The organism is Rhodothermales bacterium (assembly GCA_039944855.1).
In the GTDB taxonomy this organism is placed as follows: domain Bacteria; phylum Bacteroidota; class Rhodothermia; order Rhodothermales; family JANQRZ01; genus JBBSMX01.
The window spans coordinates 115,343-173,013 of the sequence record JBDUXZ010000031.1 but is presented as its reverse complement, the minus strand read 5'-3'; the positions used below and the strand labels follow the sequence as shown (position 1 = coordinate 173,013).

Here is a 57,671-nt window from a genome sequence, read left to right as displayed (position 1 = left end):
TGACGACGGTCCCGCCCGGGTCGGAGTGGCCGATGAGTTGCTGCGCCTCGTCGTAGTAGTAGTTGAGGCTTTCGTTTCCGGTATCGAGCCGTTCGAGCACGACCTGCCCGTTCGTGCCGGGCGCGTGGCGGTAGAGCGTCTGCCGTCCGTCGAGGCCCACAGCACGTGTCGTCTGCCGGAGGAGGTCGTAGGCGAGGTGCGTCGCGGCGGTGCCGTCGGAGCGCCACACGGCGAGGCAGCGGCGGTCGCTGCCGTACTGCGCGAGCCACGGGCCAGCACGGACGAGCAGACCGTCCTGATAGGCGTACTCCGTCGTCCGTCCCGCCGCGTCGGTCTCGGCGACGAGGGTGTTGCCCGCGCCGTAGCGGAACGTCCGCACCGCGCTCGCCCGTCCGTCCGCACCGACGACCACGATCTGCCCCACGACGCCGCCCGCGTACGTAAAGCGGATCCGCTGCCCGCCCGAGCCGCTGATCTCGGCGAGCCGCCCGCCCGCATAGCCCAGCTTGATCCGGTTGCCGTTCGGGTCCACGATGCGCTCCAGCGGCAACGCATCCCCGCCTGTCCTCTTACGAAACACCTCCTGCGCGAGCGGCGAGGCGAACACCACCCACACGTCGGCGTGGTGCTGGAGCGTGAGCCCTTCTGGGTGCCGCACTTCCATCCCCACGGCCACCGGTGCGAACACGACCTCCCGCCCCGATCCCTCGCGATAGACGATGCGGTCGGCCATGACGCGGAGCGTCCGGTCCAGCCCGTGCCGCCAGCCGACGCCGAAGATGCCGGCCGGCGCGCTGCTACGGTACTGCCGCGCCAGCACGAGCGGGAGCGCCCCGCCCAGCCGGAGGTCCGTCCGGTCGAGCGAGGTTTCCCCCGTGGCGATGTCGGCGCGCAGCGTCATAGCATTCTCAGCCCACAAGCACGGTCGGTGCGCCCATCACGATCGGGTTCGGAGGCGGCAGCGGCACGATCGCCCCCGGCTCCATCACTTGGTCGCCGAGCCCGGCGGCAGGCTTGTTGTTGATGAGGACGGTGATGGCGCCCGGCGGCGCGGTGACGCCCGGCCCGTGCGGCGTCCCCGGCCCGACGGGCGGCGGCGCGTTCGGGATCGGGCACGTGTGCTGGTCGCCGACGCACCACGCGGGGCGGTTCGAGATGAGGACCGTCGGCTGGCCGGCGCCGAGGAGGGGCGGGCCGTGCGTGGCGTTGTCGGCGAGTTGGGCGGCGGGTTTCGGCATGGTGAGAGCGGGTTCCCGGGGAGGGTTGTAGAGGTGGTATGGGGGCTAGGAGCCGATCTTGATGAGACTCCCCTTCACGATCGTCATCTGCCCTTTCACGTCGGTCATCTTTCCGTCGATGGTCAGCATATTGCCCTTCAGTTCCTGCTTCATCTTCGCCTCGGATTCGAAGTTCACGCAGTCCATCTTGATGCCCATCTTCCCCGTGACCTTGACGTCGGTCGCCGAGACCTCGACGGAGGACGAGGGCTGCTTCTGCATGAACACCTGCGTCTCATACTTATCGAACTCGGCGTTGTATTTCCGCAGAGCGGCCTCCACGCCTGTTTGCTTGCCGGCTGCGTCTGCATAATCCATAGACGCCTGTTTGATGCCGCTGTCGTCCGGGGGCGGCCCCGAAGGCGAGTCCACCGAGAGGTTGACTTTACCCTGCATCGACCGCAGAGTGATGTCTTTTGTCGAGACAAGACTGGTCTCTTTGCTGGCGATCTGCACCTTCTTCCCCTGGAGCGTGATGGTGCCGTCGGCCTCGAGCTTGATCGCCGAGCTTCCACATTTGAGGATGAGTTCGCCCTTGCGAAGTTCGAAGAACGGGTGATCATGCTCGTACTTATACTCCCCCTTCTTCTCATCCCACGTCGCGATCTGCACGCGCACGGTGGAGCCGGCGATCTGCTCGATGTCCCCGTGCCGGGAGAGGAGGGAGATCTTCTTCTTCCGTGCGCCGTCGTCCTTGCCGCCGGCGATGATCTGGACGTCCTCGTTCTCGTTCTCGATCTCGATCTTGCAATCCGTCGGCTCCGGCATGATGGAGCCGCCCGGATTGACCTTGACCCCTGGCGGAGCTGGGACCCCGAGTTCCGAAAACATTTTGGGGATCGCGTTGAGGATACCGGGCCGCCCCACAGGCTCTCCTTTCGCCTTTAGACTGATCCCCTGCGCGGCCTCTACCGTGTAGTCGAGCCCGGCCATCTGCGTGACGTCGGCGTTGGAAACCACCTCGATGCCGCCGTGGCCGCCGCCGATCTTCGTCGTGTCGAACGCCATCACCTGAACATCGCCGGCCGACTTGAGGTCGAGGCTGGGAGCGCCAAGCGCAGACTTGACGATGTTACCCACCAGTTGTAACCGTTTTTTCTGTTTGTACTCCTCGTGCTTTATCCACTCGGCCGCCCTCGCGCTGCGCGCCGCCGTCCCCACCTTCCCCTCGGCTGCCTTCCTCCCATCCTTGACCTTATCTACGGTTGCCTTAATCGCGTCTTCGTAGAGCGCACTGATCAGGAAGTCCGTAATGGCCCAGCCGAGCCGGTGCGAACCCTGCGTGTCCATACCGGGCACGGTCCCGCCCCCCCAGAAGCCAAACACGTTCGGCATCACGATCTCGACGCCGTTCTGGCCCATCAGCTTGATGGACTCGTCCGTGTTCATCTCGATGCCGACGCGGGTCGTGTTGCCGAACGTCTCGCCGGCCCAGTCCTCCGGGCTCGGCCCGAAGCTGAGCATGGTAGCCATTTCCGTGAGGGCAATCCCCATGAACTCGGGGACGGAGGGCTCGCGGAAAAACTTGGCCCAGTTCCACACGTGCGAGATATTGCCGAGGTGTTGCTCGAAGAAGTCGCGCTGGCGGTAGCCGCCCATGTCGATCCGGCTGTTCCAGTACAGGTTCAGCGGCCGGATCCCCGAACTCGACACCTTGTTTCCGGTCTCCAAGGTGATGCCTACGTTCTCCCCGGCGTTCCCGTCGTCCATGATGAACTGGTGGCCCACGCGCGAGCGGATCACGTTCTTCGTGTCGCCGAACATGATCGGCGAGGGGGCGACGAGCGGCGTCTCCTCCGCCGCGTTCTGCGTCCTCGTCGAGAGGGCCTCGTTCGGGACCGGCGAGTGGTTCCACGGGTCCGGCAACGCGGAGAGCCCAACGAGCTTGTCCACGTCCCCGTCGAGGAACCCGAGCAGCATCTCGGCGGCCGGCGGATTCGGGAAGTGGAGACCGTGATCGGGTCCCGCGTACGGCTGCGCCATGCGCACTCGGCGCGATCCCGTCCCCTCCTGGCTGGTCGTGTCGGGCCGGCGGTCGAACGGGAGGCGGACGACGTAGCGGCCCTCGGCGTCGATGTCGGCCGCGAAGGGACTGCTGGCGTCCTCCGCAGCGGTCCGGGCCACCTCGGACGCCTCGATGCGGGCGGTCATGACGCCGGGCGCCTTCGGGACCGGCGTGGTCCGCTTCGGGCGGAACTGGATGGTGGAAGGGATTGCCTCGAACTCGTTCTCGTAGGGGGGAGCCGTACGCGCCTCGTTATAGAGGGTCGTGGCCCAGCCACGGTGCCGCACCCGGGTGAGCCGGTACAACTGGCCGTTCCAACTCCCCCGGTAGTGGGCGCTGAGTTCGTAGTGGTGGCCGTTTCGGAAGGCGGGGTGATTCCCCCGGCCGACGAGGACGAACCGCTCGCACTGGAACTCCTCGTACCGCCGCCGGGCCAGCCGCTTGAGCAGAGCCTGCCGTCGAGTGGCGGCGTCGCTCGTCTCCCCCGTCGTGGTCTTAGGCTCGACCCCGCTGCGCTCGCCAGTGAAGAAGTGCCCGTGCTCGTAGTGGACGTGGTCCTCGGCCGGGAGGGTCGCCTTGTCGAACACGGTGATGAGCCCCTTCTCTTCCATGCAGCCGGCCTCGTCGACGTCCGCATAGTCCTCGAAGTTGATGTCGCGCACGATCACAAGCTTGGGGATGACGGACTGCCGGGCGACGAGTTCGGCGATACGTGGGGCATCCGCGGAGAGCCCGCCGGTCTGATCGTAAGGGACCGGCGCGGGAAGCGACGCAGCGGAGGCCGTACTGGCCGTCTCGACCCGGGTCCCGTCAAGGAGCAATTCCTCCCGGCGGTCGTCCGTAATAACGAGGAGGTCCGAAGTCCCGGTGTGGTCGAAGAAGTAGTAGAGCCCCGTCTCCTCCATCGTCCGCTGGATAAACTGGAGATCGGTTTCTCGGTATTGCACACAGAACTGCTTGGGCTCGTAGGTATCGCGGAGGTTGAGTTGATAGCTGACTTTCTCTCGCAACCCCGCCCCCTGCAAGACCTCCTTCAAGAGATCATCGATCGTAAGATTCTGGAAGACGCGGCTACGGAAGCGGAGGCCGAGCTTCCACAGCTGCGGTACCAGGACCACCCGGTAGTAGGCGCCCCCCACCACAGACTTCCCCTCCACGTCCTGATACCACCCGCGCTCCTGCCTGATGTCCGCGACGACGCCATGGACGTAGCTATGCTTCGTCTTGTCGATGGTGTGCTTGAACGTCGCTGCCAGCCCGACGAGCTCCTCGAGCGGGAAGTCGGTCTCCTTGGAGAACACCTCGATCTCGAAGCGGAACAGGCTCGACATCCGCTCCTCTCCTTCGAACGAGAGCACGGTGAACGTCGAGGACGTGAGCTTGTCGGCCGCCGCTTGGGCCGCTTTCGAGAGGCTTTCGCCTGGGGGCGCCGCCGGGGGCGTCACCGTGAACGAGTACGAGATGTCCAGTGGCATACGGGTGTGGGGTTCTAAGGACGCGAGAGATGGAGCAGGAGGACGTACGTATGACGACGGACTGGTTCACCCGGCCTCGCCCTCCTCGGACGGAGGAGGGGCGGGCCGGGCCTAGCGTTTCGAGCGAGTTGGGCGGCGCGATTCAGCATAGCAGTGGGGACTTGTAAGAGTGACGTGTTTGGTTACGAGCCGACCTTGACCATCTTCCCCTTCACCTGCGCTATCGCCCCGTCGACTGCGACGGCGACCTTGCCTTTCAACGTCGCCTGCGTTTTCGCATCCACGCTCACTTTCATCCCCGAAATAGCCATCGTTTTCTTCGCCTTCGACAACACATCCGTCCCGTCAATCGTCACCTTCTTCTTACCCTTGAGCGTGATGTTATTCCCTTCCAGGGTGATGTCTCCATTCTTCTTCAGCACAATGCTGGACTGCCCGCACTTGATCTCGATCTGATCTCCCTTATCTATTTCCACGTATGACTTACCCCGGACGAAATCATCTGTACTAATACGCACCTTCTCTTTAGCAAATACCTCGGCGACCTTGTCGGTTTGGCTAATCCGCGAGCCAAATACATCCGTGGCCAGACGCTTATTCTCATCCGACTTTTTCCTTGGCCCGACTTCCATCACGATGCCTCCCTCCGATCCATCTTTGCCGGACCACAGGTGAACCTGCCCATCGTTCGCGAAGGCCTTGAGATCGCCTTTCCCTTCCACATGGGCCATGATGTCCCCTTCTCCCTTCTGCTTTGGCCCGCCGGTGTGGAGTAGGATGTCCCCGTTGTCATTGTTGAGCTCGATGCTGAACATCTCACTCTCGTCGAACCCGAGGTTGGAGAGCTTTGTCTGCCCCTTGTTCAGCATGGCTTGGGCTTTCTTCAGCCCTGCCGCGATGGCCGGATTCGCCACCGCCCCTCCTAGTTTGCCGAGCACCTTGAACACGCCCTTGCCTTTGTAGGGGCGGCCTTTTGTCGTGAGCTTGATCCCCTGGTGCGAGCTTAGCTCTATCCCGAGGTCCGCTTTCTGCTCGATATCGCCGAAGGACTTCAGCGCGAGCCCCCCTTGCCCTGCAGCGACGGACGTGCTCTGGAGCGAGGCCATCTTCAGCTCCCCCGCTGAGAAAATGTTGACCCCGGTGCGCTGGAGGAGGGTGAAGAGCAGCGCGCTGACTCGTTGCTCTTTGAAGTTCTCCCTCCACTTGAACGCAGCTTTCACCTTGGGATTGACGCGGGGATTGTTCTTGTATGCCTTCTCGTCCTCCCTCGTCTCCATCAGCTCGTCAGCGGTGCCGTTGATCACTTCCTGCCAGATGAGGTTGACCAAAAACTTCGAGATCGCCTCGGCCCGATACTGCCCTTCTTTCTCGCTGGAGTCGTCGCCGACGAGGCTGCTGCTGAACATGCCGAAGAGGTTGGGCGAGGTGATGTTCACCCCGCCACCGCCTTTGACGTTCACGTCCTTGTCGGTGGAGATGCTGATCCCCACGGGCGTCGTATTCCCGAACGTGTCGTCGACGTAGTCGTCCGTCGTTACCTGCGAAGCGATGATCCCCAACGCTTCGGAGGCCATCCCCGGGAAATCGCGGGTGAAGGCGGACCGGAAATAGCCGACGGCCGTGCTGATGATGCCGAGCGTCTTTTCCAGCCCGCTCAGGTGTCGGTAGCCGCCCATGTCGATCCGGCTGTTCCAGTACACGTTGCGCCCGGTGGCGTTGTCCTTCTTCCCCACCTGCAACGTGACGCCGACGTTCGCTCCGCCGTCGGCGTCGTCCATGACGAGTTGGTGGCCGAGCTGCGTCCGGATCACGCTCTTCGTCCCGAAGAAGGGGAAGGCAGCCTCCGTCTGTCCCGCCGCTGCCGTCGCTGTCGCGTCGGACGCCGCCGCCGATTCCAGTTGTTGCCTAGTGGTCGTCCTCGCTGCTTCGGCCGCTGCCTCAGCTTGGACCTCCGTCTGCCCTGCCGTGATGGCCGCCTCCTTCGCCGCCTCCCCCGCTTTGGAAATGGCCGCCTCCCGGTCTATCCCCGCCGCCGACCCCGCCGCCGACCCCGTCCAGGGGTTCTGCGTACGGAGTCCGTGCTTGGAGTTCGGGACGGGCGCGTGCTTCCACGGGGTCGGGATGACGGAGAGCCCGAGGGGGCGGTCGGGGTCCCCGTCGAGGCACGCGACGACCATCTCGACCTCACCGCGGTTGGGGAAGTGCATCCCGTAATCCTTGCCGGCGTAGGGCTGCGCGAGACGGACGGGGCGGGACGGCTCGGCCGCCGACGCGGCGTTGGGATCGAACGGAAACCGAACCCGGTAGCGCCCCTCGTCGTCGATGTGCGGCTCGGCGTCGTCGTTGTTGGGGTCGGACCCCTTCACCTTCGCCGTCATGATGCCGGGCACGCGGGGGATCGGGGTGCTCCGGGAGGGCCGGAACTGCACCGCCGAGGCGAGGCACGTGAACCCGTTCTTGTACGCCCCGGCTTCGTAGCTGTGGCAGACGCTGGTGATGAGATACGAATCGTCGAAGAGGAAGTGGTCGGTGAGTCCGATGACGTGCCCCGGCTGGATGCGCGAGATCGTCGACTTCGCCGTGGCCGTCTTCCGTTGCGCTTCCAGCTCCTCAGCACGGATCCGAGCGAGGCGCGTTAGCTCGGTATCGCGGGTCGTGATCGTGCTCCCGGACTCCGTGCTGAGCTTGCCGTTGGGGTCTCCGCTCTGCTTGGCTACCCAATTCCGCTTGCTAACGACGAAGCGGCCGTGCTCCCGGTGGGTGCCCACCCGAGCATGCGTCTCCCCGCTCGCGTTGACATCCGTACCCGATTGGCTGTCGTCCTCGCTCAGAAACGACTCGAAGTCGTGATCCTGCACCGTGACGGTATGGGGGACGACTTGCTCGCTGTAGATGAAGCTGTACACCTGGTCGTCCGTCGGGGTCATCGCCCCACTCGGTTCGAAGAACCACACACCTCCCCGATCTGCCACCGGCGGCAGCGTCTTACCGTCGGCGAAGACCAGCTTCCCGCCTTCGAAGAAATAGAAGATCCCCTCGTATTCGAGCAGGCGCTGGACGAAGTCCAGGTCGGACTCCTGGTATTGCATGCAAAACTCCCTCGTCGGATAGGCGGAAGCGCTCAACCTGAACTCGTAGTTCGTGAGTCCGGCCTGATTGAGAATCTGCGTGACGATCGCCTGCGTGGTGAGGTTCTGAAACACCCGGCTGCCGCGCGACATCCCGAGCCGCCACAGCGTCGGGACGAGCACGGCCTCGCAGGCGAGGACGCCATCGCTGACCTTCTTGGTCACGCAGAAGCTCGACAGCACGCCCTCGATGTTCACCGTCGTCGGGACGTACTCCGCTGGCGTATTCCCTACGGCCTTGACGTTGAGAGCCTGCTGAACCATCGTGAGCGTAGCGCTCTGGTTGACCAGTTTGCTGAAGTCGATGGGCGGCGGCTCCCCCGCTACCACGGCATAGGTGTACTGGAGTTTGAGCCGGTACTCAAACAGCTTCGAAATATGATCTTCTCCTACAAACGACTCGATGCGCCCATTGTCCCCCGTTATGTCCGAGAAAACAGTCGCGGTGCCGGCGGTTGGAGTGACGGTTAGCGAAAAGGTCGGGACAGCCATGGGCTTCTGGACTAGCTAGTATTGCAGAAAAACGAAGAGCGATCGACGCCCTGAGCCGGTGCTACTCGGCCGGGGTCTCGGGCCGCTCGGGCTCGCCGGCTTCTCCGACCTCGCCGTCGCCTGACGAGGGCGGCACGGCAGCGTCAGCCTTGCCGTCGGGCACGAGCTCTTCCGCGATCGCGACCTCCGGCTCGTCCCCCGCGCCGTCGACTGCGCCGCTGTCCGCGTCGTCGTCCGCGCCGCCGTAGCGGACGCCGTCGAAGGTGTAGGTGAAGTCGCCGCGCTCGGTGATGCCGAGTTCGAGGCGGGCGGGCACCTTCTCATCGGCCATCTGCGCGAGGAGCGCACGCGAGGCCTCGGGGAGCAGCGTCCGGTCGATGATGAAGTCGATGTTGCGGGCGCCGGAGTCCACCTGCGTGCAGCGCTCGGCGATGCGGTCGACGACCTCGTCGCCGTACTCGAACGCCATGCCGTGGGTGTTGCGCAGCCGCTTCCCGATCTTGTTGAGCTTGAGCCGGGTGATCTTCGAGATCGCCTCTTTGTCGAGCGGGAAGAACGGCACCACCTTCATCCGGGCGAGGAGCGCGGCCTGGAAGTGCCCGACGAGTTGCGGGTGGATCGCCGCGCGGAGCGTGTCGGCGTCGGGCCGTTCCGCCCCGCGCGCGAGCTCGACGACGGTCTCGCTCCCGATATTCGAGGTCATCAGGATGATCGTGTTCTTGAAGTTGATCTCGCGGCCCTCGCCGTCGCGCATGAAGCCGCTGTCGAGCACCTGATAGAACAGCTCCATCACGTCGAGGTGGGCCTTCTCCGTCTCGTCGAGGAGGACGACGGAGTACGGGCGCTGGCGGACGGCCTCGGTGAGCACGCCGCCCTCGCCGTAGCCGACGTAGCCGGGAGGCGAGCCCTTGAGCGAGGAGACGGTGTGAGCCTCCTGGTACTCGCTCATGTTGATGGTGATGAGGAACCGCTCGCCGCCGAACATCAGCTCGGCGAGTTGCTTCGCCGTCTCGGTCTTGCCCGTCCCGCTCGGCCCGACGAGAAGGAACACGGCGATCGGCGCGTCGGGATTGCCCATGCCCGCCTTCGCCGTGCGGATGGAGTCGGCGACTTGATCGAGCGCTTCGTCCTGCCCCTTGATGGCTGTGCGGAGCCGGTCTTCGAGCTGGAGCAGCATCTGCGCCTCGTCCTGCTCCATGTTGCCGACGGGGATGCCGGTCCAGTCCGCGATGATCTGTGCGACGACGTGCTCGTTGACGACGGCGTGGACGAGGGCCTCCTCCTTCTGCATCACGGCGAGTTCGCCTTTGAGCCGGTTCAGTTCGTCGCGGAGGTCGCCGAGATCGGCCGAGGCGCCGTCGCCGCCGACGCCTTCCATGATCTGTCGGCGAATGCCCTCGATCTGCTTGACGAGGTCGCGCTCTTGCTCCCACCGGGAGATGAGCGCATCGCGCTGCGCGATGAGGTCGCCGCGTTCGATCTCGAGCGCGTCGAGCCCCTCTTGGTCGTCGTTGAGGCCCGTGTCGAGGTCACGCTGAAGCGCCTTCATGGTGATGGCGAGGTTGAGCAGGCGGCGCTCGACGTTGTCCACGGCGCCGGGCTTCGAGGACTGGCTCATCTTGACGCGGGCCGACGCCGTGTCCATCAGGTCGACCGCCTTGTCTGGGAGGTGGCGGCCGGTGATGTAGCGCTCCGAGAGCGACGCGGCGGCGTGCGCGGCGGCGTCGGTGATCTGCACGTCGTGGTGGTCCTCGTACTTCGCCTTGATGCCGCGCATCATGATCGCTGCGTCGTCGACCGAGGGCTCGTCGACCTTGATCATCTGGAAGCGACGTTCGAGCGCCGGGTCTTTCTCGATGTACTTCTTGTATTCGCTCCACGTCGTCGCGGCGACGGTGCGGAGCTCGCCGCGCGCGAGCGCGGGCTTGAGGAGGTTGGCCGCGTCGGCCGTGCCCGCCGCGCCGCCCGCGCCGATGAGCGTGTGGGCCTCGTCGATGAAGAGGATCGTCGGCTTCGCGGCCTCTTTGACTTCTTGGATCACCGACTTCAGCCGGTTCTCGAACTCGCCTTTGACGCCGGCCCCGGCTTGCAGCAGCCCGAGGTCGAGCGCGACGATCTCCACCTCCTTCAGGCTGTCCGGCACGTCGCCCTCGGCGAGCCGGAGCGCGAACCCCTCCAGCACGGCGGACTTGCCGACGCCCGCCTCGCCGACGAGGATCGGGTTGTTCTTGCGCCGCCGGCTGAGCACGTCGATCATCTGCCGGATCTCGTTGTCGCGCGCGAACACGGGGTCGATCTTGCCGTCGCGCGCCTTCTGCGTGATGTTCTCGGTGTAGAGGTCGAGCGCGGTCTCGCCCTCGGGCTTGCCGGGGCCCGACGCCCGCGGCCCGCCCGCGCGGTGGGACGCCTGGTTCTCGGCGGAGCCGGCGACGATCTCGTAGAAGTCCTCGCGCAGCGCCTCCGTCTTGACCGGCTGGAGCGCGTCGAGCACCTCGCTCATCCGGAGCCCTTCGGCTTCGAGGAGCGCTTCGAGCAAGAAGCCCGAGCGGAGCTCCGTCGCCCCGTGGTGGACCGAGCCCGCCACCCACGCCTTCTCGATGAGGTCGAGCATGAGGGGCGAGAATGCCGGGCGACCGGTGTTGCCCGTTTTGAACCCTTCGAGCCGATTCATAAGCGCCTCCCACACCTTCCCGTTGTCCACGTCGAAGCGGTCGAGGATGCGCGGGAGGTCGCCGTCGCCGGCTTCGAGCAGCTTGGCGAGGACGTGCTCCGTCGTGACCTCGTAGTGGCCGCGTGCAATGCTGAACCCGGCCGCCGCTTCGAGCGCGCGCGTCATGGTGCCGTTGAGCTTCTGGAGGAGCTTCTTGAGGTCTTTTGAGATCATGGCCGTAGAGGTTAGGAGTAGGTGACGATGCGTTCGGTGAGGACGGCTTCCCCGCGGCCCACCCACGTGTTCTCGCCGAGCCGGGCGTTCCGGTCGCCGAGACGGAGGGCAGACACTTGCTGCGTTTCGAGCTTGAGGAGCACGTCGAAGTCGAGGAAGTCGGGGGCGTAGAGGCGGACGAGCCAGTCGAGCGCCTCAGCCTTCGGTCCGCCGGGGAGGTAGGCTTCGAAGTCTTGGATGCCCATCGGGCCGAGGGCGACGCGGAACTTCCCGCCCACGTCGTAGACGGTCGCGCCGACGAGGGCCGAGCCGCCGAGCGTCGCGGCGGTGGCACCGCGACCGAGCGCGGGCCGGTCGGCCACGCGGACGCGGCGCGGGACGTTCTGGACGACCTCAACCGGCAGCCCTTCGGTGAAGGCCGAGAGCAGGGTGTGCAGCCCCTCGGCGTTGCGGACGCGGCGGTTGAGGAGCCCGGCGAACCCGGCGAGGCGGGCGACCGAGACCGGCGCGCCGGCGAGCGCGCCCGGCGTCCCGAGCCCGGCGATCGCGAGGAAGCGGTCCGTCCCGCCGCTGCGGGTGCCGGCCGCGCTCCCGCCGGGGCGGTACTTCTTCCACGCGCGGTAGAAGTAGCTGTAGAGCCGGTGGTTGAAGATGTCGAGGAAGTCCCGGAGCGGGAACGTGTCCTCGGCCTCCGTCGCGAGGTCTTCGTAGAGGTAGACCGGGAGGGGCGAGGCGACGCCGTAGAGCCCCATGAACGTGACCATCACGTCGGCCCCGTCTTCGCCGAGCGTCACAGAGCGCACGTCGGAGGAGGGGAACACCGTAGCGGCGTAGGGGCGGAAGTGTACGCGCTCGGAGGCCGGGTTCGCGCTCGTGCCGGGCTCTGGCGCGTTGGGGAAGTAGGCTTCGAGGAGGCGGACGGCCTGGAAGAAGTCGAACCGATAGCCCGTCTTGAACAGGTCGGCGTAGATGCCGCGTTGGGGCACGGCGGGGCCGGCCGCCTGCGGAGGCGGCGTCGGCACAGGCTCAGCGATGGGGGCGTCGTCGGTCATAGCACGGGCTGCTCGCCGGTCTCGGGCGCCCACGTCATCCGCTCGCCCGACGGCAGCATGACGATCGTGAGGTGGACGAAGGAGTTGATCGTGGCGTAGGCGGCGAAGAACCGGCTGAGCACGAGGCCGAGAAGCGCCGCCCCGCCGATGTCCGCGAACCGCGTCTCGTCGAGCTCGACGGTGACCTCGCTCCCGCGCAACACCGCGCCGCGGTGGACGCGCTCTTTCGGGGCCCACCGCACGGCGCGGATGCCCTCGATCTGCCGCTTGTTCACCTCGGAGTCGGTCCAGTCGTAGAGGCTGAGCACGCCCGCGAGCGCCTGCGGCGTCGCTGCCGACTGGTAGTTCAACGACCAGTGCGAGAGCATCATCCAGTAGAAGTCCGTCTGCCGGTCCGTCGGCGGGTAGCGGATGAGCGTCGGCTGCGTGAAGTTCTCCACCTCGATGCCGCGCACCGTCTGCGCGGCGAGCTTGGCGAGCGAGCGCTCACGGAGGTGCTCGCGCGGGACCGTCCCGTTCGTGCAGCGCAGCTCGAGCGAGAGCGTCTCGACGGGCAGCTGCCCGTCCGGAGTCGGGGCGATGCCCTGAAGCGTGATCGTCGACTCGTACCGGTCGGTGAAGCCGCGGCCGGTGTCGGCGGTGTACGTCCGCCCTCCCACCGTGCGCTCGGGCGAGAGGAGGGAGCGGTACTCGTGCCGCCGCCCCGTCATGTCCTCGATCCCCGTCACCGACCGGACCTCGTACACCTCGACGCCGGTGCGGTGGCGGGCATCGGGGACGACGCGGTACTCGGCGCTCCGGTGGTCCACGCGGATGGGCTCGCCGTCGGACTCGAACAGGTTGATGACGGGGCTCGTGAATAGGCGGATTTGCTCGTTCCCGAAGCGCTGCGGCTGCGGGAACGCCTTGTCGAAGCGGACCGTGATGCGGAGCGCGCCGGGGGTGGATTTGGGTTGGAAGCGGTCGATGCCGAGCACGTCGACGCACCAGAACTTCGGGCGGAAGCAGAGCATCTCCTGTACGAGCCGGAGCCCGGAGAACGACCGTTCGGACTGGGGCAGCAGGGCTTCGCTCGGGTCGAGGCCGCCGGGCCGGATCCACTCTTGCCCCCGCAGCGTCAGCGCCTCCGTCTCCGTCTCGGCTCCGCGAGCGAACTCGCCGGTCATCCAACTGGGAAGCCCGGACTCCACGGTCACCTCACGCACGCGGCGCGTAAAGAAGTAGTGCATGGCCGCGGCCGTCGCCGGCTCGGCGTGGAAGTAGAGCCGGAGCGAGCGGAGGTCGAGGTCCGTGAGCGCCACGCCCGCGCTGAGCCCAAGCGTGAGCGTCACGCTCGACGTGCCGTCGGGCGCCCACGCGAGCGCGACGTCGTCGAGTTGGAACGGCTGGACGACCACGTCGCGCGTCGTCACGAAGCGGCAGGTGACGCCCTCGCCCACGGGGGTCGACTGGACCTCCGTCCCGCGCGGCAGCCGGACCGACTCGCGGAGCCGCCCGGCCTGGCCGCGGAAGGACACCATCGCGAGCGAGGGGATCGGGCGGAGGAAGTGCGGGAAGAGCATCTCGCACAGCGCCTCGGTGTACTGCGGCAGCTCGTCGTCGAGCTGCTCGCGGATGCGGCCGGTGAGGAGGGCGAACCCCTCGAAGAGCCGCTCGACGTACGGATCGCGGTCCGTTACGCTATCGATGTTGAGGTAGCGAGCCTGCTCGGGGTGGACGCGCGCGAATGCCTTCCCGGCCTCGTGCAGGTAGCGCATCTCCTCGTCGAAGTAGCGTCGCTGGCTCATACGTACTGGGCGAATTCGGGCGTCAAGGGAGGCGTAGGCCGTGTATAAACAGCGAGGTCAAAATAGGGCGAGCCGCCCTAGCGAATGCCAGAATACTAGCGCCCGCATGCTCAGCTAGCCGGTGAGGAGGCGGCCGGCGAGATACCACCGTCCAGGCTGAAACGGGGGGTCGTGCTGCGCCACCTGCCGTTTAGCCTCCCCGAGCCCTCGACCCTGCGCAGCGACCGCCGCATCAGCTTCGAAATAAGCCCCTGCGCTGTAACGGATTATAAGCTCTTCCGATAACAGTTGCCGCATCTTCCGCGGCATCCTTTTCGACTCCAATGCGCGCACGACGCTCGTCGGCGTACACGGCTCGCCGAGCCGGTACCGGAGGCCGGATTGGAACCGTCCTTTCTGCCCCTCCCACCACGCTCCCCACGCCTCCCGATCCTGCGATAGCCGGGTGCGCGTCGTCCCGAATGGTTCGCCGTCGGGACGGGTCGGCACCTCGCCTCGGCGGAACGCTTCGAGTTCGTCGTCGAACAGCTCGTCCTCGTCGATCTCTTCGGGCACGAACACGTCTTCGTCGAGGTCGGCCCCGGTGAGGAGGTGGAGGGCGAGGGCGGCGGCCTCGGCGAGCGCCGGGTCTTGAAGGGAGTCGAGGAACAGAGCCACGCTCTGCGGATCGCCGAGGAGGCCGAGCGCGAGGAGGCCGTCGGGCGTCGCGCCCTCGGCGGCGGCGTGCGCGTGGATCGCGGCGCGGTGCTCGGCCCCGCCGCTGACGCCAAGCAGGAGCATCGCCCAGGGAGCCGGGATGTGTACCGCCGCGTGCTTCACCGCCGCCTGTCCGCCGAGGCGGAGCAGCGCGAGCGTCGCCGCCTCGCGCACGGCGGCGTGCTCGTGCCGCACGTAGCTCCAGATCGCGCTCCGCTCGGCGTCGGTGCCGACCCGGCCGAGCGCCCGGAGGAGGTCGGGCACGGCGTCCGGCGCCGCCTCCGGCAGCGCGGCGACGAGGCGCGGCGCGACGGCGATCCGGCGGGAGCCGATCACGTAGGCCACGACCCGCTGCCGCCACACGTCGCCGTGGCTCAGCCAATCGGTCAACGTGTCTGCCCATGCGTCGGGCAGGTCGCTGGCGAGCGCATCCCGCACGGCCAGCACCCGCTCCTCGTCGTCCGCCTCCACGCTGTCGAGCGCCGCGACGAGCAGGTCTTTCCGTTGCTGACGGCAGCACACGCACAGCGCGGCGTACAGCTCCCCGGCATCGCCCTCCTCCACTCGCTCCCGGCAGAGCGCGAGCGCCAAGTCGCCGCCGAGCACGAGGGCGTCGAGGTGCGCTTCGAGCCGGTCTTCGGTGTCGGCGAGGTCCATCCACGCGAGATCGGGGTCATCGAGCAGCCCGTGGCGGCGCTGCTCGTAGAGGAACGCCGCCTCTTCGAGATGCTCGACGTAGAGGTCGAGCGCGACCGATTGGGCCGGGGTCAACGGAGGGCCGCTCTGCGTCATGGGGTGGGGGGCGTGAGAGTCCGCTAACGGCTACCGGAGTCGTTCGATCTCCGCGAAGAGGTCGCGGTACCGGTGCTCCGTCGGGGCGAGGCGGGCGATGGCGGGGCACAGCGGGTACGCCTCCGCTGTCTCGATACCGCGCAGGGCGGCGAGTTGGAGGAGCGCGAGCGCTTCGACCGAGACGAAGCTGCGCGGCCAGAAGAGAAACTCGTAGGATTCGAGCGCGTCCCGCCGCGCGTCGTTCGCCTCCTGCTCGGCCTCGACGAAGCCCCGGAGCGCTTCGTCGAAGCCCGGCCCCTCTCGCTCCACGAGCGCTTCGCAGAGCGCGAGCCGCCACGACGCGGCCCCTTCGAGCGCGCGCTCGAACCGGACGAGGAGCGCGCCGAGTGACGGCTCGCGCGCCGCATCCGGTTCGAGGACGAGGGTCTGCAGGATGCGGTAGTAGCAGAAATCGTCCTCGTATTCCCAGCCCGGATTCCACGTCGAGACGGACAGCGTCGCGATCTCGCGCGCGAGCGGGAGGTCGGCGGCGGCGGCGGCGTCGAGGAAAGCTTCCGTCCGGCTCAGCGCGAGGCGCCGGTCTTCGTCGTTCCCCTCCGATCGGCTGCGGCGGAGGAAGTAGCGGCGCGCGTGGCCGCTGCGCACGAGGTTCTCGCGGAACAGCGCGACGTCGGCGTTCTCCAGCAGATGGCAGAGGGCGAGGCCCTGGAAGTGCGACGACACCTCCTCCAGCGCCCCGCCCCGCTCCGCGACCGGGCGCTCGGCCGTCACCGCCGCGAAGCTGAACTGCGCTTCGAGGATCAACTCAGTGTGTACGTCCCGGATATCCATGAGTGGCTACCGCGTGAACCCCTCGGTCGCCACGAACGAGACGCCGGTGAACCCTTGATTCCGGATCTCATCGGCCAGATCCTCGCGGACCAGCAGGCGATTGGTGAAGTGCTGGAGGCGGAGCATCCGGCAGTCCGCCGGGATCCGCTCTTCGTCCAGCACGAGCTCGTCGAACCAACTGATCTTGTCGGGATCGATGTTGTTCCACTTCACCTCGGAGCGGTCGAGGTCGATGGCGTCGTGCACGTCGAGGACGTTGACGATGACGTACTCGTCGGAGGCGACGCGGCCTTTGTGGTTGAGGATCTGCGTGGGCAGGAACTCCGCACGCGCCCCTCCCTCGGCCTCGAGAAAGGCCCGGAGTGCGGGCGAGACGAGGAGGTAGTTGTCGCGGTTGGCGATGGCGTCAGCGAGTTGGATGTCGTTGGGCCGCTCGTCGCTCATCTTGTACGAGGTGTCGCTGGGGAAGCGGTCCGCGACGGGCTGCGCGTAGGCGATGCGGTGCTCCTCGTCGAAGCCCTGCAGCGCGGTGCACGTGCAGGTGCCGGGTGCCGTCCTCGTTTTCCAGAACGCGAATGCCATGGGAATCCTCTTGGGTTGGAAGTCTTGGGGGTGGATCGATGTTACGTGATGGCCTGGAACAGCTCATCGTATTGCTTCAATGTGTCGGGGATCGGGCACCGCGGGATCGGGTCGCCGCCGATCGCCATCGAGAAGGGCTCGTACCACGTATCCTCCATCCCCTCCGCGTTTCTGTTCTTCCAGCAGTGGCGCGTCCCATCGTGCAGCTTGCCCCGCTTCTCCAGCGCTTTCTTGAAGAACTTGCTCGCGTCCTCCAGTTCCTTCTGCAGCGATTCCCCTTTCGGGTGATCCTCCCGCTTCTGCTTGAGCGTCTTCCACACCTCCTCGTTCATGTAGCTGTAGACCTCGTCGTTGTACCGTGTGTGGTCTACGCGGTGAGAGGGCAGCTTGTCCGGCAGGAGCGATTCCGGGTACACCGTGGGGTTCATCGTGTGCTTGAGGTAGATCCACTTCGTGTCGAGCCCCATCACGTTCGGCCCGGCGTTGATATTCCAGTTCGTCTTGCCGAGGCACTTCTTGAGGTAGGTCTTGTCCGGCTTGCTGACCTCGATGTGGGCGTCGGCGACGCACGAGATGATGACGAGGTGGTGCGAGTCCCAGAACTTGGCGTTGGGCGCGCTCTTTCGTTTGGGGAACGTCGTGGACTCCGTGTAGCCCTCGCCGCAGTTGTTGATGTGCTCCTCGCCGTTCCGGGTGCCTTTGAAGCCGCCGGTCGGGGCGCCGTCGTCGTGGTCGGATGTAGCCATGGCTCGCGGTGTCTGGACTTCGTTAGTGAGACGCGGTGACGCAGAAGGCGGCGCGGCGGTCGTCGTCGCCGGCGAGGGCGACGAGGGCGCGGGCGCCGGGGGCGTACCCGCGCTGCAACGCTCGCACGGCCACGCAGAGCGCGACGGCCCCGGTCGCCGCACCGACTTCGCCGAACGCGATAGCCGGCAGCCACAGCGGACGGTCGCCGAGGCGCCACCGCTCGGTGAGGCGCACGAGCGCGTAGCCCCACTCTTGGGCCCGGAAGGGGTCGCCGTTGAGGTCGGCGACGACGAAGCCCGCCGCCCCGCCGGCCTCGGACGCGCCGAGCGCCGCCGCAACTGCGCGGGCCAGCGCCCGCCCGATCGGCGGCTCCCCGGCGAGACGGTGGTACGCCTCGCGCTCCAGCGCCGGAGACGCCACGAGCACATCGGCCGAAGCGCCGCGTGCCCGAGCCGTTCGGGCGCGCTCCAGAACGACGAAGCCCGCCGCCTCGCCCGGCATGAAGCCGACGGGGTTCGCGGCTGTCTTCAGCACGCCGCACGCCGCCGCCGCGACAAGAGCGCGGGGGTCGACGCACGCATCGACGCCACCAACGAGGGCTCGGTCGAGCGCGCCGGTTTCGATGGCGTGGAGGGCGTCGCGCAGCGCGCTCGCAAAACCGGCGTGCCCCCCGTGGATCGCGCCGCCGTGGGACGCCGACCACCCGTTCCGCTCTGTAAGCCGCTGGACGAGCGCACGCTGATCGGCGCGGCTCGCTTCGAGCGCCGCGTCGTCAGAGGAAGGACTGCCATCGCCCCCGCTGTCGGGTCTTCTCTCCGACACCGCGCGTTCGAAATACTGATCGGAGAAGTTCACGAAGAGCCCGGTCTCGCCGCTCGTCTCGGGGCGCAGACCGGCCCGGCCCACGGCGTCGCGCAGGGCCGTCTCCGCGAGGAGCACCAGCTTGCCGATCCCCACGAAGCCCTCGGCGAGCCGCGCGACCGTGTGGCCGACGACCGGCTCGTTGCCCCACCGCTCGTCGCCGGCGAAGTTCAGCACGTCGAGTTCCTCCGCGCGCGACAGCCCGGCCCGCGCCGCCGCGCAGTTCGTAACGGCGTCGTGGCCGAGCGCCCCGACCATGCCCACGCCGGTGATCGCCACCCTATCGTCTTCCGTCGCGGCCATCGGCTAGAGCGGTTTGCCACAGTGGAAGCACGTCGCCTTCTCATCGCTCGGGATGCTGATGATCGGCGGCTGGATGAGCGGGAAGGGCGGCGTGTTTTTGTCGTTGTGCAGCATGAGGTCGAGCGCGCGCGCCACGTTCTTCCCCTCCACCTGCACGTCGAAGCTGAAGTTGACGAACTCGGCCTTGCCCTTCGTCTTCTGCGAGACGAGGCCCTTGAGCGTCCCCGGCTCGTCGCCGACGCTCGTGCTGAAATTGGAATCCTTGAGGCAGATCGGGTTGCCGTCGCACGTCACCTTTTTGCTCCCCTTCGCCGTGTCGCCGGACTTCGCGATGTTGGGGTACGGGATCGGGATCGGCGGCGCGGGCGGGGCGGGCGTCTTGCACACGTCCGGGAACGCGATCGCGATGCCGTTGCTCGACTTGTGGACGACGGAGAGTTGGTTGACGCCTACGGTGACTCCCATGACATTGGGCTCGGCTAGCTGACGGGGATGAGGACGGGGGCAGGCACGGCATGGGCCGACTGCTCGTGCGGCCGGACGCGGATCTCGGCGACGCCGTGCGGCCCGGCCGGGACGAGGGTGTGCGCCCGCCACAGCAGCAGCACCCGCATCGCCTCGATGTCGAGGATCACGGTGTCGAGCCGCGCTTCGAGCCCCAAGTCGCTTCCCGTTTGCTGGACTACGGTGATGCGCGGCGGCGGCTCGCCGGGCAGGCGGAACTTCAGCCACGGCGTCGGCGCCGCATTCGCGATCACGACGGACTCGTCGCCGACGAGGTAGCCGGAGGCGATCTGGTCCGGCGGGGCGGCGTTGAAAAAGCGGCGGTCGAAGTCCGTCGGCAGGAGGGGCATCCGGGTTTGCCGCCACGCCTCGTCGTACGTCCCGGCGTAGCGAGCGCGCGGCTCCCAGTGCGGCCCGACGAAACCGAACCCGGCCGGCGCCGGCGTGTCTTTCGGATCGCCGATGAGCGCGCGCGGGTCCTCCAGGTTCGGTAGCGGCGCGCCTTCAACGTGCGCGCCTTTCACCGTCTTCCGGTAGCCGATGCCGACCGGGTTGCGCCGCTCCACGCCGTGGTCGGCCGGATCGACGGCCATCCAGTCCCACCCGCCGAACGCGCGTTCCCACACCAGCGGCATCCGCTCGAAGGGCGTCGGATCGCCGGGCCGCACGACGCCGAGCCGCGAGACCCACCGCCGATCTCCGAAGACGCGGATCGTTTTGCGAACGGCCCCGACTTGGAATCCCACGTCCACCTGTCGTGCCCCTGCCCGGTCCGGGTAGGCGTAGCCGACGAGCACGACGTCCGTCGCCGGCTTGACGAACGCGACCTCGGGCTCGAAGCGTGCGCTCGACTCGGCCGGCTCGCCGTAGTACGTGCCGGCGAGGTCGATGGGCACTTGCTCTTCGGCGAGTTCGAGCGGCGCGTCGGGCCGGATGGCGTACGTCGCCTTCACGACGACGGCGAGGAGGTCGCGGCCGTCCTCGTCGGCGAGGAAGAGTTCCTGCGCCTCGAACGGGCTGTCATTCGTGAGTCCTCGCTCTGCCACCGCTCGCCTCAGTTGATGAGCACGTTGCCGCCTTTGATCTTGTTCGTCGCCCGCGCCCGGCTGACGATCTTCATGCCCTTGACGACGATCTCGCCGCCGGCGCGAAGCGTGATGCTGCTTTTCCCGCACCGGAGCACGAGCTCGCGCTCCGCTTCGATCTCCACCGTCTGCCCGTCGACGCGGACCTGCCGCGCACGCTCGGGGAGCGTCCCGGCTGCCTGCGCTTCCGCGTCGTCGGCGCGCACGGGGTTCGGCTGGAGCACGCCGAGGACGACCGGCCGCCGGGGGTCGCCGGGAAAGGCGAGTACGACCTGCCGCCCGACATCGCTCGGCGTCACGGTGACGGTCGCGTGGGCCTCGACGGGGTCCCAGCCGTGGGGGCCGGGGTAGACCACCCGCAGCCCTGCGCCGGGCACGGCGCTAACCAGCGTGCCGAGGCAGAGGCCGCTCGCCGTGGCAAGCGGAGCATCGAGGAGTTCCGGGCCACCGGCCTCGGGCTGTCGTTTCGCTTCCATCGGCTCGCTCAGTTCTGTTTGATCTTGCTGCCCTTGAGGACCACATCGCCGCTCCCCTTCACCTCAATCTTCTTGCCCTTGATGGTGATGTCGCCGTTCTTCTTCATGATGATCTCGGCCTTGCCCGTCTTCAATACGATCTCGTCCTGCGCCGTGAACTGGATCTTCTTCGCGCTCACCACCCACTCTTTGGCGATCTCCTCGGTGTGCTTGCCGCCCACCTCGACGCTGAGGTCTTTGGCGATCTGCACCGTCTGGCTGTCGCCGACGTCGACCGAGAGGCTCTTCCCCACCGACACCGATTTCGAGCCACCGATAGACTCGCTCTTATTCCCTCCGACAGACTCGCTTTTCAGCGCGCCCACTTCCTCCATCTTCGCTCCGCCGACGGTCTCGTTCATCGCCGCGCCCACCGTCACCTGATACGCCGCCCCGACCGCGAGCGACTTCGCAACGGCGACGTTCTCCGACTTCGACGCTCCGACGGTCTGCGTCATGTTGCCGCCGATCGTTTCGTTGTGGTTGCCACCGACGTTGATCGTCTTGTTCGCGCCGACCGTCTCGCTCTGATTCGATCCGACCGTCTTGTCCCGGTTGACCCCGACGCTGATCTCCTGATTGTTGCCGACCGAGAGCGCCTGGTCGTGGCCGACGGTGATCGTCTCGTCGTTCGTCACCTCGACCGTGTGGTCCTTGGTGGCGAGCATGTAGATGTTCTCCGCCCCCTGCTTGTCGTCGAACGTCAGTTCGTTCAGGCCCCAGGTTCGGATGACGTTCTGCTCCGGGTTGTCGACCGTCGAAGGCGATGTGTGGGACGGATTGGGGAGGGTGCCGAGGGCGAACGGGCGGTCCACGTCGCCGTTGAGACAGGCCCAGATCATCTCGGTGCCGGCGTGGTTCGGGAAGTGGATGCCGAAGCCCGGGCCGGAGTACGGTTGGTTCATCGGGATCGGCAGCGAGGCCGTCCCGTCCCCGGCGTCGCCCAGATCGAAGTCCATCTTGGCGTGGTAGCGGCCCTGGTCGTCGAGGTGGGCGTAGGCACCGCCGCCGGTCTCCACCTTCGCCGTCATCACGCCGGGGAGCGTGGGCTCCGGCGTCACCCGGGAGGGTCGGAACGGCACACTCGCCGGGATCGCGGTGAATGCGTTGCGGTACGGCAACTCGGTGCCCTCCCCCGCCTGCATGCTCACGAGGTTGCGCTGCGAGCCGTAGTGCCGGACCTCGGTGATGAGGTAGTCGTGGTTGAGGTCGAGGCGGTAGTGCTGGTCGAGCTTGAAGGTGTGACCGCTCGCGAGCCGCGCGCACGTCCCCTCGCCCTGAGCGATCCGGCGACGGCACTCGATCTCCTGGTTGCGGATGCGGGCGAGCCGCTTCCCCTCCGTCACGTCCTGGTAGTGCGGACCGTACTCGTAGTAGACGCCGGGCAGTTCGTCGCTGATCTGGGACTCGACGCGGAGGTCTTCCTCAGGTGTACGGTAGTTGTGGTCCTTGAGGATGACCTTGCCGGTGACGAGGTGCTCGCGGAAGAGGAACTCCTGAATCGTCTCCTCGTGGGGCTGCGCCATCCCGGACATCGTCCGGTACGCCACCGTGTTATCGCCGTCGATGGGCGGATGGTGGCTCCGGTCGTCGGTGATGACGAGGAGCTCGCGGCTGTCGTCCTGCTCGAAGAAGTAGCACAGCCCCTCGTGTTCGAGGAGGCGGGAGACGAAGGCGAGGTCGGTCTCCTGATACTGCGTGCAGTACTCGCGCGGCGGGTACGAGCCGGAGAGGCGGAACTCGACGTCGCTCGGGGAGAACCCGTCCTCCTTCAGCACGCGCTCGACGATGTCCGGCACCGACATCTCCTGAAAGATGCGGCTCTGGTGGGTCAGCGAGAGCCGCCACAGCCGAGGGACGAGCACAGCCTGATAGCGATAGTAGTCCCCCACCTTCCCACCCTGCTCGAAATGCGCTACGACACCGTGGACTGACCGCACCCCTTCGTTCCCCTCCATCACGAGCGTCGCCGGCTGGTCAACGACGTCGGAGAACGGAACGGACGGGTTATCGGCGAGCAGATCCAATGTGAAGTGGAACGGCTGCGAGATGGCCTCGTGCCCGACGAACGAGACGACGTCGAGCTTGCCCTCTGCGAGTTGGGCCGTAGAGAATGAGAAGCGAGCGGTATTAGCTGCGAGCGGTGCCATCGTGTGCACGAAATGAGTAAATGGGCGAGCGCTATCATATCCCAGGGCAGAACCTCGCGATGCGGATCCTCCGCTACTGGGAGGAGCGCTCCAAATCTAGAAAGCGAGCGCGCCGGTGCGACTTGCTCGCGCCCCTTTCTAGCTGGGCGACCTCCCGCTGCTACCGTACTGAAGCCTTGTCTGTCGGCAGGGGCTCACGACTGAAACGACGCCATGCCTCTCTCAAAGGCAATACGGGCAGCCACGGCGAAGGCGGGGCTGCGCACCTCATAAACGAAGAGCGGTCCCACCGGGGGCCGCTCTTTGAAAGGACGCCACGGCATCCCCATCGTGCCAACTCCGCGCTCCGACTACTGCGCTGCTACCACAGGAGACACGTGGGCTTCCTCTTCCGAGGAAAACGTGGTCTTAAAGCGTACCCGCTCTCCCTCCAACGTCTCGGCCGTCAGCAGGAACACGAGCTGCATGGCGTAGCGGTCCGTCGCTTGGTGCTCCACACGGACGCGGCGCAAGCGGGGTTCGAAGACCTCGACGGCCGCCTCGACCGATCGCTGGAGCTCCCCGATCGATCCTGGCATGTCCCGGTACACGTCGGAGAGGTCCGGCAGCCCGAAGTCAGGGAGGTGAGACAACGCCCCCCGCCGCGTGTTCATCAGACGGTCGAGGTTGGAGAGGATGCTCTTCTCCCGCCACGCGTCCGGACTCACGCTCGCGATCCGGCGGCCGTCGCCGAAGGTGCCGCGCAAAACGTCATAGAGACTGGCTTTCATGGGGCATCGGGGACGATATGCGGGGGGGGTGAGGCTCCGTGAGGCGCCCCCTGTTCGAGTAAGAAAACTACGGGGAGGCAGAAATAGAGCGAAAGCCGCCCGACCCTCGCGGCCCAAGTGGGCCATGGATCGGAGCGGCTTTCGGAGGCGAAGCGACCGTGCTCGTTACTGCTCGTCGGTCCACGCGTCTTCGTACTCGTAGCCCCCTTCGTGCTTCCAGTTGATCCGCTCGTAGAGCAGCTTCAGGCGCTCGAGGTGGCGGAACTTCTCCTTGTTCGGGTCCTTCGTGTTCGGGAGGATCTGCTCGACGCCCGCCACCTTCACATTTGTCAGCGTGTGCGTGAAGTAGACCTGCTCCTGCCCGGTCGGGCTGATCTCGTACCACTCGATCTTCAGCTCGTCGAGGGTCTCGCCATTGCAGCACGCCTTGTACAGGTTCGCCGAAGCGGTGTCGATTTCTTTCGTCAGGATAACGTTCCCGTGGACGCGGGCGCCGCTGACGATGCCCCGCTGGTCGTCCGTGGGAGAGTAGACCTCGTGTTCGAACTCGATCACCGGGGAGGAGTCGGCGCGCCCCCCCTTGGTGTTGGAGCCTACGATGTCGTTCGAGTAGTAGAGTGCGGCTTCGAGGGCCATGGTGAAACCTCCTAGCAGTGGATGAGTGAGTGACGCGGATGAAGCGGACCGGCGAGGCCGGAAAGTGTGGCTTCGAATGTCATGAGAGGAAACGGAGCCCCCCCTCTCAAAGGGACACGAGCGTTACAAAAAACAACAGATTACTTCGCCTTCGGCATCTTGCTCACCATCGAGAGGTTGATGTCCATGCCCTCGATCTGGAAGTGCGGCATGATCGCCATCTCCACGCGGTAGAACCCGGGGTTGTCCTCGATGTCTTGGACCTTCACCTGCCCGCTGCGCAGGGGGTACTTCGCGATCATTGCCTCGCTCGGGTTCGGCATCTTCGTGACGAGCCCGCTGAGCCACTTGTTCAACTCCGCCTCGATCTTGCCGGAGTCCTTCGTCGCGCCGATGTTCTCACGCTGAAGCACCTTGAGGTAGTGCGCGATGCGCGAGCCGAGCATGACGTACGGGAGCCGGGCGTTGATGCGGCTGTTGGCCGTCGCCTCGGGGTCATCGTAGAGCTGCGGCGACTGCGTGGTGTTGGCCGAGAAGAAGCAGGCGAAGTCCTTGCCCTCGTAGATCGAGAGCGGGATGAAGCCGAGGTTGGCGCACTCGAACTCGAGCGTCTCCGAGATCGGGACCTCGGTCGGGATCTTCATCTGCTTGCCTTTGCCCACGTCGTAGAGGTGGACCGGGAGGTCGGCGACTTTGCCGCCGCTCTGCGGGCCGCGGATCTGCACGCTCCAGCCATCGCGGACGTACGCCTGCACCATGTTCGAGGCGAAGGCGAAGGAGGCGTTGCCCCAGAGGTACTTGTCGTGATCGTCGCCGGTGACTTCCTCGTTGTAGTTGAAGTTCTTAACGGGAACCGTGTCCTGCCCGTAGGGGAGGCGGAGCATGAAGCGGGGGAACGTGAGCGCGAGGTAGCGCGCGTCCGGCGTCTCGCGGAATGCGTTCCACTTCACGAAGTCGACGGTCTCCATGTGGGCCGAGATGTCGGGGATCTTCTTGAACTCCGCCATCGACTCCTTCCCGAAGAACTCGTGCCCAATGGACGCCACGAACGGGCAGAGCGCCGCCGCCGCGACCTTCGAGGCCTGCTGCATGATGGCGATGTCCTGCGCCGTGTTTTTGAACTCGTAGTTCGTCACGATCGCGCTGTACGGGTCCGCGCCGGGCTGGTCGTAGGCGTTCGTGTAGACGTGCCGGTAGAGCGCGGACTGCGTGAGCTCGGGGGCGTCCTCGAACGACTCGAGGAGGTCCTCCTTCGAGCAGTTGATCATCTCGATCTTGACGTTCTTCCGGAAGTCCGTCCGGTCCACGAGGAACTTCAGCCCGCGCCACGCCGACTCCATCTCCTGGAACTTGTCGTGGTGCATGATGGCGTCGAGCTGCTGGGACAGCTTGTGGTCGAGCTGCGCCACCATCGAGTCGATGAGCTCTTTGTCGACCTTCTCGACGGGCCCCTCGAGGTCGTGCACGGCGTCGACGAAGACGCGGAGGGCGGCGGCGACGACGGCCCCGCGCGGCTTGTCCGCGTTCCTGTTGACGTCGTCGAACTCGCCGACGTCGACCTGCCCCTCGGGCGCGCTGACGGCGACTTGCTGGAAGATGGAATCGAGGATACTCCCCTTGTCTTCGGTCTCGGTCGTGCCTGCCTGGGCGACGCCTTCCTGTTGAGCTTCAGCCATGATGGGTTCTGCGGGTCTGGTCGTGGGCGGAGTGAGTGCGCGGGAGGAGGAGGCTCTTAAGCTTCTTCCTCGGATTCGCTGTCGGTCTTCTGCACGAACTGGTCGAGTTCGGCGGCGAGCTTCTCGAGCGCTTTCTCGTCCTTGACGATGCCCTCGAGCTGCTTGCGGAAGTCGTTGGCGGAGACGACGCGGTTGCGGAGGTCTTGGAGGAGGTTCCGCATCGCGAGCATGCGGTTGAGCTGGGGCACCTGCTTCGCCACCTCCTCGGGGTCGAACGACTTCATCGAGGTGATGTCGAGTTCGACCTTCATCTCCTCGTCGCCGCCCTTGAACGTGTCCTCGACGGCGTACTCGAGCTTGGCGTCCATCGACTTCAGCACGTCCTCGAAGTTGTCCTTGTTGAGGTTGATCAACTCGCGCTCGGCGAGGGGCGTGCTGTCGGACCGGCCCTTGTAATCGCCGAGCACCATGAGCCGCATCGGGAGCTCGATTTTCTGCTGGGCGTCGCCCTTGGACACCTCGAGAAAGAGGTTGACGCGGGCGGGGGGTTTCTCACGCTGGAAGCTCTGAGCCATAGGGATACCTCTGGATAGGATCGGTCGTTGGGGCGTGACACCGAGGGCGGGACGTGCCCTTCAGGACGTGCCTACACGGGACTTGGAAGGTATTAAAAAAACAACAAAGTGCAAGGTTATCTCCTCACTATTTCCGGTCTCCACCCTAGGAGCCTAGCAAGGCGAGGCCCCGCCCCGGCTCCGTCGCGCACACCCGCTCGAACACGCGGGCGGCGGCCTGGATGAAGGTGGGTTTCTGGTCGGGGCTCGCGCTCCGTTCGAGCGCGACGTAGCACCCGTGGAGCGCTGTCCACACCTCGACTGCGAGGGCCGGCTCCCACGCGTCGAGCCGATGCGCCGCGATCTCGGCTTCGAGCCCTTCGAGGAGCGGCCGAGCGACGGCCGGCCGGCCCCCGCGAGCACAAAGCGCGGCGAGGTAGAGGCGGCGGCGGAAGCGGTCGCGGCCCGACGCGTCGGACGCGTCGCCGAGTGCGGCGATCGCCGCGGCGAGGTCGCCTTTGCCGAGGTGGGACCGGGCTTCGGCGTAGGCCTCTTCGAGCGCCTCGCTCCCGCCCGCGCCGGAGGACGCGCCGCCGCTGTCGCCGCCGCCGAGCGCGGGCCGGACGCGGGTCTCGATCCACTCCTGCGTCGCCCCGTCGGCGAACGGCGTGCCGTCGGCGAAGGTGAGGGTGCTCACGTTCGGGAACCGGCGGATGAGGCCGGCGACGTCGTCGATCACGCCGTCCCGCGCCGCCGCGAACGGGGCGCCGAGCGCGTCGAAAGCGGTGACGAGGTAGCGCTGGAGGTCGAGCCAGAAGGGCTGCTCGTAGAACGACGTCTCGGCCTCCTCGGCGAGTTCGAGGTACTCCGCGCGGCTGAGCAAGCCGGCGAGGTACGTCTTCCGCTGCTCGACGAAGGGCGGGATGAGCGTCTTCCCGTTTTCAGCCGGCGGCGCGGCGACGAGCGCGCCCCACCGGAGCGCCCGCGCGAGCCGCAGCGGCGTCGCGTCGGTCTTGTTATGCTGGCGCAGGAACGTCACCGCGTTCAGCACGACCGTAGCCGCTTGCTGCGGCGAGCGGAGTTCGGCGGGGCCGGCGTCGCCGCCCCCCGCGGAGGAGGTCGAGGACGATGCGGAACCGCCCGCCTTCTCCCCTCCGCTCGCCGAGGGCGGCGGCGGCGGGGGCGCGTCTTTGGGGACGGCCCGCAGCTTCGTCTCGATCATCTTGGTGACGCGGCTGAGAACGGGGGCGTCCTCCCCCATCTGCTCCGCCGCAATCGCCTGGATCGACTTGTAGGCCGCGAGCGCGCGGTCGAGCGCCGGGCCGTCGCCCTTCTTCGGCTTGTACGGTTCGAGCCACTCGTACGACTTATCGATGAGGAGTTGGAGCGCGTTTTTCCGAGCGACCATCCGCCGCGTCGGCGGGTAGAGGTCGTCCCAGTACGTCTCGCACAGGATGCGGACGACGCTCGCGCTCTCGTCCAGCCCCCCCAGCCCCTGCGTGCGGAGGAGGCCGAAGCCGAGGTACGACGCCGCGGTGAGGTCCTTCGACAGCGTCGTCACCACCTTCCGACCGAGCTCGACGATGCGGTCGAAGTCGGCCTCGGCGCCCGCGCTCTGGACCTTGTCCACTTCCGCTTTGAGTTGCTGGAAGCTGTCCTCGTACTTCACGTCGTCGCCGACGGGGTTCGAGGGCGAGATCGGGTCGAGAACGGCTTGGAGGAAGGGCGAGAGCGCGGGCTCTTCCGGCTCCGGCTCCGCCGCCTCGGGTTCGGGTTCTGCCGCTTCCGCCTCCGGCTCTTCGGCGGCGGAAGCGTCGGTCTCGGGAGCTTCAGTCTCAGGCGCTTCGATGTCGTCGGCCATAGGGGGAATTACGGGCTGAGCCGGTGGAGGAAGGTGTAGAGGGTGAGGGCCTCGTCTTCGAGTAGCGTGCCGAAGCGGGCGGGGAGCGCGAGCGCGGCGAGCGCGGCCGGCTGCCCGGCGGCGTCGTCGAGCGCGAGCACGCCGGGGCCGGACCCGGCCGTGAGGAGGTGCGGGAAGACGGCGGCCGGCGGCGGCGCCGAGGTGACGAGCATCCGCGCCTCGGCGGCGGCGCCCACGGACGTCCAGAACACGGCTGTGTAGTCCGGCGGCGACCCGAGCAGGTGCCAGCACGCCTCTAGCCAGAAGCTCACGTCGAGCCCGCGCGGGGGCACCGGCAGGGGGAGGTCGAGCACGCCGGGGAGCTTCGCCGAGCGCCCGTTCGAGGCGGCGCCGAAGGCCTCGGTGAGGTTCTTCAGCAGGACGTACTTCCGGCCGTCCTCGGCGTCGCCCCACGTCCGCGCCCACAACTCCTGGGCGGAGGCCTGCCGGAGCCGGAACTCGTAGTCGACCGAGAACGGGGTGGCGTCGTGGATCGCTCGGAGGAAGGCGAGTCGCTCGGGCAACTCGCCCTCTTCGAGCCGCCCGTCCACGGCCTCGTCGACGAGCAGGGCCGCCGCGCGGAAAAATCGCTCGTACCGATCGGGCCACCCCGGTATCCGCCGCCCTTCGACCGTCCGCTTCTCGACCTCGACGGCCACGAGGAACGGGTAGCGCCGGCCCGACCGGTCGCGACTCGGGCGGAACGCTCCCGTGAGGACGTGCGGCACGTTCGGCGCGTCGAAGAAGAAGCACGTCGTCCCGGCCTGCTCGAACGCCGGGATGAGCTCTTGCCCGAGCTGACGCTGCGCCTCGACGATCCCCTGCTGGACCCAGGCGTCGAACGCCTGCATGGCCCGACCGCTCGCGTTATACCGAAGGAAATCGCCGTGGGTCGGGAGCTTGCCAAAGCACGACGCGCCGGGGGAAGCTACCTGCATGGGGACGGTGGGTAAGGGCCGAGCCGCTGCCGCGGCTAGTTCAGCGTCTGCGGAGGCTCGAAGGTGAAGAACCCGCTGGGGTTGCCGAACGGGGCCGATGTGCTCTTGGCGCGGAGGGTGTACTGCGCCGTGAGGGAGTAGCTGCCGGGCTGCCGGAACGGCCAGCGGAGCTCGTACTGCGTGGACGAGGCGCGGCGGACCTGCGCCTGCTGGAGGAGCCGGAACAACGCCCAGTCGCCCGTGAACTCTTTGGCCGGGAGGTCGCCCTGCTGCGTCGAGATCGAGAGGAGCGCGCCGGGGCGACCGGGCCACGAGAACGGCACCCACGGCCGGTAGGAGCCCATCCGATAGGCGTCCTCTTGCCCGTGGAGCGAGATGTAGACCTGGCTCGCGGGCGGGGCGCCACCGTCGCGCTCGGGCACCTCTGCCTGCATCTCGAAGTCGAGTTGGAGCGCGCCGCCGCTGAAGAGGGCCTCGCCGATCTCGCGGGCCTGGCTGATCGCGGCCTCGGCCCGGCCCGAGATCCCGATCGAGCGGCCTTCCCACGCGCGGGGCCGGCCGTCGCGCGTGAGGTAGGGCGCGAGCGCCTCGTCGTAGAAGAGCGCGAGCGTGCCGTCGCGCGGGCGGAAGAACCGCTCGAAGTCGCCGAGCGGGGCCTCCTGCGGGCTGCTCGCATCGAAGGGGTAGCGCCCGGCGAGCGTGGCGTTGAACGGCCCGACGACCTCGTCGCGCCAGCGGTCGTTGAGGTGGCGTTGCGCGGCGCCGAGAATGGAGCCCCACGCCACGGCAATCGGCTGCTCGAAGAGCGTCCGCCGCACATCCGCGTCAAGGCGGCGGAGGCCGTTGCGGACGGAGCGGAGCGCGCCGTCGAGCTCGCCCCCGTTCTGCTCGATGATGGCGGCGGCGAACTCGGCCGCCTGCGCCGGGTCGGCCGCGGCCCCGCCGAGCACGCCGGAGACTTGGCCGAGGCTTTCGAGCGCCTGGTAAAGCTCAGGCGCCCCGCCGCCGCTGGCCGCCTGTTGCGCCAGCAACGCGTGGAGCCCGCCGAACTGCCGGGCGACGGGGTGCGCGCTCTCCTCCCCGTTGTCGAGCCCCGCGCTCGTCCGGCCGCCGATGACGCGGCGGGCGGCGCGGTTGACGCGACGGCGCGCGGCGTCGGCCACGTCGTCGGCGAGGTCGCCGCCCGGCAGGTCGAGGCTCGCGAACGAGGTCTGCTCGGTCACGGCGGCGAGGAGGTAGAGGAGGGGCGAGTCCGTCGTGTTCGAGAGCTCGTCGAGCGTGCGGACGGCGTCGCGGGCGTCGCCGAACGAGTCGTAGCGGACGTTGCGCATGAACTGCTGCCACGCGGCGGCATACTCGGCGTAGTACGTCGACTGCAAGCGGTCGAGCATCAGCGCGGGGTCCATCATCTCGGGCGGAAGCGTGCCCGAGGTCCGGCCCATCACCCAGTCGTCGCGCGAGGGGTCCTCGCTCTCCTCCTCGAACGCCGCCTTCGCAAACTCCTGCCAGCCGCGCTGGGTGAAGAAGCCGGGGACGCGCGGGCCGCCGAGCCCCTCGGCCTCATCGCCGCCGGTCTGGAAGATGCTGAGGAAGCGGCCGGGGATCGCGTCGGCGAGGCGGAACTCGGGGAGCGTGGCGTTCCCCTCGCTGCGGATGCGGGCATAGACGCCGGCGATCGTCGGCTGCTCGTAGATGAGCGAGCGAACGCGGCCGACCGTCGGCTCGTCGGGCGAGAAGGGCTGCGCTTCGCCCTCGCGCAGTGCGCTCACGAACGCCGCCACCTGCTCGTCGATCTGCATCGCGGCGGCGGGGAGCACGGCCGTGGAGTCGGGCCCGTAGAGTGAGGTCCGCGTGACGTCGGCGAGGTAGCGCTGGAGGAAGTTCGCCTCGGGGTCCTCCGTGAGCCGGGCGGCCTCGCTCGTCATGAGGAGGTACGCCTTGAGGTCGTCGTACGTGTTCTGCCGGGCGAGGGGATCGTCCTGAGCCGTCGACGCGATCGCGAGGTTGCGGCGGAGCGCGGCGAGGGGGTACGCCTCGACGAAGGCACGCGCCCTCGCGCGGTAGAGCCGGCGGGCCGGTTCGAGCACGGTCCCCCGCCGGTTGAGGCCGAGTTGGAGGAGCGGCGGGCCCCCGTCGAGCCGGTCGAGTTCGGCGCGTAGCCCTTGAATCTTTTCGAGGTCCTCGGTGCTCGGCCGACTCTCGTCCCACCGGACGGTCGCGGCGGCAGCCGAGGCCTCGCTCACGCTGTTGAGGTCGATCTTGCTGCGGACGAGGGCCTGCGACGTGGCGAGGAGGAAGAGGATGAGGAGGACGACGGCGGCAATCGACGTGCCCGCCTTCGCGAGGCGCTGCTGCGAGGCCGCGCGCGAGGTCCGCCGCGCGAGCGGCCGGTCCGGCACCACGACGTCGGTGAAGACGTCTTTGATGAAGTAGCTCTTCGCCTCAGTCGCCACGTCGAGCGGGGCGATGTCGGGCGGGAGGCCGAACTCGGCCTCGATCGCGCGGATCACGAGGTCGATCGGCACGCCTTCCTGCGTCCCGCTGGAGAAGTAGAACCCGCGGAAGATCGGCGTCTCCTGGTACGGGTTCGGCTGGAACAGCCCCTCGACGAAGCGGGCGAGGTTCTCTTTGAGCCCGGCGAACTGGAGGGGGAAGTTGTAGACGAGCTTCCGGTCCTCGCGCTTCATCGCGCGGCGGAGCCGCTTCGAGCGGAAGCTGGAGAGCGCCCCCGCGAGCGCGTCGAACTCCTGCTCGAACACGGCGCGGGGGGCCGTCTTCGGGTCGTCGTCGAGCGTCGCGCCCCAGATCGCCTCGCGCTCCTTCCGCCCGAACTCGCCGAAGAACTCGACGAAGCCCTGGAGGAGGTCGGCCTTCGTGAAGAGGAGGTAGACGGGGAAGCGGAGGCCGAGGTGCTTCACGAGCTCGTCGATGCGGGCGCGGATCGTCTCGCTGTGGCGCTCGATCTCGGCGGGCGAGGCGTCGGCGAGCTCGTCGAGGGCGATGCCGACGAGGACGCCGTTGATGGGCCGCTCCTTCCGGTGCTTCTTCAGCGTGTCGAGGAAAGCGAGCCACTCCTCGGTGTCCTCGGACTCGGTGACGTAGCGGCCAGCCGTGTCGAGGAGGATCGCCTGGTCGGTGAAGAACCAGTCGCAGTTCCGCGTTCCGCCGACGCCACGCACGCGGTTGGTCCCGACGGGGAAGTTGAGCCCGGACTGCGTGATCGCCGTCGTTTTCCCCGAGCCCGGCGGGCCTATGAAGAGGTACCACGGGAGGGCGTAGAGCGCGGCCTTCCCGCCGCCCGGCATCCACCCCTTCTTCCCGAGCTTCGACTGCTTGAGCGTCTCGATGGCCCGCTCCAGGTCCTGCTGGAGCCGCTCGATCTCGGCCTGCTGGTCGGGCCGGACGCTGAGCTGCTGGGCGTGGGCCTGCGCCATGATCTGCTGCTCGAGCCCGCTCGCGGCCTTCGTCGCCCGCATCCGCACGAGGAGCACCACGAGCCCGACCACGAGGACGACGACGAGGAGCACGAGGCCGGTCACGACCGGGGACCACGCCAGCATGAGCCCGCCGAGCGCGACGACCGCGACCAGCACCACGAGCCCCAGTGCGATCAGGAAGCCCCGACTCGTGAACATCTTAAACAGCCACTTCATGGATTCAACGGTTGCGGTTCGCCTCGATCGGGAGGCGGGCGGTGCGTCGGGAAAGCGGAGAGGCGGGCGCGATGCGGAACAACGGGCTCGCCGGCAGCGCCGGAGCGCTTAGGGGTCTTGAATCACGAACTCGATGTCTTGGGCCACCTCGTCGGCCGTGCTGGAGATGTAGAAGCTCATGCCGAGGTAGACGACGAAACTGAGCACGACGGCGACGGCGACGAACACCCACGCTGGCACCCGGCTCTTCACCTCGTCGGCGACGGTGTCGCGGGGCTGGCCGTGCGGGGCGAGCGTCGTCGCGTTCATGCCCGGCTGACGCGCCACCTCGGCCTGCGTCTCCTCGATCAGCCCGCGGAGCTGCTCCTGCCCGTGGAGCTGGAACTTGCCCTTGAAGCCGAGCGCCATGCAGAGGTAGTACACCTCCAGCACCTCGGCGTGGAGGCTGGGGTTGGCGCGGAGCCCGTCGAGCCGGTGGAAGAACTCCTCGCCCGCGTCGTAGCGGTTGAAGAGCTCGAGCTGGAGCGGCTTGGCGAGCCAGCGGTCTTTCTGGCTCCAGTCCGACGAAAGCAGCGTCTCGTCGAGGAAGGCGACGAGGGCGAATTCGGCCTCGCGCACGTCCTCCGGCGCGTGGCCGGTGCGGACGGCCTCGCGGCGCGTCTTGTCGAGGAGGCCTTTGATCTTGCTCCGCAGCACCTCGGAGTCGCCGAACTCGTGCCCGGCGCGGAGCTGGAGGGTGAGGGTGAAGCACGGGGCGTAGACGTCGGCGAGCCGGCCGCCAGCCTCGTCGAAGCTGACGCGGAGCGAGGACGTATCCGCAGCGAAAGAGGGCATAGATCGTCAGGATCAGGCGGCGATGAGTTCCATCTGCAAGCTGCTGAACTCGGCGGGGATGAAGAGGGCGATGCCGCCGCTCTGCTGGATGGCCTCCCAGAACGGCCCCCGCTTCTGGAGTTGGAAATACGTCGCCTTGTCGTCCATCGGGACACCGGACGGGAGGCGGTTCGTGTGGTCCACGCTGAGCGCCCGCGTGTAGCTGCGGAGCACGGCGTCGATCGTGTCCGGCGAGGCGACGCGGATCATCTGCGGCAGCGTCTGGGTGAGCTGCGCCTCGGGGATCACGTCGGTGCGGGCGATGAGGAAGAACTGCGCTTTCTCGAGGAGGGCCCCGTCCGGGCGGGCGACGTAAAGGTTCTCGCGCTGCTCTTCGAGCGGGATCCGGTGGTAGTTCGCCTTCGGCGCGGCGCCGCCGAGCACCTCCATCAGGATCGCGTCGAGCGCGCCGAAGCAGGCCGTGAGGTCGGCGTGGTTGTAGACGGGGTAGTCGCGGGGGGCCGTCGAGACACCGGGGGTGAAGGCGGTGAGATGGCCGGCGAGGGCGAGGAGCGTCGTGTAAAGCGCTTCGGGGTGGCTGCCCGCCCCGGCGTGGTGGTGGTTCAGGAGGGGGACGTAGGTGCTCGCGGCGAGGTGGAGCCCGAGGACCGTGAGGTCGGCCGGCGAGAGCTCGCGCTGCTGCGTGACGCCGCGCCACCGCTCGGCGAGCGTCGTGCTCCGAGCGACGAGGAGTTCGAGCGCCCGCCGCGCGAGCTGCATCAGCCGCGCCGAGGCCCCGATGCTGAGGCACGTCGGCACGAACGACTCGCGCAGCTCGAACAGCCCCGAGTCGTTGCGGGTGACCTCGGCGATCTGGATCGAGGTGAACTCCTGGAGCCCCTCGCTCGCGAACCCGATGCGGAACTTCGGCTGGGCGACCTCGACCTCGCGCTCGTCGGCCCCCGTGTTCTCGTCGGGGAGCTTGACAGAGGTGGAGGCGTAGCGGGTCGCGCGGGCAGCGGCGGCGCCGTTGCGAGCGACGTTGCCTCCGCTCGGCCGCTCGGCCGGGAGCGAGAGCAGGATCGACATGCCGGAGCCCGTCGCGGCGAAGCTCTCGGCGATGCTCCGCGGCTCGGGCAGCGGCCCATCGCTGGGGAGGTCGAAGGGGAAGCCGTCGGGCATCACGCCGGCGCACCGCAGGAGGGCGACCTCCCCGTTCGCCAGCCGCTCCTCGTCGATCGAGAGCGCCGTCACGCCCCACCCGTGCCGCATCATCGCGCCGACGCGCGCGTTGAGCACGTCGCGGTGGTAGCGGTCCCACTGTTGGAGGTGGTGGGGGTCGAGGGTCATCCCCTCGTACCAGACAACTTTGCTGCGCTCCTGCGCCATAGTGGGTCCGATCTAATCCTGAGCGCGCGGCCCATCCGCGCGCGTCCGCCTTTCGGCATAAAGTACGAGAAACCGAGCGCTTCTCAAGCCTATTCCTGCCGGCCCTCGCTCACTCCACGCGCACGAAGAGCCGGTTCTCACCGACGACCACAGCCATAGCCTTACCCCGCACGTCGGAGACCGGGTAGATCTCGCGCCAGTGGTCGGGGTCGGGGTCCCGGAGGTCGGCCGCGATCGCGAGGAACTGCGTTTTTTCGTCGAGGACGATCCGGACGATCTCGGTGCTCTCGGGGAACAGGAGCACCTCGCGCTTGGCGCCGAGGAGCTCGCTGCCGAGTACCTGCTCGTCGCTCTGCCAGAATGCCTGGACGGGCGCGCGCTGGAAGTTGGCGTCGCCGGCGAGCTGGTAGATCCGCAGCACGGCGGCGTTGCCGCCCCCGTTGAGGTCGCTCCCCCCCACGACCGTCACCGTCAGCGGCGGCTCCGGCGGCGGCGGCGGCGGCGGAGCCGAGCTCCGGCACCCAGAGAAAACGGCGAACACGCCCGCGAAGAGGAGCACGTGGAGGACGCGGTGCGAGAGGGAACGCAAGGGCATAGGTCGGGGAGAGTTCAACAGGGGAGAGCGGAGAGTTACAGCTTGCGGCGGGTCATGCGGGCGAGGTAGGCTTTGATGAACGCGGGCCGGAACGCCCGCCGCTCGGCCACCGACCAGTCCTCGCCGCCGAGCTCGCGGTGGATCTCTTTGAGCCGGTCGAGCACGACCGGGCTGCGGAACTGGGCCACTTTGTACATCGCGCCGCTGCCTTCCACCTCGGCCTCGATCGGCGCGGGGTCGACCTCGTCGAGCAGCCGCTTGGCGCCCTGCTGCACGCTCGCTTTGTACCCGTCGAGCATGGCGAGCTGGTGCACGGCGACGGCGTCGGTGGCCTCGGTCAGCGCCGCGAGCCGGCGCTCCTGCTCGCTCGGGTCGGGGTGGGGCTCGGTCAGATAGGCCTTCAGTTCGGTGGCGTTCATCTCGTACACGAACGTCGACTCGCTGGACTGCACGATCGTCTGCCCGATGAACTCGTGCCGGAAGCGCCACGGGATGGGCGCGAGCTTGGCGACGGCCTCGACGAGCGTGTCGAACACGCGGCCGCCCGCCGGGGCCGGCCCGCCCTGCGGGGCGTACGCGGGAGCGGGCGGAGGGGTGGGCGGCGTGTACGCCGGGGCTTGCGGGCTGGGCGGCGGTGCCGCTTGAGGCGGCGGCGCTTGAGGCGGGGCCTGAGGCGGGAGCTGAGGCGGGAGGTCGGCCGGGAGGACCGACGGCGGCATGAACGGCTGGAACGCCGACGCCGAGGTCTGAGCGAAGGGGTCTCCTCCTTTCGCCGGGGCCGCCGGCGGGGCGGCCTGAGCGGGTGGCGGAGCGTACGGAAGCGCAGCCGGCGGCGCGGGGAACGGTTCGGACGCCGTCCCCCCGGCCATCGCATCGCCCCCGAGCAGCTTCGCCACGATCACGCCCGGCTCGTCGCCGCCGCCGATCATCGCGGATTCGAGCGCGTCGCGGAGCGCGTGCGTGCGCTGCCCGGCGTCGGCCCCGGCGTAGACCCGGCGGAGGTTGCCGAGCACCTCGGCCAGCTTATCGGCCGACGCTTCGAACGGGTTTTCGAAGCTCGCGATGAAGACCGTCCGCTGCTCCTCGGGCGCGCTCGGGGCTTCGGGAAAGAACTGGACCTCGAACTCGCCGATCTTGAAGCGGTCGCCGGGGTTGAGGAGCGTGGGCTGGCCCGAGGTCAGCCGCTTCCCGTTGAGGTAGGTGAAGTTCTTGCTGCCGAGGTCGACGAGCTCGAAGCCGGCGTCGGACTCGCGAATCTCCGCGTGGTGCTTGCTCACGACGCGGGCCGGGTCCGGAAGCGTGAGGAGGTTCGCGTTGTCCCGCCCGATCATCACCGTCTCCTGGTCGAAGACGTACTCGTCCGGCGCGGCATTGTTATCCCCGGAGTGGGTCACCAGCAGCTTGATCGGCATAGCTCGATTCGGGACGTTAGTAATTCCTTCAGACACACGCGCTCCCGGCGTGAGTCTGAAGGTAGGCGGCGTGCCCTCAACAAGCAAGATGCCTCGCCCCTCCCACCGAACCGAATCGCGCCGAGAGCCCCGACGCGCCCGCCGCCGACGCCGAGGCACTTCCCGATGCCTCCCTTGAGGCTCTCTGACGTGCTTGCTATCCTAACCGAAAGAACCGACTATTCCTTCCGTGCCCCCTATGCGCCTCTCCGCTACGGCCATCGCCCTTCTCCTCCTCGCCGCCGCATCTCCCCTCGCGCAGACGCCCGGCAATTGCGACCCCGGGACGGCCTCCGCCGACCTCGACATCAGCGACGTCCGGGCCACGCTCCTCAACAACGGCAACTTGTTCTACGGACCCGCCGACGGCGGCTTCGTGCAGAGCGCGTACGTCGTTCCGAAAGAGTCCGGTAACACCGCCATCTTCGCAGCGAACCTGTGGGTCGGCGGCACGGTCGGTGGCGAACTCCGCGTGGCGGCAGCGACGTTCCTCGACTTCGACCTGTGGCCCGGCCCGTTGGAAGACGGAGCCACGCTCCCCGATCCCGACGACTGCTCGGACTGGGACCGGATCTGGGTGGTGAGCACGCTCGACGTGCAGGCGTACGACGCCACCGGCATCGCCACGGCCGACCTCGCCGAGTGGCCCGCCGAACTCGGCGCCGAAGTGGTCGATGGCGACGGAGTGAGCGGCAACTACAACCTGGCAGGCGGCGACCGGCCGCGCATCTACGGGAGTCAGACGGCGTTCTGGGTGATGAACGATGTCGGCAACGAGCACGTGCGGTCCGAGTCCGAACCGATCGGGCTGGAGGTGCAGGCGACGGCCTTCGCCATCTCCAGCCCCGACGCCGCCTTCGACCAGGCGACGTTCTACCGCTACCGCCTCGTCAACCGGAACACGCTCCCGCTCGAAGACGCCCGCCTCTCCGTCTGGGCCGATACCGACATGGGAGATGTGTCGGATGAATACGAAGGCGTCGACACGACGCGCGGCCTCGGCTACTACTACAACGCGAGCGAGACGGACAGCCGCTACGGCGTCCCTCCGGCCGCCGGGTTCGATTTCCTCGGCGCCGGGTTGGGAAGCTTCCGCTATGCCACTAACTCATCAGGCCCATTGAGCGACCCCCGCCTCAAAATTGAAATAGATCGCACGCAGCGGGGGCTCTGGAACGATGGTACACCCCAGACGGCCTCAGGGATTGGATATGGGACGGATGGCCCCGTCACGGTCTGGGCGTTTCCCGGCGACCCGGTCGCGAACGAGTGCTGGAGCAACACCAACAACTGCGAGGGCGGAGCCAACTCGGGAGGTAACCACCGCATCATCCCCACCGCGCCGCCGTTCTCGCTCCAACCCGGCGAGGCGCGCATGTTCGACATCGCGTTCCTCTTCGCGCAGGGGACCAGCAACCTCGACTCCATCACCGAACTCCGCGCTGCGAGCGACCGCGTGCAAGCCGCCTACGACGACGGCTCCCTCTTCGACGCGCGGCTGCCCGTCGCCAGCGAGGGCCACGCTGCCAACCCGAGCACGCTCCGGCTCCACGCCGTCTACCCCAACCCCGCGCGCGACCGCGCGACGGTCGCGTTCTCCCTCGCCGAGCCCGGACCCGTCCGCCTCGCGGTGTACGACGTGCTCGGCCGCCGGGTGCGCACGCTGGCCGAGGGCCCGCTCGCGGCGGGCGACCACACAACGGCCTTCGACGCGGCGGGCCTACCGATCGGGATCTACCTCGTCGTGCTCGAAGCGGGCGGCGGGCGGCAGGCGCAGAAGGTGATGCTCGTGCGCTAGCTTGGGAGCCGGTCCTTCAGCACGCTCAGCACGGCGGCCTCGGCCGGCTCTAACCCCGACGGCGTGTTGCCCGCGTTCCGCCGCTTCATCGCGTCGAGCAGGCCGCCCTCGCAGTACGCCGCGACGATGTCGGGGTGGACGTAATACTTCCGGCACACGGCGACGGTGTTGCCGAGCCCGGCCGCCACCTCCTTCACCACGTCGAGGCAGTGGCGGTCGGCGGCGGTCTCGTCCTCGGCCTCGCCGCGCGCGCGGAGGGCTTTGGCGGCGAGCACGGTGCCGCCCCACGTCCGGAAATCTTTGGCGCTGAACGCCGCCCCCGTCGTCTCGCGGAGGTACGCGTTCACGTCGCCGGAGCCGATGGCGTCCTTGTCGGAGCCGTCGTAGTACTGAAAGAGGGTGTAGCCGGGGATGTCGCGGCACCGCTTCACGAGGCGGGCGAGCTTCCGGTCCTTGAGCGCGACCTCCTGCTCCTTCCCGCTCTTGCCGACGAACGAGAACCGCACCTCGGCCCCGTCGAAGGCGACGTGGCGGTCGCGGAGCGTGGTGAGCCCGTAGGAGTCGTTGGCCTCGGCGTACTCGGGGTTGCCGATGCGGATGAGGGTCTGGTCGAGGAGGCGGACGGCGAGGGCGAGGACCTTATCGCGGTCGAGCGTTTTGCGGCCGAGGTCGCTCTCGACGCGGCTGCGGAGCGCCGGCAGCGCCTCGCCGAACGGGACCATCCGGTCGAACTTGACCCGGCCGCGCACCTCGCCCCACCGCTCGTGGTAGCGGTACTGCTTGCGCCCTTTCTCGTCGCGGCCCGTCGCCTGGAGGTGGCCGTTGGGGAGCGGGCAGATCCAGACCTCGTCCCACGCGGGCGGGATCGCGAGCGCTTCGACGCGGTCGCGCTCGGCGTCGGGGACGAGGTCGCCGTCGGGGTCGTGGTACGAGAAGCCGCGCCCGCGGCGGCGGCGCGCGAGGCCGGGCTCGGCGTCGGTGACGTAGACGAGCCCGGCGGCTTCGGCGGTGCCCTGCGGGTCGGCAGCGGGGAGATCGGGAGACGGAGACATGCGTAACGGCGAGAGGGGAACGCTGTCAACCGCGCGGCCCGGCCCGAGGTTCGCGGCACTGACAGGGGATTCCGCCCCATCTTCACCCGCGTGGCACGGACCTCAGCGGCACGGTCCCGTGTTAGTCGATAGAATTGAACGCCGCCAACCCTGCCCTGCTATGCCTGACTCCACGACGACTCTCCCCCCGAAGCTCCAGACCTACGTGGACGAGTTGGGCTCGCTCGACGACAAGACGGCGCGCTACCTCCTCCTTCTCGACTACGGCAAAGAACTCGGCGACTACCCCGCCGAGGGCAAGGTGAGCACGTACCTCGTCCCCGGCTGCGTCTCCCGCGTCTGGCTCGACGCGCAGCACCGGGGCGGGACGATGCATTTCCGCGCCGCCGCCGAGGGCCAGATCGCGCAAGGCATGGTCGCGATGCTCGTCAACGGGCTCAACGACGAGACGCCTGAGACCGTCCTCGCCGTGGACCCCGCGTTCATCCGCGACGCCGGCCTCGCCGACAGCCTCACGCCCGCGCGGCAGGGCGGCCTCGCCTCGATGCTCCAGCGCATGCAGCAGGCCGCCAAGCGCTACGCCGACTGATCCCCCGACACCTCCTTCTTCTGTATGGACACCTCGCCCGAGCTGACGCTCTACAACACCCTCACCCGGCAGGCCGAGCCCGTCGAGCCCACGCAGCGCGATGCGGAGGGCCACCCGCTCCTCCGCGTCTACTCCTGCGGTCCGACGGTCTACTCCTATGCCCACATCGGCAACTTCCGCACGTTCCTCACGACCGACCTCCTCCTGCGGACGGCGCGGGCGCTCGGCTGGCGGACACGCATGGTGAGCAACGTCACTGACGTCGGCCACCTCACCGACGACGACATCGCCGACGCCTCGGGCGAGGACAAGATGGCGAAGGCACTGCGCTCGAAGGAGGGCGAGGGGTTCGAGAACGTGTGGGACCTCGCCCGCCACTACACCGACGCGCTCCTCGACGACTGGCGCGCGCTGAACCTGCTGGAGCCCGACGTCCGCCCCCGCGCCACCGAGCACGTCCGCGAGCAGATCGAAGCCGTCGAGGCCCTCATCGAAGCCGGTCACGCCTACGAGACCGCCGACGGCGTCTACTTCCACGTCCCGAGTTTCCCCGACTACGGCAAGCTCAGCGGCAACCGCGACGCCGAGGGGCTGGCGACGGGCGCGGCGGCCGAGACCCGCGCCGTCGTCACCGACGCGGCGAAGCGGGACCCGCGGGACTTTGCTCTCTGGAAGAAGACGACGACGGATCAGGCCGGCCACCTCATGCGGTGGTACAGCCCGTTCGCCGAGGGCACGCCGTGGGGCTTCCCCGGCTGGCACATCGAGTGCTCGGTCATGGCGCGGCAGTACCTCGGCGAGACGATCGACGTGCACACCGGGGGCGAGGATCTCATCTTCCCGCACCACGAGTGCGAGATCGCGCAGGCCGAGAGCCTGACCGGACAGCCCTTCGCCCGCGTCTGGCTCCACACCCGCTTCCTCCGCGTCGAGGGCGAGCGCATGGCGAAGTCGAGCGGCAACTTCTTCACCGTTCGCGACCTCGTCGCACCCGAGAGCGAGGGCGGGCGCGGGATCGACCCACTCGCCGTCCGCTACGCCCTCATCTCGGGGCACTACCGGAAACCGCTCAACTTCACCGAGAAGAACCTCAAGGCCGCCGTCAAGCTCACGGCCCGCATCCGCCACGCCTACGACGTGCTGATCCCGCAGGGCGAGGCCGCCGGCGGCGACGCGCGCGACGAGGACCGCGCCCTTGAAGAGCTGCTCGACAACGCCTACGACGACGCGCTCGCCGGGCTCTGCGACGACCTCAACACGCCCGTCGCCCTTCGCGAAGTGCTCGCCGGCGTCGGCCACATCTCGGCCCACGACCTCAACGCGCCCTCGGCCCGCGCGGCGAAGTCGTTCCTCGACCGCGTCAACGCCCTCCTCGGGATCGTAAATCACGAAGGTGACGGCGCGCCCGCCGATGCCGCCGACCCGCTCGCTGAGCAGGTGGACGCCCTCATCGCCGAGCGCGTCGCCGCCCGCACCGCCAAAGACTTCGCCCGCGCCGATGCCATTCGCGACGAGCTCGACGCGCTCGGGGTCGAGGTAATGGACTCGCCGCAGGGCTCGACGTGGCGCAAAAAAGTGAACGCATGAGCGCGGGCATCGAAGACGCGATCGAGATCGCCGTCGCCGCGCACCGCGGGCAAACCGACAAGGCCGGGCAGCCGTACGTCCTCCACCCGCTCCGGCTCATGGCGCAGTTCCGCGACGAGCCCGCGCAGATCGCCGCCGTGCTCCACGACGTGGTCGAGGACTCGGATTGGACGCTCGACGCCCTCCGCGCGCGCGGCTTCGCCGACGACGTCGTCACGGCCATCGATTGCCTGACACGGCGCGAGGGCGAGTTGTACGAGGCGTTCATCGAGCGCGCCGCCGTCCACCCCATCGCCCGCCGCGTCAAGCTCGCCGACATCGACGACAACCTCGACGTCCGCCGCCTCGGCGACCTCACCGAGCGCGACCGCGAGCGGCTCGACCGCTACCGCCGCGCCTGGCTCCGGCTCACGCAGTACGACTGACACCATTCCCCACCTCGGGCGCAGCGTGCTGCGCCCCTACGGTCTTCCCCACCCCGATGCCCCCTCCCCTGCACCGCCCGCGCCGGCTCCGACGCACCGACACTATCCGCCGGATGGCCCGCGAGACGCGGCTCTCCACCGACAACCTCATCATGCCTCTCTTCGTGATCGACGGCGAGGGCAAGCGCGAGCCGGTGGACGCGATGCCCGGGCAGTTCCGCTTCTCGATCGACCGGCTCGTCGAGGAAGCGCAGGAAGTGTTCGACCTCGGGATCCCCGCCGTCGCCCTCTTCCCCGCCCTCCCGGACGCGCTTAAAGACGCGATGGGCAGCGAGGGCACGAACCGGAACGGCCTTTTCCCGCGCGCGATTCGCGCCGTCAAAGCCGCCGTCCCCGGCCTCGTCATCGTCAGCGATGTTGCGCTCGACCCGTACTCGTCGGACGGCCACGACGGCATCGTCCGGGACGGCTACGTGGTGAACGACGAGTCGCTGGACGCGCTCGCCCGGATGGCCGTGGTGCAGGCCGAGGCCGGGGCCGACGTGATCGCGCCGAGCGACATGATGGACGGCCGCGTCGCCGCCATCCGCACCGCGCTCGACGAAGCGGGCTTCAGCCGCACCGCGATCCTCTCGTACGCCGCGAAGTACGCCTCGTCGTTCTATGGCCCGTTCCGCGCCGCGCTCGACTCCGCGCCGCGCCAGAAAGCCGGCGTGCCGACAGACAAAAAGACGTATCAGATGGACCCGGCGAACGCCCGCGAGGCCCTGCGCGAAGTTCTCCTCGACCTCGACGAGGGCGCCGATATGGTGATGGTCAAGCCCGCGCTCGCCTACCTCGACGTGATCTACCGCGTTCGCGAGATCACCGACGTGCCCATCGCCGCCTACCACGTCTCGGGCGAGTACGCCATGCTCCACGCCGCCGCCGAGCGCGGCTGGCTCGACCTCCGCGCCGCCGCGCTCGAAGCCACGACCGCCATCCGTCGCGCCGGCGCCGACCTCATCCTCACCTACTTCGCCAAAGACCTCGCCCGTTGGCTCCGCGAGGGGTGAGGGGACGCGTCCCACCGCCGACCCGTACAGACGCAGCATGCTGCGTCTCTCCCTCCGATTCGCTCCCCATCGCCGACCGTGCAGACGCCCCGGCGGGGCGTCCCTACCTCTGATTCTATGTCGATTGCAGCCGACTACTCCGAACTCGACGGCGGGCTCGTCCGCATGCTGGACCGGCTCCAGCAAGAAGGCACCGCCACGAAGGACCCCGACGCCGACCAGTTCCTCCGCGACGACGCGAACGCCGTCGTGCTCGGCCTCCTCTTCGACCAGCGCGTGCTCGCCGAGACGGCGTTCTGCGGCCCGCTCAAGCTGAAGCAGCGACTCGGCCACTTCGAGATGCGCCGGATCGCGGATCACGACGCCGACGCCTTTAAAGAGGTGTTCGCCCAGTCACCGGCCGTCCATCGATTCACGAACACGATGGCCGACCGGACGCAGGCCGTCGCCCGCCTCCTCGCCGACGAATACGATGGCGACGCCGCGAATCTGTGGGCCGACGGGGCCGACCTCGCGACGGTGGAGAAGCGGCTGCGGAAGCTGCCGGGCTTCGGCCCGCTGAAGGCGAAGAAGCTGAAGTTCTGTCTGTATTACTTCCAGGATCTCGACCTCTCGGCGAGGGGCTGACCGCCGCCGCGGAGACGGCCCGCCGCAACCTCGCATCGGCCACGGTCGTTATCATCAGGGCAGGTTTACACCGGAGCCTGCTGCCATCCGGGCGTCGCGCGCCCGCGCAGCAGGAACTCCCCCTCACCCCCCCGCTCATGGCCCCCGACCTCCCGCCCGGCGTGCAGTCCGTCGTCACCGCCGTGTCATCGCTCTTCGACGCGCTCAACACGGGCCTGCTCATCTACCACCTCGTCGTCCCCGAGGAGACCAGCAGCCTCACCCTCGTCTACGCGAACGCGGTGGCATCGCGCTACACCGGCACCGACCTCGACCTCCTCGTCGGCCAGACGATTGATGAGGCGTTCCCGGCGCTCCGGGGCACGGACCTGCCCCAGACGTATGCCGACGTGAGCCTCGGCGACCCATCGGTCAACCTCGGGTCGTTCGAGTACGAAGGGGACGAGCGTGTCCAGCGGGGGTATTTCGCCGTGAAGGCGTTCCCGATGCCGGAGCGGTGCGTGGGCGTTGTGTTCGAGAACATCACGCTGCGGAAGAAGATCGAGCAGCTCCTCCGCCGGGAGCGGAACCGTCGCCCCCCGCCCGAACCCGGCTAAACGTCGACGGCGAACACCATGTCGAGCCGGCCCGGCCTCGTGCTGATGTGGTAGCCGCCGGAGCGCGTTGGGCCGGTCGGAAGATCCGTCGTGATGCGGGCGCGGCCGTCGGCGACGGTGAAGGCGATCTCCAGCTCCACGCCGGGGCTGTTGGGGTCGTAGACCGAGAGCGTGCCGCGCGTGTCGGTGCCGGCGTAGCCGAAGGCGAGGACCTGATGCTGCGCGAACGGGTCCGGCGCATCGCCGACGAGCCCGAGCACGACGGGCCGCCCCGCGTCGATCTGCCCCCGGATCGTGGTCCATTCGCTGAGCAGGGCATCGCCGAACCGCGCGCGGCCGAGCCGGGCGGACAGCCAATAGCGGAGGAACGTCGGGGCGGCGGCGCGGAGCGTGTCCGCTTGCCGCCGCCAGAGCAGGGGACGCAGCCGGTCTGCTTGCAGCTCAGCCGTGGGGAGCCCGGCGCGGCGCGGCCAGCGCTCGGCCGCCGCGAGCGCCATCCCGCCGCAGAGCCCGAACGACGGCCACCGCTGCGCGCTCGCCCGGACGAGCGCGGGCGCGAGCCCGGCCCACGCGAGCCCCGCCCCGACCGCTGTGCCGGCCGCGAGCCCTCGCCACCCGCCGGAGACCGCACCGCCCACGGCGGGCAACGCCGCCACCCCCGGTCCTGCGACCGGGCGGAGCATTCGGTGGAGGTAGACGAGGTCGGGCTCGGTCCAGCGGAACGAGTTGGGGAAGGCGAACCCGTCGCGGGACGGGTCGAAGTCGAGACGGGCTTGGGAGAACGGCATCGGCGGGGCGGATGGAAAGGAGGCGGGCGCTATACTCCCGACCGTCCCGGTTTCTCCCCATCGCCGAAAATCTTCCGCCCGATGCAGCACCTCAACGTCGAGTTCAAAGCCCGCTGCGCCGATCCATCGCCAGGCTCAGGGCAGGCTCTCGACCGCGCCCGCGCCGTCCTCGCCGAACAGCATGCCACCGGCCCCGACGTGGACCGGCAGATCGACACGTACTTCCGCGTCCCACACGGGCGCCTCAAGCTCCGCGAAGGCACCGTCGAGCGCGCCCTCATCCACTACGACCGCCCGGACGCCGCCGGTCCGAAGCGTTCCGACGTAACGCTCTACCCGACCGGCCCGGACGCCTCAGCGCTCAAAGCCGCACTCACCGCAGCGCTCGGCGTGCTCGTCGTCGTGGACAAGACGCGGGAGATCTACTTCGTCGGGAATGTCAAAGTCCACCTCGACCGGGTGGAAGGATTGGGATCGTTCGTTGAAGTTGAGGCGATAGCGGACGATACTCACCGGACCGAAGGGGTGCTGCGGGCGCAGTGCGAGCGGATGCTCGCCGCGCTCGGCGTCCGTGAGCGCGACCTCGTCGCCGTGTCGTACAGCGATCTCCTTCGGGAATAGGGACGGGCGTGCTAGCGTCGGAGCCGTATTCGCTCTAGCTTCCGCGCCTCCGCCCCTCCACGCACGCCGCCCCCCATGCACCCCGCTTTCCGCCCGCTCGTCGCGCTCGTCCTGTTCGCCCTCGCCGCCCCGGCCGAGGCCTCGTCCCCCGCCCCGAGCGACGCCCTCCGCGCCCGCCTCGACACCGCGAGCGGCACCGCCCAGATCGGGGGCGAACGCGTCGAAGTGCACGCCGACCTGTTCCGGTTCTACGCCGAGCGCGGCCACACCGCCGCATGGGGCGGCCACGGCGAAGCATTCCTCGCGCTCATCGAGGACAGCGCGAACGACGGGCTCGACCCCGAGGCGTACCGCCTCGCCCAACTCCGCACGGCGTTCGCCTCGGCCGAAGCTTCGCCCGAGGCCGTCGCCGACCGCGACCTCCTCCTCACCGACGCCTTCCTCCGCCTCGGCGAGCACCTCCTGCGCGGGCGTGTCGACCCGGCGACGCTCTACGAGAAGTGGTACCCGACGCGGCGCGACCGCGACCTCGCCACCGTCCTCTCCGCCGCGCTCGAATCGGGCGACCTCGGCGGCGCACTCGACGGGCTGCGGCCTCCGCACGCGGCATACGACCACCTCCGCTCGGCGCTCGCCCGCTCCCGCGCCGCCGCGGATGTCGACCTCCCGATCATCCTCCCCGCCAGCACCCTCACGCTCGGCGACGAGAGCGTGCGCGTCCCGCTCGTCCGCCAGCGCCTCGCCCTCTTCGGCGCGCTCGACAGCGCCGACGTGCCCGACAGCCTCGCCTTCGCCTATTCCGGTGACGTCGCCGACGCCGTCCGCCGCTTCCAGCAGCAACACGGACTCGACGCGACGGGCGACCTCGACCCGGCGACGCGGCACGCGCTCAACCGCTCGCCCGAACACTGGGCCCGCGCGATCGTGCTCAACCTCGAACGCTGGCGCTGGCTGCCCGACGACCTCGGCGCGCGGCACGTCCTCGTCAACCTCCCCGCGTTCCGCCTCCACGTCGTCGAAGGCGGGGCGGACGTGCTCGCGATGAACGTCGTGATCGGGCTCAAGAGCTGGCAGACGCCCGTCTTCAGCGACACGATGACGGCCGTCATCTTCAACCCGACGTGGGGCGTGCCGCCGTCGATCGCGTCGGTCGAGACGATCCCGCTGGCGCGGCGCAACGGGGCCGAGTACCTCACGAGCCGGGGCTACAACGTCTACAGCGGCGGCGCCCGCGTGGACCCGGCGACGGTGGACTGGGAGACGGCGGGTGCAGGGACGTACCGCTTCGTGCAGTCGGCCGGCCCGGCGAATCCGCTCGGCGAGGTGAAGTTCGCCTTCCCCAACGCGGACGACATCTATATCCACGACACGAACCAGAAGCGCCTCTTCTCGCGCCCCAGCCGGGCCTACTCGCACGGCTGCATCCGCGCCGCCGAGCCCCGCGAGCTCGCCCGCCAGCTCCTCGGCTGGCACGGGTGGACGCCGGAGAAGGTGGACGCCGCGCTCGACGGCCACGCCACGCAGCCCGTCGCCCTGCCCGAGCCGCTCCCCGTCCACCTCGTCTATTTCACCGCGACGGCCGACGGCGACGCCGGCCTCGCCTTCCACGAAGACATCTATGACCACGACGATGCACTCGCTGACGCGCTGGGACTCGACGCCGCCCATTGATATGCCCGACGACGATTTCATCGCTCGCCTCCACGACCTCGTGGAGCGGGCCGCCCCCGCCCTCCTCCGCCTCGCCGACGATGACGTGACGCAGCGCCCGAGCCCGAACCGCTGGTCGCCGAAGGAGACCCTCGGCCACCTCATCGACTCGGCGGCGAACAACCACCAGCGGTTCGTCCGCGCGCAGGAGCAGGACGACCTCGTCTTCCCCGGCTACGAGCAGGACGCATGGGTCCAGACGCAGCGCTACCGCGAGGCCGACTGGCCGTCGCTCGTCACGCTGTGGTGGATGTACAACACGCACCTCGTCCGCGTGATGGACGCCGTGCCCGCCGCCGTTCGGTTCCGGGAGTACGAGCGCCACAACCTCGACGAGATCGCGTGGCAGCCGTTCCCCGCCGGCGTGCCCGCCACGCTCGACGACCTGATGCGGGACTACGGCGCCCACCTCCGCCACCACCTCGGCCAGATCCTCCCCGCCGACGCGCTCTCATGACGTCCGTCCCCCCGGATCTCAGCGCCGGCACGTACGGCTACGGAACCGCCGACCTCGGCTTCCACCACGCCTACCTGCTGCCCGCCGTCGAGCGCATCCTCGCGCGGCGCGGGCTCTCCGCATGCCGCCTGCTCGACCTCGGCTGCGGGAACGGGTCCGTCGCGGCGCACTTCGCCGCGCAGGGATATGACGTGACCGGCGTGGACCCCTCGGAGGATGGCATCGCGCGCGGCCGGCAGGCCTACCCCGAGGTCGCCCTCCATGTCGGCTCGGCGTACGACGACCTCGCCGCCGCGTACGGCACGTTCCCCGTCGTGCTCTCGCTCGAAGTCGTCGAGCACCTCTACGACCCCCACGTGTTCGGGCACCGGCTCTTCGACCTCGTTGCGCCCGGCGGCATCGCGGTGGTTTCGACGCCGTACCACGGCTACCTCAAGAACCTCGCGCTCGCGCTGACGGGCAAGATGGAAACCCATTTCAACGCGCTGTGGAAGCACGGCCACATCAAGTTCTTCTCCGTCGAGACGCTCGGCCGGCTGCTGCGGCAGTCGGGCTTCGGCGCGATCTCGTTCGAGCGCGTCGGCCGCGTGCCGGTGCTCGCCAAGTCGATGATCGCCGTCGCCGAGCGCGCCTCGTAACGGCGGGCCGTTTCGGCTCCGCTTGTTCTTACCCGTACCTTCTCGCCGAGCGGTCCCCGCCGCGTACTCCCACGCGCCCCCCGCCCGTTCTGCCCACCCCGACCTCCCCACTCTCGTGCCCGATCCGATGACCCGACTGTTCCTCCTCCTCACCTTCGTCGCCCTCGCCTTCGGGCAGACCGCCTGCGGCCAGGCCGCGAGCGAGCCCACGCCCGCCGAACGCAAAGCGCGTATCCTCGCCAACCTCGTCTACGAGTTCCCCCAACTCCAGCAGTACCGCGTCGACCTCGGCGACATCGAGCCGACGGAGGTCGAGGGGCTGAGCAAGGGCTCGTTCACGATCAACGGCCAGCAGACGCAGCTCTTCCTCGTCACCGACGACGACACGCAGCTCTACATGGTCTCGGCCGACCCCGTCGATGTGAGCCGCTCGGCGGACGACCTCGCCGCCGCCCGCATGGAGCGCGAGCAGGCCGCCCTCACCGAAGCGAAGGAGCGCGGCGAACGGCTCGTCGCCGCCACGTCGGATCTCCCCGTGCGCGGCAACCCCGACGCGCCGGTGACGATCGTCGAGTTCTCCGACTTCCAGTGCCCGTACTGCTCGCGCGCGGCCGGCACGGTCGAGCAGGTGATCGAGAAGTATCCCGAGGACGTGCGCTTCGTGTACGTGCAGTTCCCCCTCGGCAACCACCCGTGGGCGCGGCCCGCCTCGATCGCCGCGCTCTGCGCCGCGCAGCAGGACGGCGACGCGTTCTGGACGCTCCACGACAACTACTTCGCCAACCAGCGCACGCTCAACCCCGGCAACGTCATCGCGCAGAGCCGGGCCTACCTCGCCGGCTCCGACCTCGACATGGAGGCGTGGGCGACGTGCACCGAGGACCAGACCGCCGCGTCGCACCAGCAGGCCGTCGCCGCGCTCACCGAAGGCATGGCGCTCGGCGAGGAGCTAGGCGTGACCGGCACGCCGGGCTTCTTCGTCAACGGCCGCTTCGTCAACGGCGCCCAGCCGCTCGAAGCGTTCGACGCCCTCATTCAGGAGGCGAAGCAGGATTCGTGAGAGGCTAAACTCGGTAGCAATGCAAGGCCTCGCTTTTTCTGATCTAGACATTCAAGGAGCCGTGTCTGAGCAACTCGCCGAGCACTATCGCCGAATGCCAGACGAGCGGCTGCTTCAAATTGCGTTGCATGAAGCTGCCGACCTCACACCAGAAGCACTTCGGGTACTCAATAGTGAGCTCACCGCACGCGGAATTAATTCCGCCGTTGGGCGAGCAGTAGAAGCGCAAACCCGCTCGCTCTCACGACGCGATCTAGATCTCCTAGTAGAGGCCGTTCGGAAGCAACGATGTCCGGCGTGTGGCAAGAGCGACCACCCACTCAACGGTGGCGTGGTCGCAGATGCTAAGAGCTTTGTGCTGGTTACGTCGCTCGACAAGCGCACCGTCGTTGCTTGCCCTGCTTGTCTCGCGGCACAGGCGAAGCGTGCGGCGCTGATGACAGCACTGCTCGGATGGTGGGCTATTCCTTGGGGGCCGATCCGGACGATTCAAGCGCTAACGAACGACTTTCGCACGATGCGCCAGTCTCAGCGTAGTGAGGCCTCAGATGCGCTTAGAGCGTTTGTCGAACAGAACCCCGGCGTGGCAACAGCCTTCTCAGAGGGCGAGGCTGCGCTGTAAGGCCAGCCGTATAAGCGAGTCATCCCCGACTTGATCGGGGACCCACCGGCTAGCTTCGGCGCTGGGTCCCCGCCTGCGCGGGGATGACTTGTTTTGTGGGTTGGGCTCGAAGAAGAAACGCTGGCGGGAGCGGCATTAGCCGTCGGTGATGCGGAGGCGGAGGCCGGCTTCGAGGCCGGGCCAGAGGCGGACGAACCCGTCGTCGGTGACGTCGTCGTAGACGGAGAACGGGGCGAGGCCGTCGCCGTCGAAGTCGTCGGAGAGGAGGAGGCTGAGGGCGGGGCCGCCGAAGACGGCGACGCGGTCGCTGAGGGCCTGCGTCAGCGTCGCGCGGAGGCGGACGAGCGCGCCGCCGACGTCGCCGAAGTCCTCGGCGAAGAGGCCGTGCACGAAGGCGTCGCCCCCCCACGCCGTGCGCGGGCCGAGCGACCGTTCCACCCCGAGCCCGGCGAAGACGCTCCACCGATACGCCGCCCCGCTGAACGGTCGCGCGCTGACGCCGACGTAGTTCGCCACCGTCGCGCTTCCCGACCGGATGCCGACGTGGAGCGCCGCCGTCTCGTCCGTCCACACGTCGAGCCGGACCGGCACGCCGTCCGTCCTCGAGTAGAGCCCGACTGGGATCCCGCGCTGCTCGCCCGCCACGTTCACGATACCGAGTTGCAGCCCCGCCGACTCCGCCGCGACGTTGACGACGCCCGCCTGCACCCCGCGCAGCGTCCCGCCGACGACGTTGAACACGGCCCCCTGAATCCCGACCATGTCATCGCCCGTGACGTTCGCGAGGCCCGCCGACTGCACCCCGCGCATCTCGTCGCCCACGATGTTCGCGAGCCCGGCCGATTGGATGCCGACGGCCTCCTCGCCCGCGATGTTCGCCAGCCCCGACGCTTGCACGCCCCAGAACGCGTCGCCCGTGATGTTCGCCAGCCCGGCCGCCTGCACGCCTCCGAACCGCTCTCCCGCGACGTTTGCCAACCCCGCCGCCTGCACGAACCCGCCACGCTCGCCGACCACGTTCGCCAAGCCCGACACCTGCACCCCGCTCATGCGCTCGCCGACGACGTTCGCGAGGCCCGACGCCTGCACCCCGCGCATGTGCTTGCCGACGACGTTCGCCAACCCGGCGACCTGAATCGCCTCCGCCTCCTCCCCCGCCACGTTCCCCAGTCCGGCAACTTGCAGCCCGTACGCCGACTCCTCGTACACCGTCCCGAACACACCGACGGCGACGCCTTCGAGCCGGTCGGCCTGTCCGAGCGGGAGATTTAGCGAGACGTGGTGCAGCACACGCCGGCTCGTATCGCCCGCGACGGCATCGCCGAGGCTGACCCCGCGCCAGAGCGAGACGTTGAAGGGGACACGGACGTAGTCCTCCGACGTCTGGGCGGTGGCGGGCACGGCGAGGAGCAACGACAACGCGAGAGGAAACAAACGATGCATCGGTCGGGCGGCTGGTGGAAGGTGCCTCCTCTTTCGGAGCCGCTCGCGAAAAGATGCGGTTGCATCACGGCTTCGTTCGGGCGTATCCTTTGAGCCGTGACGCGCCTGCACGCCCATACCGCCCATTCCTGGCTCTGGTGGATCTCCCCCCGGACCGTGGGCTGCCCGTGCGCCGTCGCGTAACGCTTTCGAGCACGACGACTTCGCCGCCCGCTGCCCTCCCAAGCAGTGGGCTTTTTTTATGGACTTCCCGACCTTCCGCTCCCTCATCGCCGATCGCCGCCGCTCCGGCGCGCGCCGCTCCGAGGCTCGCCTCCTCGCCGTGCCCGTCTGCCGGCGCCGCAGCGCCGACCTGCTCACGCCGGTCGCGGCGTTCCTCGCGCTCCGCGAGCCCGGCGCGTTCAGCTTCCTGCTCGAAAGCGTCGAGGGCGGCGAGCGGCTCGGGCGGTACTCGTTCCTCGGCACGCGGCCGTATCAGATCGTCGAAGCGCGCGGAGACGATGTCTGGGTCCGCCGTGGCGGCGACCTCTCGCTGGGCGACGGTGCCCCGCCTCGCCCCGAAAAAGGCACCGTGTACGAGGTGATGGCGCGGCTCGTCGACGCCTATGAAGAGGTCAAGCAGCCCGGGCTGCCGCGCTTCACCGGCGGTGCCGTCGGGTTCATGGGGTACGACACGGTGCGCTCGCTCGAACGCCTCGGCAACGCGCCGCCCGACACGATCCCCGGCGACGACGTGCCCGACGCGCTGTGGGCGTTCTACGACACCGTCGCCGCCTTCGACCACGTCGCCCGCCAGCTCGTCCTCATGGCGACGGTCTTCGTCGACGACGACACCGACCTCGCGTATGCGTGGGACGACGCCCGCGACCGGCTCGACCTCCTCGAAGCCGGGCTCACGACGGGGCCGATCATGCTCCCCGAGCCCGTCGCCCTCCGCGACCGCGACCCGCAGTCGAACGTCACGCGGGCCGAGTTCGAGGCGTCGGTGCGGCGGGCGAAGACGCACATCGTCGAGGGCGACATCTTCCAGGTCGTCCTCTCGCAGCGGTTCGCGCTCCCGTTCGCCGGCGACCCGTTCAACCTCTACCGCGCGCTCCGGCAGGTGAACCCCTCGCCGTACCTCTTCTTCCTCGACTTCGACGGCTTCCAGCTCGCGGGCTCGTCGCCCGAAGTGCTCGTCCGCGTCGAGGGAACACCCGAAGGATCGCGCCGCGCCGAAGTCCTCCCCATCGCCGGGACGCGGCGGCGCGGCGATACGCCGGAAGAAGATGCGGCGCTCGAAGCCGAACTCGTCGCCGACCCGAAAGAACGGGCCGAGCACCTCATGCTCGTCGACCTCGGGCGGAACGACCTCGGCCGCGCCTGCCGCGTCGGGACCGTCGAGGTCGAGCGCTACGCGACGGTCGAGCGCTACGCCCGCGTGATGCACCTCGTCTCGTCGGTGAGCGGCGAAGTCGCCGACGAGCAGCGGACCTTCGACGTGCTCGCGGCGTGCTTCCCCGCCGGGACCGTTTCGGGCGCGCCGAAGGTCCGCGCGATGGAGCTGATCGATGAGCTCGAGACCGGCAAGCGCGGCGTCTACGCCGGCGCCGTCGGCTACGCCGATTTCTCGGGAAACATGGACACGTGCATCGCGATTCGCACGATGCTGATCCGTGGGCAGACCGCCTACATCCAGGCCGGTGCCGGCATCGTCGCCGACAGCGACCCCGGCCTCGAATACGAAGAAACCCGTACCAAAGCCCGCGCCCTCCTCGACGCCATGCGCGTCGCCGCCGACGGCCTCCTCTGACCTCCCCCCAACCCCCATCGCCATGTATCCCCTCGTCAAGTCCGTGATGTTCCGCGGCGGCGCCGGCCGCTCGATGACGCGCGAAGAGAGCGTCGACGCCCTCATGCCGCTCGTGCGGCGGCACCACGACCTCCTCCACGCCTACGATGCCGCCATCCGTCACCTCGGCGACCGCAGCCTCGCTGACCGTCTCAATGACGTGATGAACCGCGCGCGGACCGAGCTCGCCAAGCTGAAGGAGACGATTTTCTCCCTCGCCGGCACGCCGCCCAACGGCACCGACCTCGACCCCGACGTCCGCCTCGGCGGCACCGATGCCGAGATCATCCACGCGCTCGACGACGCGGAGCGGGCCTACCGCAACGCGCTCAACGATACGCTCGGCCTCGCCCACCACCAGCTCCGCACGACGGCGATTCTGGAGAACAACGTCACCGGCAGCGAGGCCCGCCTCGGCGTGCTCCACCCCATCGTGACGAGGATGCGCCGGCCCGACTCCCGCTCGACGCGCGCCACCTCCGTGCCGGTAGACGATGCTACCGAAACGCCCGTCGACCTCGCGCACGACGAGCACCACGCCGGCGCGATGAAGCAGCCCGCCATCGATATCCCGCCGCGCTGATGCCCGCTTCTCCTTCCGACGCCGTCGTCGTCTCCGGCATCCAGCCGTCGGGGACACTCCACCTCGGCAACTACTTCGGCGCGCTCCGCCAGCACATCGCGATCGGGAACGACCCGGCGCGGCGGCACGAGGCGTTCTACTTCATCGTCAACTACCACGCCCTCACGACGGTGCGGGACGCGGCGGCGCTGGAGCGGTACAGCCTCGACGTAGCGCTCGACTACCTCGCGCTCGGGTTCGACCCCGACGCGGCGGCGCTCTTCCTCCAGAGCGACGTGCCGCAGGTGACAGAGCTCGCGTGGATCCTCCTCTGCCTCACGCCCGTCAGCCAACTCGAAAAGGGCGTGTCGTACAAGGACAAGGTCGCGCAGGGCATCACAGCGAACGGCGGGCTCTTCACGTACCCCGTGCTGCAAGCGGCCGACATCCTGATCTACGGACAGCCGGACCGGCCTCTGCTCGTGCCTGTCGGGCAGGACCAGAAGCAGAACATCGAGATCAGCCGCGACCTCGCGCAGAAGTTCAACGCCGAGTTCTGCGGGGACACCCCGCTCTTCCCCGTCCCCGACCCGCTGATTCTCGACGACGTTGCCGTCGTCCCCGGCCTCGACGGGCAGAAGATGTCGAAGTCGTACGGCAACACGATCGGCATCTTCGACGAGGGCAAGGCGCTGAAGAAGAAGGTGATGGCGATCGTCACCGACTCGACGCCGCTCGAAGAGCCGAAGGACCCCGACGCCGACAACGTCTTCGCCCTCCTCAAGCTCTTCGCCGATGACGCGAAGCGCGAGGAGATCGCGGCGGCGTACCGCGCCGGCGGCTACGGCTACGGCCACGCCAAAAAAGAACTCCTCGGCCTCATCACGGCCTACTTCGCCGAAGCTCGCGAGCGGCGGAAAGAGTTGGACCAGCGCCGTGACTACGTCCGCGACGTGCTCCGCGACGGCGCCCTCCGCGCCCAGGCCCGCGCGACTGACGTGATGGAGCGCGTCCGCGAGCGCGTCGGTCTCGTCACGACGCTTGCACCGACCTCTGCCCCAGCTGAGCGCCAAGATTCTGAATACGCTACAGAGCGTGCTCCAGCAGATCATTCGGACCAAGAAGCTTCCAGAGAGAGTGTGTTGGAAGAGTCTTTTGATGACTCCGCTAAGCCGATGGACACTGCTGGGCCCGTTGACCGAGAGGAAGAGAAGCAACCTACATGGCAAGACGACCAATAAACCTGTCGTTGCGAGGAGCGAGGCGTAGCCGAGTGACGTGGCAACCTCCTCGCTTCAGCAGACCGATTGCCTAAATCGGGAGATTGCCGCGTCGGCCTGCGGCCTCCTCGCAATGACAATCTGAATTGAAGCGCTCTCGACTGAACCGCCTGTGATCCTCATCGTCGACAACTACGACTCGTTTACGTATAACCTCGTCCACCTCGTCGGTGCGGGGACGGACGACTACCGCGTGGTCCGTAACGATGCCCTCACGGTGGACGACGTGCGCGACCTCGCGCCGCGGGCGATCCTCATCTCGCCCGGCCCCGGCCGCCCGGCCGACGCGGGCATCTCCGAAGACCTGATCCGCACGTTCGGCGAGACGACGCCCATCCTCGGCGTGTGCCTCGGACACCAGGCGATTGGCGAAGTGTTCGGCGGGCGCGTCGTCCACGCGCCGACGCTGATGCACGGCAAGACGAGCCAGATTCACCACGACGGGCAGACGGTGTTTGAGGACGTGCCGCAGGACTTCATCGCCACGCGCTACCACTCGCTCGCCGTCGAACGCACCACGCTGCCCGATGAACTCGAAGTCTCGGCCGAGACCGACGACGGCGTCATCATGGGCCTCCGGCACCGCGCCTTCCCCATCGAAGGCATCCAGTTTCACCCCGAGAGCGTGCTGACCGTCGAGGGCCCGAAGCTCATCGCCAACTGGCTTCAGCGCGTCGACGCCTTCGCCCCCATTCCGTAGGGGCGGGTCTCCTGCCTGCCCGTAACAGGGCGACCGGCCGGTCGCCCGTACCTCAACCTCCCCACCGTTTTGCGCGAATACCTCCAGATCATCGCCGAAGGCGACACCCTCACCGAGTCGCAGGCCGAGGCCGTGATGCACCTGCTGCTCAAGGGCAACGCCTCCTCCGAAGAGATCGCCGCGCTCCTGCTCGGTCTCCGCAGCCGGGGCGAGACGCTCGACGAGCTGACCGGCTTCACGCGTGTGATGCGCGAGTACGCCGTGACGGTCGAGGCGCCCGAGGGGGCCATCGACCTGTGCGGGACGGGCGGCGACCACGCCGGCTCGTTCAACATCTCGACGAGCGCGTCGTTCGTCGCGGCCGGCGCGGGCGTCGTCGTGGCGAAGCACGGCAACCGGGCGGTGTCGTCGAACGCCGGCTCGGCGGACGTATTGGCCGCGCTCGGTGTCGATACGTCGCTCGGGAAAGACGGCGTCGAGGCGTGCCTGCGCGAGGCCGGGATCGCGTTCCTCTTCGCCCCGCTCTACCACCCCGCGCTCAAGCACGTGATGCCGGTGCGGCGCGCGCTCGGCGTGCGGACGTTCTTCAACATCCTCGGCCCGCTCTGTAACCCGGCCGGCGTCAAGCGCCAGCTCGTCGGCGCGTTCAGCGACGCCACGGCGAAGATGATGGCGCAGATCCTCGTCCG

47 protein-coding genes and 1 pseudogene (2 of these 48 running past the window's edge) are annotated in these 57,671 nt (G+C 68.3%); 18 read left to right on the top strand and 30 right to left on the bottom strand.

Translation table 11 applies throughout. The annotated features are described in order from the left end of the window. From ABJF88_16135 to ABJF88_16005, 27 genes are all read right to left on the bottom strand, one after another. Positions 1 to 901, bottom strand: the 5' portion of a protein-coding gene (locus ABJF88_16135; protein MEP0548467.1) for a DUF6531 domain-containing protein. Its footprint begins 1,877 nt before the window's first position; the window shows 901 of its 2,778 coding nt (coding positions 1-901); it begins with the start codon at positions 899 to 901; its stop codon lies off the left edge, out of view. A gap of 7 nt (positions 902 to 908) precedes the next feature. Next, positions 909 to 1,238, bottom strand: coding sequence for a PAAR domain-containing protein (locus tag ABJF88_16130; GenBank protein ID MEP0548466.1), 330 nt, complete (start codon positions 1,236 to 1,238; stop codon positions 909 to 911). A 45-nt stretch (positions 1,239 to 1,283) separates the two neighbouring features. Then, a complete protein-coding gene (gene vgrG, locus ABJF88_16125; protein MEP0548465.1) occupies positions 1,284 to 4,757 on the bottom strand; it encodes a type VI secretion system tip protein VgrG in 3,474 nt (1,157 codons plus the stop codon). Between the two features lie 182 nt (positions 4,758 to 4,939). Next, on the bottom strand, positions 4,940 to 8,377 hold the full coding sequence (locus ABJF88_16120; GenBank protein MEP0548464.1) for a type VI secretion system Vgr family protein: 3,438 nt from the start codon (positions 8,375 to 8,377) through the stop codon (positions 4,940 to 4,942). Positions 8,378 to 8,438: 61 nt separating this feature from the next. Continuing rightward, a complete protein-coding gene (tssH, locus tag ABJF88_16115; GenBank protein ID MEP0548463.1) occupies positions 8,439 to 11,261 on the bottom strand; it encodes a type VI secretion system ATPase TssH in 2,823 nt (940 codons plus the stop codon). An 11-nt stretch (positions 11,262 to 11,272) separates the two neighbouring features. Further along, positions 11,273 to 12,313 carry a type VI secretion system baseplate subunit TssG gene (gene tssG, locus ABJF88_16110; protein MEP0548462.1) on the bottom strand — a complete coding sequence of 347 codons (1,041 nt, stop codon included), beginning with the start codon at positions 12,311 to 12,313 and terminating at the stop codon, positions 11,273 to 11,275. Beyond that, complete coding sequence (gene tssF, locus ABJF88_16105; GenBank protein MEP0548461.1) at positions 12,310 to 14,100, bottom strand: type VI secretion system baseplate subunit TssF; 1,791 nt, start codon at positions 14,098 to 14,100, stop codon at positions 12,310 to 12,312. The genes tssG and tssF overlap by 4 nt, the downstream gene beginning before the upstream one ends. A gap of 114 nt (positions 14,101 to 14,214) precedes the next feature. Continuing rightward, entirely contained in the window at positions 14,215 to 15,567 is a 1,353-nt protein-coding gene (locus tag ABJF88_16100; GenBank protein MEP0548460.1) for a hypothetical protein, read from the bottom strand. A 51-nt stretch (positions 15,568 to 15,618) separates the two neighbouring features. Then, entirely contained in the window at positions 15,619 to 16,419 is an 801-nt protein-coding gene (locus ABJF88_16095) for an Imm49 family immunity protein (protein MEP0548459.1), read from the bottom strand. A 6-nt stretch (positions 16,420 to 16,425) separates the two neighbouring features. Next, positions 16,426 to 17,001, bottom strand: coding sequence for a DUF1629 domain-containing protein (locus ABJF88_16090; protein ID MEP0548458.1), 576 nt, complete (start codon positions 16,999 to 17,001; stop codon positions 16,426 to 16,428). Between the two features lie 41 nt (positions 17,002 to 17,042). Beyond that, entirely contained in the window at positions 17,043 to 17,747 is a 705-nt protein-coding gene (locus tag ABJF88_16085; GenBank protein ID MEP0548457.1) for a hypothetical protein, read from the bottom strand. Between the two features lie 22 nt (positions 17,748 to 17,769). Further along, complete coding sequence (locus tag ABJF88_16080) at positions 17,770 to 18,912, bottom strand: beta-ketoacyl synthase N-terminal-like domain-containing protein (GenBank protein ID MEP0548456.1); 1,143 nt, start codon at positions 18,910 to 18,912, stop codon at positions 17,770 to 17,772. A 3-nt stretch (positions 18,913 to 18,915) separates the two neighbouring features. Next, positions 18,916 to 19,377: a DUF4150 domain-containing protein gene (locus ABJF88_16075; GenBank protein ID MEP0548455.1), complete on the bottom strand. Its 462-nt coding sequence runs from the start codon at positions 19,375 to 19,377 to the stop codon at positions 18,916 to 18,918. A 14-nt stretch (positions 19,378 to 19,391) separates the two neighbouring features. Beyond that, positions 19,392 to 20,462 carry a DUF2169 domain-containing protein gene (locus tag ABJF88_16070; GenBank protein MEP0548454.1) on the bottom strand — a complete coding sequence of 357 codons (1,071 nt, stop codon included), beginning with the start codon at positions 20,460 to 20,462 and terminating at the stop codon, positions 19,392 to 19,394. An 8-nt stretch (positions 20,463 to 20,470) separates the two neighbouring features. Further along, complete coding sequence (locus ABJF88_16065) at positions 20,471 to 20,977, bottom strand: DUF6484 domain-containing protein (GenBank protein MEP0548453.1); 507 nt, start codon at positions 20,975 to 20,977, stop codon at positions 20,471 to 20,473. Between the two features lie 8 nt (positions 20,978 to 20,985). After that, the gene (gene tssI / locus ABJF88_16060; protein MEP0548452.1) at positions 20,986 to 23,166 is read right to left on the bottom strand and encodes a type VI secretion system tip protein TssI/VgrG; all 2,181 of its coding nucleotides are present in this window, start codon (positions 23,164 to 23,166) and stop codon (positions 20,986 to 20,988) included. A 350-nt stretch (positions 23,167 to 23,516) separates the two neighbouring features. Beyond that, positions 23,517 to 23,936 (bottom strand): type VI secretion system baseplate subunit TssE, encoded by a 420-nt coding sequence (gene tssE / locus ABJF88_16055; protein MEP0548451.1) that lies wholly within the window; start codon positions 23,934 to 23,936, stop codon positions 23,517 to 23,519. Between the two features lie 165 nt (positions 23,937 to 24,101). Continuing rightward, positions 24,102 to 24,572, bottom strand: coding sequence for a type VI secretion system tube protein TssD (gene tssD, locus ABJF88_16050; protein ID MEP0548450.1), 471 nt, complete (start codon positions 24,570 to 24,572; stop codon positions 24,102 to 24,104). 140 nt (positions 24,573 to 24,712) lie between these two features. Continuing rightward, the gene (gene tssC / locus ABJF88_16045) at positions 24,713 to 26,248 is read right to left on the bottom strand and encodes a type VI secretion system contractile sheath large subunit (protein MEP0548449.1); all 1,536 of its coding nucleotides are present in this window, start codon (positions 26,246 to 26,248) and stop codon (positions 24,713 to 24,715) included. A gap of 56 nt (positions 26,249 to 26,304) precedes the next feature. Beyond that, entirely contained in the window at positions 26,305 to 26,823 is a 519-nt protein-coding gene (tssB, locus tag ABJF88_16040; GenBank protein ID MEP0548448.1) for a type VI secretion system contractile sheath small subunit, read from the bottom strand. A 145-nt stretch (positions 26,824 to 26,968) separates the two neighbouring features. After that, on the bottom strand, positions 26,969 to 28,663 hold the full coding sequence (tssA, locus tag ABJF88_16035) for a type VI secretion system protein TssA (protein ID MEP0548447.1): 1,695 nt from the start codon (positions 28,661 to 28,663) through the stop codon (positions 26,969 to 26,971). A gap of 8 nt (positions 28,664 to 28,671) precedes the next feature. Then, complete coding sequence (tagF, locus tag ABJF88_16030) at positions 28,672 to 29,640, bottom strand: type VI secretion system-associated protein TagF (protein ID MEP0548446.1); 969 nt, start codon at positions 29,638 to 29,640, stop codon at positions 28,672 to 28,674. Between the two features lie 35 nt (positions 29,641 to 29,675). After that, complete coding sequence (tssM, locus tag ABJF88_16025; GenBank protein ID MEP0548445.1) at positions 29,676 to 33,293, bottom strand: type VI secretion system membrane subunit TssM; 3,618 nt, start codon at positions 33,291 to 33,293, stop codon at positions 29,676 to 29,678. 108 nt (positions 33,294 to 33,401) lie between these two features. Beyond that, a complete protein-coding gene (icmH, locus tag ABJF88_16020; GenBank protein MEP0548444.1) occupies positions 33,402 to 34,127 on the bottom strand; it encodes a type IVB secretion system protein IcmH/DotU in 726 nt (241 codons plus the stop codon). Between the two features lie 12 nt (positions 34,128 to 34,139). Then, positions 34,140 to 35,495, bottom strand: coding sequence for a type VI secretion system baseplate subunit TssK (gene tssK / locus ABJF88_16015; protein ID MEP0548443.1), 1,356 nt, complete (start codon positions 35,493 to 35,495; stop codon positions 34,140 to 34,142). Between the two features lie 109 nt (positions 35,496 to 35,604). Next, positions 35,605 to 36,090 carry a type VI secretion system lipoprotein TssJ gene (gene tssJ, locus ABJF88_16010; protein ID MEP0548442.1) on the bottom strand — a complete coding sequence of 162 codons (486 nt, stop codon included), beginning with the start codon at positions 36,088 to 36,090 and terminating at the stop codon, positions 35,605 to 35,607. 35 nt (positions 36,091 to 36,125) lie between these two features. Beyond that, complete coding sequence (locus tag ABJF88_16005; protein MEP0548441.1) at positions 36,126 to 37,502, bottom strand: FHA domain-containing protein; 1,377 nt, start codon at positions 37,500 to 37,502, stop codon at positions 36,126 to 36,128. Positions 37,503 to 37,740: 238 nt separating this feature from the next. Here ABJF88_16005 and ABJF88_16000 point away from each other — a divergent pair, with 238 nt between their 5' ends. Beyond that, a complete protein-coding gene (locus tag ABJF88_16000) occupies positions 37,741 to 39,339 on the top strand; it encodes a T9SS type A sorting domain-containing protein (GenBank protein ID MEP0548440.1) in 1,599 nt (532 codons plus the stop codon). Here ABJF88_16000 and ABJF88_15995 read toward each other — a convergent pair. Beyond that, entirely contained in the window at positions 39,336 to 40,391 is a 1,056-nt protein-coding gene (locus tag ABJF88_15995) for a DNA topoisomerase IB (protein ID MEP0548439.1), read from the bottom strand. The genes ABJF88_16000 and ABJF88_15995 overlap by 4 nt on opposite strands. A 160-nt stretch (positions 40,392 to 40,551) precedes the next feature. Here ABJF88_15995 and ABJF88_15990 point away from each other — a divergent pair, with 160 nt between their 5' ends. From ABJF88_15990 to ABJF88_15965, 6 genes are all read left to right on the top strand, one after another. After that, a complete protein-coding gene (locus ABJF88_15990) occupies positions 40,552 to 40,980 on the top strand; it encodes a SufE family protein (GenBank protein ID MEP0548438.1) in 429 nt (142 codons plus the stop codon). Between the two features lie 24 nt (positions 40,981 to 41,004). Beyond that, complete coding sequence (gene cysS / locus ABJF88_15985) at positions 41,005 to 42,567, top strand: cysteine--tRNA ligase (protein MEP0548437.1); 1,563 nt, start codon at positions 41,005 to 41,007, stop codon at positions 42,565 to 42,567. Next, positions 42,564 to 42,992: an HD domain-containing protein gene (locus ABJF88_15980; protein ID MEP0548436.1), complete on the top strand. Its 429-nt coding sequence runs from the start codon at positions 42,564 to 42,566 to the stop codon at positions 42,990 to 42,992. Before cysS ends, ABJF88_15980 begins: the two co-directional genes overlap by 4 nt. Before the next feature lie 56 nt (positions 42,993 to 43,048). Beyond that, positions 43,049 to 44,047 carry a porphobilinogen synthase gene (hemB, locus tag ABJF88_15975; GenBank protein ID MEP0548435.1) on the top strand — a complete coding sequence of 333 codons (999 nt, stop codon included), beginning with the start codon at positions 43,049 to 43,051 and terminating at the stop codon, positions 44,045 to 44,047. Between the two features lie 117 nt (positions 44,048 to 44,164). Beyond that, positions 44,165 to 44,674, top strand: a complete 510-nt coding sequence (locus tag ABJF88_15970) for an HhH-GPD-type base excision DNA repair protein (GenBank protein MEP0548434.1) — start codon at positions 44,165 to 44,167, stop codon at positions 44,672 to 44,674. A gap of 137 nt (positions 44,675 to 44,811) precedes the next feature. Beyond that, positions 44,812 to 45,270: a hypothetical protein gene (locus ABJF88_15965; GenBank protein MEP0548433.1), complete on the top strand. Its 459-nt coding sequence runs from the start codon at positions 44,812 to 44,814 to the stop codon at positions 45,268 to 45,270. Here the strand turns inward: ABJF88_15965 and ABJF88_15960 are convergent. Next, positions 45,267 to 46,058, bottom strand: coding sequence for a hypothetical protein (locus ABJF88_15960; GenBank protein MEP0548432.1), 792 nt, complete (start codon positions 46,056 to 46,058; stop codon positions 45,267 to 45,269). The two genes, ABJF88_15965 and ABJF88_15960, sit on opposite strands and share 4 nt — an antisense overlap. An 81-nt stretch (positions 46,059 to 46,139) precedes the next feature. Here ABJF88_15960 and ABJF88_15955 point away from each other — a divergent pair, with 81 nt between their 5' ends. The 6 genes from ABJF88_15955 to ABJF88_15930 all read left to right on the top strand — a co-directional run bounded on the left by ABJF88_15955 (position 46,140) and on the right by ABJF88_15930 (position 51,166). After that, a complete protein-coding gene (locus ABJF88_15955; GenBank protein MEP0548431.1) occupies positions 46,140 to 46,679 on the top strand; it encodes a class IV adenylate cyclase in 540 nt (179 codons plus the stop codon). Positions 46,680 to 46,754: 75 nt separating this feature from the next. Further along, on the top strand, positions 46,755 to 48,350 hold the full coding sequence (locus tag ABJF88_15950) for a L,D-transpeptidase family protein (protein MEP0548430.1): 1,596 nt from the start codon (positions 46,755 to 46,757) through the stop codon (positions 48,348 to 48,350). Beyond that, complete coding sequence (locus tag ABJF88_15945; protein ID MEP0548429.1) at positions 48,298 to 48,846, top strand: DinB family protein; 549 nt, start codon at positions 48,298 to 48,300, stop codon at positions 48,844 to 48,846. The genes ABJF88_15950 and ABJF88_15945 overlap by 53 nt, the downstream gene beginning before the upstream one ends. Continuing rightward, a complete protein-coding gene (locus ABJF88_15940; protein MEP0548428.1) occupies positions 48,843 to 49,484 on the top strand; it encodes a methyltransferase domain-containing protein in 642 nt (213 codons plus the stop codon). Before ABJF88_15945 ends, ABJF88_15940 begins: the two co-directional genes overlap by 4 nt. A 127-nt stretch (positions 49,485 to 49,611) precedes the next feature. Beyond that, positions 49,612 to 50,544, top strand: coding sequence for a thioredoxin domain-containing protein (locus ABJF88_15935; protein MEP0548427.1), 933 nt, complete (start codon positions 49,612 to 49,614; stop codon positions 50,542 to 50,544). Between the two features lie 19 nt (positions 50,545 to 50,563). Further along, positions 50,564 to 51,166 (top strand): hypothetical protein, encoded by a 603-nt coding sequence (locus ABJF88_15930; GenBank protein ID MEP0548426.1) that lies wholly within the window; start codon positions 50,564 to 50,566, stop codon positions 51,164 to 51,166. A 135-nt stretch (positions 51,167 to 51,301) separates the two neighbouring features. Here ABJF88_15930 and ABJF88_15925 read toward each other — a convergent pair whose 3' ends face one another. Beyond that, positions 51,302 to 52,567, bottom strand: coding sequence for a hypothetical protein (locus tag ABJF88_15925; GenBank protein MEP0548425.1), 1,266 nt, complete (start codon positions 52,565 to 52,567; stop codon positions 51,302 to 51,304). 283 nt (positions 52,568 to 52,850) lie between these two features. Here ABJF88_15925 and trpE point away from each other — a divergent pair, with 283 nt between their 5' ends. The 5 genes and pseudogenes from trpE to trpD form a co-directional block, all read left to right on the top strand. After that, the gene (gene trpE / locus ABJF88_15920; protein MEP0548424.1) at positions 52,851 to 54,401 is read left to right on the top strand and encodes an anthranilate synthase component I; all 1,551 of its coding nucleotides are present in this window, start codon (positions 52,851 to 52,853) and stop codon (positions 54,399 to 54,401) included. A 22-nt stretch (positions 54,402 to 54,423) separates the two neighbouring features. Beyond that, positions 54,424 to 55,023, top strand: a complete 600-nt coding sequence (locus tag ABJF88_15915; GenBank protein ID MEP0548423.1) for a hypothetical protein — start codon at positions 54,424 to 54,426, stop codon at positions 55,021 to 55,023. After that, positions 55,023 to 56,036 (top strand): annotated as a pseudogene (gene trpS, locus ABJF88_15910) (tryptophan--tRNA ligase). The gene ABJF88_15915 and the pseudogene trpS overlap by 1 nt, the downstream one beginning before the upstream one ends. Positions 56,037 to 56,394: 358 nt before the next feature. After that, on the top strand, positions 56,395 to 56,982 hold the full coding sequence (locus tag ABJF88_15905) for an aminodeoxychorismate/anthranilate synthase component II (GenBank protein ID MEP0548422.1): 588 nt from the start codon (positions 56,395 to 56,397) through the stop codon (positions 56,980 to 56,982). Between the two features lie 69 nt (positions 56,983 to 57,051). Next, a protein-coding gene (gene trpD / locus ABJF88_15900; GenBank protein ID MEP0548421.1) for an anthranilate phosphoribosyltransferase crosses the window boundary here: on the top strand, positions 57,052 to 57,671 show its 5' portion. Its footprint extends 424 nt past the window's final position; the window shows 620 of its 1,044 coding nt (coding positions 1-620); its start codon is at positions 57,052 to 57,054; the stop codon falls past the right edge of the window.

Bases quoted from the DNA above. Each gene is read 5' to 3' on its own strand.
- ABJF88_16130 (MEP0548466.1), bottom strand. From the start codon at position 1,238: ATGCCGAAACCCGCCGCCCAACTCGCCGACAACGCCACGCACGGCCCG.
- vgrG (MEP0548465.1), bottom strand. From the start codon at position 4,757: ATGCCACTGGACATCTCGTACTCGTTCACGGTGACGCCCCCGGCGGCG.
- ABJF88_16120 (MEP0548464.1), bottom strand. From the start codon at position 8,377: ATGGCTGTCCCGACCTTTTCGCTAACCGTCACTCCAACCGCCGGCACC.
- tssH (MEP0548463.1), bottom strand. From the start codon at position 11,261: ATGATCTCAAAAGACCTCAAGAAGCTCCTCCAGAAGCTCAACGGCACC.
- tssG (MEP0548462.1), bottom strand. From the start codon at position 12,313: ATGACCGACGACGCCCCCATCGCTGAGCCTGTGCCGACGCCGCCTCCG.
- tssF (MEP0548461.1), bottom strand. From the start codon at position 14,100: ATGAGCCAGCGACGCTACTTCGACGAGGAGATGCGCTACCTGCACGAG.
- ABJF88_16095 (MEP0548459.1), bottom strand. From the start codon at position 16,419: ATGGATATCCGGGACGTACACACTGAGTTGATCCTCGAAGCGCAGTTC.
- ABJF88_16090 (MEP0548458.1), bottom strand. From the start codon at position 17,001: ATGGCATTCGCGTTCTGGAAAACGAGGACGGCACCCGGCACCTGCACG.
- ABJF88_16085 (MEP0548457.1), bottom strand. From the start codon at position 17,747: ATGGCTACATCCGACCACGACGACGGCGCCCCGACCGGCGGCTTCAAA.
- ABJF88_16080 (MEP0548456.1), bottom strand. From the start codon at position 18,912: ATGGCCGCGACGGAAGACGATAGGGTGGCGATCACCGGCGTGGGCATG.
- ABJF88_16075 (MEP0548455.1), bottom strand. From the start codon at position 19,377: ATGGGAGTCACCGTAGGCGTCAACCAACTCTCCGTCGTCCACAAGTCG.
- ABJF88_16065 (MEP0548453.1), bottom strand. From the start codon at position 20,977: ATGGAAGCGAAACGACAGCCCGAGGCCGGTGGCCCGGAACTCCTCGAT.
- tssI (MEP0548452.1), bottom strand. From the start codon at position 23,166: ATGGCACCGCTCGCAGCTAATACCGCTCGCTTCTCATTCTCTACGGCC.
- tssE (MEP0548451.1), bottom strand. From the start codon at position 23,936: ATGAAAGCCAGTCTCTATGACGTTTTGCGCGGCACCTTCGGCGACGGC.
- tssD (MEP0548450.1), bottom strand. From the start codon at position 24,572: ATGGCCCTCGAAGCCGCACTCTACTACTCGAACGACATCGTAGGCTCC.
- tssC (MEP0548449.1), bottom strand. From the start codon at position 26,248: ATGGCTGAAGCTCAACAGGAAGGCGTCGCCCAGGCAGGCACGACCGAG.
- tssB (MEP0548448.1), bottom strand. From the start codon at position 26,823: ATGGCTCAGAGCTTCCAGCGTGAGAAACCCCCCGCCCGCGTCAACCTC.
- tssA (MEP0548447.1), bottom strand. From the start codon at position 28,663: ATGGCCGACGACATCGAAGCGCCTGAGACTGAAGCTCCCGAGACCGAC.
- tagF (MEP0548446.1), bottom strand. From the start codon at position 29,640: ATGCAGGTAGCTTCCCCCGGCGCGTCGTGCTTTGGCAAGCTCCCGACC.
- tssM (MEP0548445.1), bottom strand. From the start codon at position 33,293: ATGAAGTGGCTGTTTAAGATGTTCACGAGTCGGGGCTTCCTGATCGCA.
- icmH (MEP0548444.1), bottom strand. From the start codon at position 34,127: ATGCCCTCTTTCGCTGCGGATACGTCCTCGCTCCGCGTCAGCTTCGAC.
- tssK (MEP0548443.1), bottom strand. From the start codon at position 35,495: ATGGCGCAGGAGCGCAGCAAAGTTGTCTGGTACGAGGGGATGACCCTC.
- tssJ (MEP0548442.1), bottom strand. From the start codon at position 36,090: ATGCCCTTGCGTTCCCTCTCGCACCGCGTCCTCCACGTGCTCCTCTTC.
- ABJF88_16005 (MEP0548441.1), bottom strand. From the start codon at position 37,502: ATGCCGATCAAGCTGCTGGTGACCCACTCCGGGGATAACAATGCCGCG.
- ABJF88_16000 (MEP0548440.1), top strand. From the start codon at position 37,741: ATGCGCCTCTCCGCTACGGCCATCGCCCTTCTCCTCCTCGCCGCCGCA.
- ABJF88_15995 (MEP0548439.1), bottom strand. From the start codon at position 40,391: ATGTCTCCGTCTCCCGATCTCCCCGCTGCCGACCCGCAGGGCACCGCC.
- ABJF88_15990 (MEP0548438.1), top strand. From the start codon at position 40,552: ATGCCTGACTCCACGACGACTCTCCCCCCGAAGCTCCAGACCTACGTG.
- cysS (MEP0548437.1), top strand. From the start codon at position 41,005: ATGGACACCTCGCCCGAGCTGACGCTCTACAACACCCTCACCCGGCAG.
- ABJF88_15980 (MEP0548436.1), top strand. From the start codon at position 42,564: ATGAGCGCGGGCATCGAAGACGCGATCGAGATCGCCGTCGCCGCGCAC.
- hemB (MEP0548435.1), top strand. From the start codon at position 43,049: ATGCCCCCTCCCCTGCACCGCCCGCGCCGGCTCCGACGCACCGACACT.
- ABJF88_15970 (MEP0548434.1), top strand. From the start codon at position 44,165: ATGTCGATTGCAGCCGACTACTCCGAACTCGACGGCGGGCTCGTCCGC.
- ABJF88_15965 (MEP0548433.1), top strand. From the start codon at position 44,812: ATGGCCCCCGACCTCCCGCCCGGCGTGCAGTCCGTCGTCACCGCCGTG.
- ABJF88_15960 (MEP0548432.1), bottom strand. From the start codon at position 46,058: ATGCCGTTCTCCCAAGCCCGTCTCGACTTCGACCCGTCCCGCGACGGG.
- ABJF88_15955 (MEP0548431.1), top strand. From the start codon at position 46,140: ATGCAGCACCTCAACGTCGAGTTCAAAGCCCGCTGCGCCGATCCATCG.
- ABJF88_15950 (MEP0548430.1), top strand. From the start codon at position 46,755: ATGCACCCCGCTTTCCGCCCGCTCGTCGCGCTCGTCCTGTTCGCCCTC.
- ABJF88_15945 (MEP0548429.1), top strand. From the start codon at position 48,298: ATGACCACGACGATGCACTCGCTGACGCGCTGGGACTCGACGCCGCCC.
- ABJF88_15940 (MEP0548428.1), top strand. From the start codon at position 48,843: ATGACGTCCGTCCCCCCGGATCTCAGCGCCGGCACGTACGGCTACGGA.
- ABJF88_15935 (MEP0548427.1), top strand. From the start codon at position 49,612: ATGACCCGACTGTTCCTCCTCCTCACCTTCGTCGCCCTCGCCTTCGGG.
- ABJF88_15930 (MEP0548426.1), top strand. From the start codon at position 50,564: ATGCAAGGCCTCGCTTTTTCTGATCTAGACATTCAAGGAGCCGTGTCT.
- trpE (MEP0548424.1), top strand. From the start codon at position 52,851: ATGGACTTCCCGACCTTCCGCTCCCTCATCGCCGATCGCCGCCGCTCC.
- ABJF88_15915 (MEP0548423.1), top strand. From the start codon at position 54,424: ATGTATCCCCTCGTCAAGTCCGTGATGTTCCGCGGCGGCGCCGGCCGC.